Origin of the sequence: Pseudomonas sp. NFX5 (genome assembly GCF_049132125.1) — a bacterium.
Taxonomy (GTDB): Bacteria; Pseudomonadota; Gammaproteobacteria; order Pseudomonadales; family Pseudomonadaceae; genus Aquipseudomonas; species Aquipseudomonas marginalis.
Genome location: NZ_JAFMZG010000027.1, coordinates 1 through 57,148, shown reverse-complemented (window position 1 = coordinate 57,148; position 57,148 = coordinate 1). Strand labels below are relative to the sequence as shown.

The 57,148-nt window shown below is 63.0% G+C and carries 51 protein-coding genes; 39 read left to right on the top strand and 12 right to left on the bottom strand.

Annotated elements, in window-relative coordinates:
• Positions 1–91 precede the first annotated feature (91 nt).
• The 11 genes from aroQ (at position 92) to J1N02_RS16685 (ending at position 13,142) form a co-directional block, all read left to right on the top strand.
• Complete coding sequence (aroQ, locus tag J1N02_RS16735; protein WP_003171482.1) at positions 92–547, top strand: type II 3-dehydroquinate dehydratase; 456 nt, start codon at positions 92–94, stop codon at positions 545–547.
• Positions 548–571: 24 nt separating this feature from the next.
• Positions 572–1,033: an acetyl-CoA carboxylase biotin carboxyl carrier protein gene (accB, locus tag J1N02_RS16730; RefSeq protein ID WP_027607997.1), complete on the top strand. Its 462-nt coding sequence runs from the start codon at positions 572–574 to the stop codon at positions 1,031–1,033.
• Between the two features lie 17 nt (positions 1,034–1,050).
• Positions 1,051–2,412, top strand: coding sequence for an acetyl-CoA carboxylase biotin carboxylase subunit (accC, locus tag J1N02_RS16725; RefSeq protein ID WP_027607998.1), 1,362 nt, complete (start codon positions 1,051–1,053; stop codon positions 2,410–2,412).
• 281 nt (positions 2,413–2,693) lie between these two features.
• A complete protein-coding gene (gene prmA / locus J1N02_RS16720) occupies positions 2,694–3,572 on the top strand; it encodes a 50S ribosomal protein L11 methyltransferase (RefSeq protein WP_421147503.1) in 879 nt (292 codons plus the stop codon).
• A 30-nt stretch (positions 3,573–3,602) separates the two neighbouring features.
• Complete coding sequence (locus J1N02_RS16715; protein WP_421147502.1) at positions 3,603–4,841, top strand: DUF3426 domain-containing protein; 1,239 nt, start codon at positions 3,603–3,605, stop codon at positions 4,839–4,841.
• Positions 4,842–5,026: 185 nt separating this feature from the next.
• Entirely contained in the window at positions 5,027–6,040 is a 1,014-nt protein-coding gene (gene dusB, locus J1N02_RS16710) for a tRNA dihydrouridine synthase DusB (RefSeq protein ID WP_027607756.1), read from the top strand.
• Positions 6,037–6,357: a DNA-binding transcriptional regulator Fis gene (gene fis / locus J1N02_RS16705; RefSeq protein ID WP_002555375.1), complete on the top strand. Its 321-nt coding sequence runs from the start codon at positions 6,037–6,039 to the stop codon at positions 6,355–6,357. The genes dusB and fis overlap by 4 nt, the downstream gene beginning before the upstream one ends.
• 81 nt (positions 6,358–6,438) lie before the next feature.
• The gene (purH, locus tag J1N02_RS16700; RefSeq protein WP_141605421.1) at positions 6,439–8,046 is read left to right on the top strand and encodes a bifunctional phosphoribosylaminoimidazolecarboxamide formyltransferase/IMP cyclohydrolase; all 1,608 of its coding nucleotides are present in this window, start codon (positions 6,439–6,441) and stop codon (positions 8,044–8,046) included.
• 184 nt (positions 8,047–8,230) lie between these two features.
• Complete coding sequence (purD, locus tag J1N02_RS16695) at positions 8,231–9,523, top strand: phosphoribosylamine--glycine ligase (RefSeq protein WP_027607754.1); 1,293 nt, start codon at positions 8,231–8,233, stop codon at positions 9,521–9,523.
• 102 nt (positions 9,524–9,625) lie between these two features.
• Positions 9,626–12,397: a hybrid sensor histidine kinase/response regulator gene (locus tag J1N02_RS16690; protein ID WP_027607753.1), complete on the top strand. Its 2,772-nt coding sequence runs from the start codon at positions 9,626–9,628 to the stop codon at positions 12,395–12,397.
• 148 nt (positions 12,398–12,545) lie between these two features.
• Positions 12,546–13,142 (top strand): MarC family protein, encoded by a 597-nt coding sequence (locus J1N02_RS16685; RefSeq protein ID WP_003217330.1) that lies wholly within the window; start codon positions 12,546–12,548, stop codon positions 13,140–13,142.
• Here the strand turns inward: J1N02_RS16685 and J1N02_RS16680 are convergent.
• From J1N02_RS16680 to cobG, 5 genes are all read right to left on the bottom strand, one after another.
• The gene (locus J1N02_RS16680) at positions 13,139–13,918 is read right to left on the bottom strand and encodes a hypothetical protein (RefSeq protein WP_027607752.1); all 780 of its coding nucleotides are present in this window, start codon (positions 13,916–13,918) and stop codon (positions 13,139–13,141) included. The two genes, J1N02_RS16685 and J1N02_RS16680, sit on opposite strands and share 4 nt — an antisense overlap.
• A 237-nt stretch (positions 13,919–14,155) precedes the next feature.
• Positions 14,156–15,793 (bottom strand): precorrin-3B C(17)-methyltransferase, encoded by a 1,638-nt coding sequence (cobJ, locus tag J1N02_RS16675; RefSeq protein WP_098480451.1) that lies wholly within the window; start codon positions 15,791–15,793, stop codon positions 14,156–14,158.
• Positions 15,793–16,524, bottom strand: a complete 732-nt coding sequence (locus J1N02_RS16670) for a precorrin-2 C(20)-methyltransferase (RefSeq protein WP_027607750.1) — start codon at positions 16,522–16,524, stop codon at positions 15,793–15,795. The genes cobJ and J1N02_RS16670 overlap by 1 nt, the downstream gene beginning before the upstream one ends.
• Positions 16,524–17,150 carry a precorrin-8X methylmutase gene (locus J1N02_RS16665; protein WP_027607749.1) on the bottom strand — a complete coding sequence of 209 codons (627 nt, stop codon included), beginning with the start codon at positions 17,148–17,150 and terminating at the stop codon, positions 16,524–16,526. The genes J1N02_RS16670 and J1N02_RS16665 overlap by 1 nt, the downstream gene beginning before the upstream one ends.
• Positions 17,143–18,489, bottom strand: a complete 1,347-nt coding sequence (gene cobG, locus J1N02_RS16660; protein ID WP_368963948.1) for a precorrin-3B synthase — start codon at positions 18,487–18,489, stop codon at positions 17,143–17,145. The genes J1N02_RS16665 and cobG overlap by 8 nt, the downstream gene beginning before the upstream one ends.
• Before the next feature lie 38 nt (positions 18,490–18,527).
• On the opposite strand from cobG, the gene cbiE reads away from it, so the two are divergent.
• The 4 genes from cbiE (at position 18,528) to J1N02_RS16640 (ending at position 21,346) form a co-directional block, all read left to right on the top strand.
• Positions 18,528–19,733, top strand: a complete 1,206-nt coding sequence (gene cbiE, locus J1N02_RS16655) for a precorrin-6y C5,15-methyltransferase (decarboxylating) subunit CbiE (protein WP_421147501.1) — start codon at positions 18,528–18,530, stop codon at positions 19,731–19,733.
• On the top strand, positions 19,730–20,455 hold the full coding sequence (locus tag J1N02_RS16650; RefSeq protein WP_421147500.1) for a cobalt-precorrin-6A reductase: 726 nt from the start codon (positions 19,730–19,732) through the stop codon (positions 20,453–20,455). The genes cbiE and J1N02_RS16650 overlap by 4 nt, the downstream gene beginning before the upstream one ends.
• Before the next feature lie 127 nt (positions 20,456–20,582).
• Positions 20,583–20,861 carry a hypothetical protein gene (locus J1N02_RS16645; RefSeq protein ID WP_098480456.1) on the top strand — a complete coding sequence of 93 codons (279 nt, stop codon included), beginning with the start codon at positions 20,583–20,585 and terminating at the stop codon, positions 20,859–20,861.
• Complete coding sequence (locus tag J1N02_RS16640; RefSeq protein WP_027607744.1) at positions 20,858–21,346, top strand: PIN domain-containing protein; 489 nt, start codon at positions 20,858–20,860, stop codon at positions 21,344–21,346. The genes J1N02_RS16645 and J1N02_RS16640 overlap by 4 nt, the downstream gene beginning before the upstream one ends.
• A gap of 58 nt (positions 21,347–21,404) precedes the next feature.
• Here J1N02_RS16640 and J1N02_RS16635 read toward each other — a convergent pair whose 3' ends face one another.
• The gene (locus J1N02_RS16635) at positions 21,405–21,656 is read right to left on the bottom strand and encodes a DUF6124 family protein (RefSeq protein ID WP_027607743.1); all 252 of its coding nucleotides are present in this window, start codon (positions 21,654–21,656) and stop codon (positions 21,405–21,407) included.
• 443 nt (positions 21,657–22,099) lie between these two features.
• Here J1N02_RS16635 and J1N02_RS16630 point away from each other — a divergent pair, with 443 nt between their 5' ends.
• The 10 genes from J1N02_RS16630 to J1N02_RS16585 all read left to right on the top strand — a co-directional run bounded on the left by J1N02_RS16630 (position 22,100) and on the right by J1N02_RS16585 (position 32,673).
• Positions 22,100–22,456 carry a DNA-binding protein gene (locus J1N02_RS16630; protein WP_043293782.1) on the top strand — a complete coding sequence of 119 codons (357 nt, stop codon included), beginning with the start codon at positions 22,100–22,102 and terminating at the stop codon, positions 22,454–22,456.
• A 175-nt stretch (positions 22,457–22,631) separates the two neighbouring features.
• The gene (locus tag J1N02_RS16625; RefSeq protein WP_421147499.1) at positions 22,632–23,027 is read left to right on the top strand and encodes a DUF2946 domain-containing protein; all 396 of its coding nucleotides are present in this window, start codon (positions 22,632–22,634) and stop codon (positions 23,025–23,027) included.
• A gap of 47 nt (positions 23,028–23,074) precedes the next feature.
• Positions 23,075–23,557 (top strand): copper chaperone PCu(A)C, encoded by a 483-nt coding sequence (locus J1N02_RS16620; RefSeq protein ID WP_368963940.1) that lies wholly within the window; start codon positions 23,075–23,077, stop codon positions 23,555–23,557.
• A gap of 11 nt (positions 23,558–23,568) precedes the next feature.
• The gene (locus J1N02_RS16615) at positions 23,569–23,970 is read left to right on the top strand and encodes a DUF2946 domain-containing protein (protein WP_108573609.1); all 402 of its coding nucleotides are present in this window, start codon (positions 23,569–23,571) and stop codon (positions 23,968–23,970) included.
• A gap of 93 nt (positions 23,971–24,063) precedes the next feature.
• Positions 24,064–26,133, top strand: a complete 2,070-nt coding sequence (locus tag J1N02_RS16610) for a TonB-dependent copper receptor (RefSeq protein WP_027607739.1) — start codon at positions 24,064–24,066, stop codon at positions 26,131–26,133.
• A gap of 118 nt (positions 26,134–26,251) precedes the next feature.
• On the top strand, positions 26,252–27,634 hold the full coding sequence (locus J1N02_RS16605) for a PepSY-associated TM helix domain-containing protein (protein WP_421147498.1): 1,383 nt from the start codon (positions 26,252–26,254) through the stop codon (positions 27,632–27,634).
• Between the two features lie 152 nt (positions 27,635–27,786).
• Positions 27,787–29,895, top strand: coding sequence for a TonB-dependent receptor (locus J1N02_RS16600; RefSeq protein ID WP_421147497.1), 2,109 nt, complete (start codon positions 27,787–27,789; stop codon positions 29,893–29,895).
• Between the two features lie 44 nt (positions 29,896–29,939).
• On the top strand, positions 29,940–30,722 hold the full coding sequence (locus J1N02_RS16595; protein WP_421147496.1) for an ABC transporter ATP-binding protein: 783 nt from the start codon (positions 29,940–29,942) through the stop codon (positions 30,720–30,722).
• On the top strand, positions 30,719–31,666 hold the full coding sequence (locus tag J1N02_RS16590) for an ABC transporter substrate-binding protein (protein ID WP_421147495.1): 948 nt from the start codon (positions 30,719–30,721) through the stop codon (positions 31,664–31,666). The genes J1N02_RS16595 and J1N02_RS16590 overlap by 4 nt, the downstream gene beginning before the upstream one ends.
• Positions 31,663–32,673 (top strand): FecCD family ABC transporter permease, encoded by a 1,011-nt coding sequence (locus J1N02_RS16585; RefSeq protein ID WP_421147494.1) that lies wholly within the window; start codon positions 31,663–31,665, stop codon positions 32,671–32,673. The genes J1N02_RS16590 and J1N02_RS16585 overlap by 4 nt, the downstream gene beginning before the upstream one ends.
• 3 nt (positions 32,674–32,676) lie before the next feature.
• On the opposite strand, the gene J1N02_RS16580 is transcribed toward J1N02_RS16585, so the two are convergent.
• Complete coding sequence (locus J1N02_RS16580) at positions 32,677–39,237, bottom strand: hypothetical protein (protein WP_421147493.1); 6,561 nt, start codon at positions 39,235–39,237, stop codon at positions 32,677–32,679.
• 311 nt (positions 39,238–39,548) lie between these two features.
• Between J1N02_RS16580 and urtA the strand changes: the two genes are divergently transcribed.
• The 11 genes from urtA (at position 39,549) to ureC (ending at position 49,575) form a co-directional block, all read left to right on the top strand.
• The gene (gene urtA / locus J1N02_RS16575) at positions 39,549–40,814 is read left to right on the top strand and encodes an urea ABC transporter substrate-binding protein (protein WP_027607732.1); all 1,266 of its coding nucleotides are present in this window, start codon (positions 39,549–39,551) and stop codon (positions 40,812–40,814) included.
• A gap of 154 nt (positions 40,815–40,968) precedes the next feature.
• The gene (urtB, locus tag J1N02_RS16570) at positions 40,969–42,471 is read left to right on the top strand and encodes an urea ABC transporter permease subunit UrtB (RefSeq protein ID WP_146478280.1); all 1,503 of its coding nucleotides are present in this window, start codon (positions 40,969–40,971) and stop codon (positions 42,469–42,471) included.
• Positions 42,471–43,538 carry an urea ABC transporter permease subunit UrtC gene (gene urtC / locus J1N02_RS16565; RefSeq protein ID WP_065940909.1) on the top strand — a complete coding sequence of 356 codons (1,068 nt, stop codon included), beginning with the start codon at positions 42,471–42,473 and terminating at the stop codon, positions 43,536–43,538. Before urtB ends, urtC begins: the two co-directional genes overlap by 1 nt.
• The gene (urtD, locus tag J1N02_RS16560; RefSeq protein WP_043293781.1) at positions 43,535–44,368 is read left to right on the top strand and encodes an urea ABC transporter ATP-binding protein UrtD; all 834 of its coding nucleotides are present in this window, start codon (positions 43,535–43,537) and stop codon (positions 44,366–44,368) included. Before urtC ends, urtD begins: the two co-directional genes overlap by 4 nt.
• A 12-nt stretch (positions 44,369–44,380) precedes the next feature.
• Positions 44,381–45,079, top strand: coding sequence for an urea ABC transporter ATP-binding subunit UrtE (gene urtE, locus J1N02_RS16555; RefSeq protein ID WP_098480466.1), 699 nt, complete (start codon positions 44,381–44,383; stop codon positions 45,077–45,079).
• Between the two features lie 33 nt (positions 45,080–45,112).
• Positions 45,113–45,952, top strand: a complete 840-nt coding sequence (locus J1N02_RS16550; RefSeq protein WP_421147492.1) for an urease accessory protein UreD — start codon at positions 45,113–45,115, stop codon at positions 45,950–45,952.
• 145 nt (positions 45,953–46,097) lie between these two features.
• Positions 46,098–46,400 (top strand): urease subunit gamma, encoded by a 303-nt coding sequence (gene ureA / locus J1N02_RS16545; protein ID WP_003171437.1) that lies wholly within the window; start codon positions 46,098–46,100, stop codon positions 46,398–46,400.
• A 9-nt stretch (positions 46,401–46,409) separates the two neighbouring features.
• Positions 46,410–46,922, top strand: coding sequence for a GNAT family N-acetyltransferase (locus J1N02_RS16540; RefSeq protein WP_421147491.1), 513 nt, complete (start codon positions 46,410–46,412; stop codon positions 46,920–46,922).
• 5 nt (positions 46,923–46,927) lie between these two features.
• The gene (locus J1N02_RS16535; RefSeq protein ID WP_027607725.1) at positions 46,928–47,461 is read left to right on the top strand and encodes a GNAT family N-acetyltransferase; all 534 of its coding nucleotides are present in this window, start codon (positions 46,928–46,930) and stop codon (positions 47,459–47,461) included.
• Positions 47,458–47,763, top strand: a complete 306-nt coding sequence (locus tag J1N02_RS16530) for an urease subunit beta (protein ID WP_027607724.1) — start codon at positions 47,458–47,460, stop codon at positions 47,761–47,763. The genes J1N02_RS16535 and J1N02_RS16530 overlap by 4 nt, the downstream gene beginning before the upstream one ends.
• A 111-nt stretch (positions 47,764–47,874) precedes the next feature.
• On the top strand, positions 47,875–49,575 hold the full coding sequence (gene ureC, locus J1N02_RS16525) for an urease subunit alpha (RefSeq protein WP_027607723.1): 1,701 nt from the start codon (positions 47,875–47,877) through the stop codon (positions 49,573–49,575).
• 46 nt (positions 49,576–49,621) lie between these two features.
• Here ureC and J1N02_RS16520 read toward each other — a convergent pair whose 3' ends face one another.
• Complete coding sequence (locus tag J1N02_RS16520; protein ID WP_027607722.1) at positions 49,622–50,560, bottom strand: DnaJ C-terminal domain-containing protein; 939 nt, start codon at positions 50,558–50,560, stop codon at positions 49,622–49,624.
• Between the two features lie 238 nt (positions 50,561–50,798).
• Here J1N02_RS16520 and J1N02_RS16515 point away from each other — a divergent pair, with 238 nt between their 5' ends.
• Positions 50,799–52,067, top strand: a complete 1,269-nt coding sequence (locus tag J1N02_RS16515) for an Hsp70 family protein (protein ID WP_027607721.1) — start codon at positions 50,799–50,801, stop codon at positions 52,065–52,067.
• A gap of 141 nt (positions 52,068–52,208) precedes the next feature.
• Here the strand turns inward: J1N02_RS16515 and J1N02_RS16510 are convergent, their stop codons facing one another.
• From J1N02_RS16510 to J1N02_RS16500, 3 genes are all read right to left on the bottom strand, one after another.
• Complete coding sequence (locus tag J1N02_RS16510; RefSeq protein WP_027607720.1) at positions 52,209–53,222, bottom strand: AI-2E family transporter; 1,014 nt, start codon at positions 53,220–53,222, stop codon at positions 52,209–52,211.
• Between the two features lie 176 nt (positions 53,223–53,398).
• Positions 53,399–53,698 carry a PsiF family protein gene (locus tag J1N02_RS16505; protein WP_421147490.1) on the bottom strand — a complete coding sequence of 100 codons (300 nt, stop codon included), beginning with the start codon at positions 53,696–53,698 and terminating at the stop codon, positions 53,399–53,401.
• A 71-nt stretch (positions 53,699–53,769) separates the two neighbouring features.
• On the bottom strand, positions 53,770–54,558 hold the full coding sequence (locus J1N02_RS16500) for an AraC family transcriptional regulator (protein ID WP_098480468.1): 789 nt from the start codon (positions 54,556–54,558) through the stop codon (positions 53,770–53,772).
• 97 nt (positions 54,559–54,655) lie between these two features.
• Here J1N02_RS16500 and J1N02_RS16495 point away from each other — a divergent pair, with 97 nt between their 5' ends.
• Positions 54,656–55,534, top strand: a complete 879-nt coding sequence (locus J1N02_RS16495; protein ID WP_027607717.1) for a DMT family transporter — start codon at positions 54,656–54,658, stop codon at positions 55,532–55,534.
• On the opposite strand, the gene J1N02_RS16490 is transcribed toward J1N02_RS16495, so the two are convergent.
• A complete protein-coding gene (locus J1N02_RS16490) occupies positions 55,531–56,421 on the bottom strand; it encodes an esterase/lipase family protein (RefSeq protein ID WP_027607716.1) in 891 nt (296 codons plus the stop codon). The genes J1N02_RS16495 and J1N02_RS16490 overlap by 4 nt on opposite strands.
• A 176-nt stretch (positions 56,422–56,597) precedes the next feature.
• On the opposite strand from J1N02_RS16490, the gene J1N02_RS16485 reads away from it, so the two are divergent.
• Entirely contained in the window at positions 56,598–57,128 is a 531-nt protein-coding gene (locus J1N02_RS16485) for a ferritin-like domain-containing protein (protein ID WP_027607715.1), read from the top strand.
• Positions 57,129–57,148 lie beyond the last annotated feature (20 nt).

Below are 57,148 nucleotides of genomic sequence, written 5' to 3'. Positions count from 1 at the left end.
CCGCCTACTGCATAGAACTGGACAGTCACAAAGGCTTTGCGGCATAGTCGCCGGGTTCTGCCTTGCCCACATCAATAACAAGGAACAGCCGATGGCGACCTTACTGGTTCTTCACGGACCCAACCTGAACCTGCTCGGCACCCGTGAACCGGGCGTCTACGGGGCAGTGACCCTCGATCAGATCAACCTTGACCTGGAACGACGGGCACGTGAAGCCGGCCACCATTTGCTCTACCTGCAAAGCAATGCCGAGTATGAATTGATTGATCGCATCCATGCTGCCCGTGGCGAAGGCGTGGACTTTATCCTGATCAATCCCGCCGCTTTTACGCACACAAGTGTTGCATTACGTGACGCGCTGCTGGCGGTGAGCATCCCATTCATCGAAGTGCATTTATCGAACGTGCACAAACGCGAACCTTTCCGCCATCACTCCTACTTCTCCGACGTTGCGGTAGGAGTGATCTGCGGCCTTGGCGCCAGCGGTTACCGACTGGCCCTGGAGGCCGCCCTGGAACAGCTTGAAGAACAGGCCAAGCGCCCCTGACCGACCCTTGGGAGTTGATGATTCATGGATATCCGTAAAGTTAAGAAACTGATCGAACTGCTGGAAGAATCCGGTATCGACGAGCTGGAAATCAAGGAAGGCGAAGAGTCCGTACGGATCAGCCGCCACAGCAAGACCCCGGCCCAACAGTTCTACGCACCACAGATGCAGGCACCGGCACCGGCTGCTGCTCCGGCCGCCGCGCCTGCTGCCGCCGCCGCACCTGCCGCACCGGCAGCCCCTGCGCTGAACGGTTTCGTGGTCAAGTCGCCAATGGTCGGTACGTTCTACCGCACCCCGGCACCGACCTCGCCAGCCTTCGTTGAAGTGGGCAAGACCGTGAAAGTGGGCGACACCATCTGCATCGTTGAAGCGATGAAGATGATGAACCACATCACGGCCGAAAAAGCCGGTGTCATCGAATCCATCCTGGTAGAAAACGGTCAGCCGGTTGAGTACGACCAGCCGCTGTTCACCATCGTTTGAACCGCGGAGCGCCTTCGATGTTGAAACCTGCGAAGAAACTGCAAAAAGTCCTGATCGCCAACCGCGGCGAGATCGCGCTGCGTATCCTGCGCGCCTGTAAGGAAGAGGGCATCAAGACCGTCGCTGTTTACTCGACGGCCGATACCGAATTGATGCACGTGAAACTGGCGGACGAGAGCATCTGCATCGGCCCGCCACTGGCCACGAACTCGTACCTGAAAGTCTCGAACATCATCGCCGCCGCTGAAGTGACCGGCGCTGATGGCATCCACCCGGGCTACGGCTTCCTCGCGGAAAACGCCGATTTCGCCGAACAGGTGGAAAAATCCGGGTTTGCCTTCATCGGCCCGAAAGCCGAAACCATTCGCCTGATGGGCGACAAGGTCTCGGCCAAGGACGCCATGATCGCCGCCGGCGTGCCCACCGTTCCTGGCTCCGACGGCCCACTGCCTGAAGACGAGGAAACCGCACTGCGCATTGGTCGCGAAGTCGGCTACCCGGTGATCATCAAGGCCGCCGGTGGCGGTGGTGGTCGCGGCATGCGCGTGGTGCACAAGGAAGAAGAACTGATCGAAGCGGCCAAGCAGACTCGCTCCGAAGCGGCTGCCTGGTTCGGCAACCCGATGGTCTACCTGGAGAAGTACCTGACCAACCCACGTCACGTGGAAGTGCAGGTACTGTCCGACGGCCAGGGCCACGCCATCCACCTGGGCGACCGCGATTGCTCGCTGCAACGTCGTCACCAGAAGGTGTTGGAAGAAGCCCCGGCACCGGGCCTGGATGAAAAAGCGCGTCAGGAAGTCCTGGCTCGCTGCGTCAAGGCGTGCATCGACATCAACTACCGTGGCGCCGGTACCTTTGAGTTCCTCTACGAGAACGGCCGTTTCTACTTCATCGAGATGAACACTCGTGTGCAGGTAGAGCACCCGGTGTCGGAGATGGTCACCGGTATCGACATCGTCAAGGAGATGCTCAGCATCGCCGCCGGCAACGTGCTGTCCTTCACCCAGGACGACGTGAAGATCCACGGTCACTCCCTGGAGTGCCGGATCAACGCCGAAGACCCGAAGACCTTTATCCCAAGCCCTGGCCTGGTCAAGCATTTCCACGCGCCCGGCGGCAACGGCGTACGTGTGGATTCGCACCTGTACAGCGGTTACAAGGTTCCGTCCAACTACGACTCGCTGATCGGCAAGCTGATCACCTGGGGCGCGACCCGCGACGAGGCCATGGCCCGTATGCGCAATGCCCTGGACGAAATCGTGGTCGACGGCATCAAGACCAACATCCCGCTGCACCGGGACCTGGTTCGCGATGAAGGCTTCTGCGAGGGTGGTGTGAACATTCACTACCTGGAACACAAGCTGGCCAACCAGTAAGTGCTCCACCCAACAAAGCCGCCTTCGGGCGGCTTTGTTGTTTGTGGGCCCTCTACTTTTTTGAAGATGTACACCGTCAAAATGTGGGAGGGGGCTTGCCCCCGATGGCGGTGGATCAGTTACAGATGCTGAGACTGACACACTGCAATCGGGGGCAAGCCCCCTCCCACATTTGACCGGCGTGCAGTCAGTAGTGTCGTCTTCTGCCCGCCGCTCGCGTAAACTTGCGCGCTTTCGCAGCCTACCCCGCTGCACACTCATTTTTTTCAAAGGTGCCCGCCATGCCTTGGCTGCAAGTCCGTCTCGCCATCAGCCCAGAACAAGCCGAAACCTACGAAGACGCGTTCCTCGAAGTGGGCGCCGTCTCGGTGACCTTCATGGACGCCGAAGACCAGCCGATCTTCGAACCCGAACTGAATACCACCCCGCTGTGGTCCCACACCCATCTGCTGGCCCTGTTCGAAGACAGCACCGATGCCGCCGCCGTACTGGCCCATATGGAATTGCTCACCGGCAGCCCGTTGCCCGAGCATCACAGCGAAATCATCGAAGACCAGGACTGGGAACGCAGCTGGATGGACAACTTCCAGCCGATGCGCTTCGGCCAGCGCCTGTGGATCGTGCCGAGCTGGCATGCCGCCCCGGAGCCAAACGCGGTCAACCTGCTGCTGGATCCGGGCCTGGCATTCGGCACCGGCACCCACCCCACCACCGCGTTGTGCCTGGAGTGGCTGGACGGCCAGGACCTGACGGACAGCCACGTGCTGGATTTCGGCTGCGGCTCGGGGATCCTGGCGATTGCCGCCCTGTTGCTGGGCGCCAAGGAAGCCGTGGGCACCGACATCGACGTGCAGGCCCTGGAAGCGTCCCGGGATAACGCCGGGCGCAACAACATTCCTGAAGGCAAATTCCCGCTCTACCTGCCGCAGGATTTGCCCCAGGTGCAGGCCGACGTGCTGGTCGCCAATATCCTCGCCGGCCCGCTGGTGTCCCTGGCGCCGCAACTGTCGAGCCTGGTCAAGCCGGGCGGGCGCCTGGCGCTGTCGGGCATCCTCGCCGAGCAGGGCGAAGATGTCGCCGCCGCCTACGCCAAGGATTTCGAGTTGGATCCGATCGCTAACCGTGATGGCTGGGTACGCATCAGCGGACGTCGGCGCTAGAATGAGCGCTTGCCTGAATCGGATGGCCGCATGACCGACAGTTTCGTCACCCAGTGCCCGCATTGCCAAACCCGCTTTCGCGTCAACCACGCCCAATTGAGCGTGGCTCGCGGCGTGGTTCGCTGCGGCTCGTGCCTGCAAGTCTTCAACGCTGCCCGCCAGCTGCTGGAGCAGCGCGCCCAGGCGCCTGCGCCGGAGCAGCCGACCACGATCGAGCCCGTGCGCGAAGCCGCGCCTGAGCCACAGCGGGCAATCAGCCAGAAGCAATGGAGCGCCGAAGAGCTGGACCTGGACAACCTGGACCTGGACCAGGAACTGGCCAAGCTGGAACGCCGCGAGATTCAGCACACACTGCCCGTGGGCGCGGAACGCCGCCAGCCCGGTGCCGACCGTCGGCAGAAAGAAGACGCCCTCAGCGCCAGCCGCGAAACCGTCAAGGCCGAAGAAGAAAAATGGGCCGCCAGCCTGTTCAGCGAACCGCCTGAAGAACGCGCCTCCGCCGCCGAAGACGAACCTGAACCGACCAAAGCCACTGCGACCCGGCAGCGCACCGAGCCCTCCATGTCGTTGCACCTCGGCGATGAGCCCGCGCTGCGCTCAACCCCGGAAGATGAACACATCGACCCTCCGTTCACGCCCCTGACAGCGGCAGCGGATGAAGCGGAGCCCGAAGAGCGCGCGCAACCCCGTCGCAAGCGCCCACGCCCCGAGGCCGGCGTCCATGACGACCTGCTCCAGGACCTGGAAGACGACCCTCTGCACCTGTACGCGCAAAAACGCCCGCAGGGCCTGGGCCGTCGCCTGATCTGGATGCTGCTGGTACTGATCGCCGCCGCCGGCCTGGCCGCGCAGTACATTGCCTATCAGTTCGACGATCTGGCCCGCCAGGACGCTTACCGCCCGTGGTTCCAGCAACTGTGCCCGACACTGGGCTGCACGGTGCCGTCGCGGGTCGATATCGCCCATATCAAGAGCAGTAACCTGGTGGTACGCAGCCACCCGGAGTTCGCCGGGGCGCTGGTGGTGGATGCGATCATCTATAACCGCGCGACGTTCTCCCAGCCCTTTCCGCTGCTGGAACTGCGTTTCGCCGACCTCAACGGCAACCTGATTGCCAGTCGTCGCTTCAAGCCCGCCGAATACCTGAGCGGCGAATTGGCCGGGGTGAGCGAAATGCCATCACAGACCCCGATCCATATCTCCCTGGATATCCTCGATCCGGGCAATAAAGCCGTGAATTACAGCCTGAGCTTCCACTCGCCCGAGTGAATCGGCCTACACACCGTCGCTTGACGGTGGAGTATTGACTGGGCCCCGCCCATCCAAACCGGCGGCGATAAAGAAATAACTGTTCAGATTTTATCCAATTCAGCCTTTATCCAGTCATCGAGAGCGGGTATCATGCCAACCCTTTTTCGAACTCTAATGATCCGGCCCCACAACAGGGAAGTCCTATGTCGGCGGTACGCATCGGCCCATATACATTGCAGAATGGCTTGATTCTCGCCCCGATGGCGGGCGTCACCGACCAGCCCTTTCGTCAGCTGTGCAAGCGTTTGGGCGCGGGTCTAGTAGTCTCGGAAATGGTCACCAGCGACATGAGCTTGTGGAACACCCGCAAATCGCGGATGCGCATGATCCACGAAGGTGATCCCGAGCCCCGCTCGGTCCAGATCGCCGGCGGTGATGCGCAGATGCTGGCGGATGCAGCCCGGGCCAACGTGGAGTTGGGCGCACAGATCATCGATATCAACATGGGCTGCCCGGCCAAGAAGGTCTGCAACAAGGCCGCCGGTTCCGCGCTGTTGAAAGATGAGCAGTTGGTTGCCGAGATCCTGCAGGCCGTTGTTGCCGCGGTGGATGTGCCGGTGACCCTGAAGATTCGTACCGGTTGGGACCGGGACAACAAGAACGGCCTGACGGTGGCGAAGATCGCCGAACAGGCAGGCATTACAGCGCTGGCGGTGCATGGTCGCACCCGCGCCGACCTTTACACCGGTGAAGCCGAGTACGACACCATCGCCGCGATCAAGCAGGCGGTGTCGATGCCGGTATTTGCCAATGGCGACATCGACTCGGCCGAAAAAGCCCGGCGCGTGCTGCACGCCACCGGTGCCGATGGTGTGTTGATTGGCCGGGCCGCCCAGGGGCGGCCGTGGATTTTTCGTGAGGTCGAGCATTTCCTGCGTACGGGTGAAGTCCTGCCGGCGCCGGAACTGGTCGAGGTGGAACGTATTCTGCTAGAGCATCTGGCTGCACTTCACACCTTCTATGGAGAGGTGATGGGCGTGCGTATTGCTCGCAAGCATGTGGGTTGGTATCTCGCAACCCTGCCAGGCGCCAGGGAGTTTCGCGCCGGGTTCAATCGTTTGGATGAAACGCAAGCACAGGTCACCGCCGTTCGTGAGTTTTTTGCCGAACGAGACAAGAGCCTGAGAGCAGGGGACGGAGAATGGGTGGCCGCATGACGATGATGACCGAGACTTTAGTGAGTGGAACAACACCCGTGAGCGACAACGTCAATTTGAAACAGCACCTCAACACGCCGAGCGAAGAAGGCCAGACCCTTCGCGGGAGTGTCGAGAAGGCGCTGCATAATTATTTCGCCCACCTTGAGGGCGCTTCCGTCACGGACGTGTACAACCTGGTGCTCTCCGAAGTCGAGGCGCCCCTGCTCGAAAGCGTGATGAACTACGTCAAGGGCAACCAGACCAAAGCCAGTGAGCTGCTGGGCCTCAACCGTGGCACCTTGCGCAAAAAGCTCAAGCAATACGATTTGCTGTAAGCATTCAATCAAACCAGAAAGGCGCCCGCGTAAAACCGGTCGCCTTTTTTGCTGACTCCTTTGCTTTTGATGGAAATTGAAATGACCGACCAGACTACCCGCCTGCCGATCCGCCGCGCCTTGATCAGTGTCTCCGACAAGACCGGGATCCTCGAATTTGCCCGGGAGCTGGAAGCCCTGGGCGTGGAAATCCTCTCCACGGGCGGGACCTTCAAGCTGCTGCAGGACAACGGCGTGGCCGCAGTGGAAGTGGCGGACTACACCGGTTTCGCAGAAATGATGGACGGTCGCGTCAAGACCCTGCACCCGAAAATCCACGGAGGCATCCTCGGCCGTCGCGGCATCGACGACGCCATCATGACCGAGCACGGCATCAAGCCGATCGACCTGGTGGCCGTCAACCTCTACCCGTTCGAAGCCACCATCAACAAGCCGGGCTGCGACCTGCCGACCGCCATCGAAAACATCGATATCGGCGGCCCGACCATGGTTCGCTCGGCGGCCAAGAACCACAAAGACGTGGCCATCGTGGTCAACGCCAGCGACTACGCCCACGTGCTGGAAAGCCTGAAAGCCGGCGGCCTGACCTACGCCCAGCGGTTCGACCTGATGCTCAAGGCGTTCGAACACACCGCCGCCTATGACGGCATGATCGCCAACTACATGGGCACCGTGAACCAGGCCGCCGAAACCCTGAGCACAGAAGGCCGCAGCCAGTTCCCTCGCACCTTCAACAGCCAGTTCATCAAGGCCCAGGAAATGCGCTACGGCGAGAACCCGCACCAGAGCGCGGCGTTCTACGTGGAAGCCAAGCCTGCCGAAGTGGGCATCGCCACTGCGACCCAACTGCAAGGCAAAGAACTGTCCTACAACAACGTGGCCGACACCGACGCCGCGCTGGAATGCGTGAAGAGCTTCGTCAAGCCGGCCTGCGTGATCGTCAAGCACGCCAACCCGTGCGGCGTGGCCGTGAGCCCGGACGCTGAAGGTGGCATTCGCCAGGCGTACGAACTGGCCTACGCCACCGACACCGAATCCGCGTTCGGCGGCATCATCGCGTTCAACCGTGAACTGGATGCAGAGACGGCCAAGGCCATCGTCGAGCGTCAGTTCGTCGAAGTGATCATCGCCCCTTCCGTGAGCGAAGAAGCCCGCGCCATCGTGGCGGCCAAAGCCAACGTGCGCCTGCTGGCCTGCGGCGAGTGGTCGGCTGAACGTGCCGCTGCCTGGGACTACAAGCGCGTCAACGGCGGCCTGCTGGTACAGAGCCGCGACATCGGCATGATCGGCAGCGCAGACCTCAAGGTAGTGACCAAGCGCGCCCCGACCGAGCAAGAGATCAACGACCTGATCTTCGCCTGGAAAGTGGCCAAGTACGTTAAATCCAACGCCATCGTCTACGCCAAGAACCGCCAGACCATCGGTGTCGGCGCTGGCCAGATGAGCCGCGTGAACTCGGCGCGTATCGCCGCGATCAAGGCCGAGCACGCCGGTTTGCAGGTGGCCGGCTCGGTGATGGCGTCCGATGCATTCTTCCCGTTCCGTGATGGCCTGGACAACGCCGCGAAAGCCGGCGTGACTGCCGTGATCCAACCGGGCGGCTCGATGCGTGATGCCGAGGTGATCGCCGCTGCCGATGAAGCCGGCATTGCCATGGTCTTCACCGGCATGCGCCACTTCCGTCACTGATCCAACTCGAGCGAAATGTGGCAGCCGGTTTTGTGGCGAGGGAGCTTGCTCCCGCTGGGGTGCGAAGCGCCCCCAAAAGCGGGCTCCAGCTGCGCTGTCGAACGGGAGCAAGCGCCCTCGCCACAAGAGTCCGGCTCCACATTAAAGCGCTCGTGCAGCGCCTACAGAATTTGAGGTTTTTGAAATGAATGTTTTGATCATTGGCAGCGGTGGCCGTGAACACGCCCTGGCCTGGAAAGTTGCCCAGGACCCACGGGTCCAGAAAGTCTTCGTCGCCCCCGGCAACGCCGGTACCGCCATCGAAGCCAAGTGCGAAAACGTCGCCATCGACGTACTGGCCCTTGAGCAACTGGCCGACTTCGCCGAGAAAAACGTCTCCCTGACCATCGTCGGTCCGGAAGTGCCATTGGTTGCCGGTGTCGTAGACCTGTTCCGCAGCCGCGGCCTGGATTGCTTCGGCCCAACCGCTGGCGCCGCCCAGCTGGAAGGCTCGAAAGCCTTCACCAAGGATTTCCTGGCGCGCCACAAGATCCCGACGGCCGACTACCAGAACTTCACCGAGATCGAGCCCGCCCTGGCCTACCTGCGTGAAAAAGGTGCACCGATCGTGATCAAGGCCGACGGCCTGGCCGCCGGTAAAGGCGTGATCGTGGCCATGACCCTGCAGGAAGCCGAAGACGCCGTGCGTGACATGCTCGCCGGTAACGCCTTTGGTGACGCGGGTTCGCGCGTCGTCATCGAGGAATTCCTCGACGGCGAAGAAGCCAGCTTTATCGTGATGGTCGACGGCAAGAACGTGCTGCCGATGGCCACCAGCCAGGACCACAAACGCGTCGGCGACGCCGACACTGGCCCGAACACCGGCGGCATGGGTGCCTACTCCCCTGCCCCGGTGGTGACCGCCGAGGTGCACCAGCGCGTGATGGACCTGGTGATCTGGCCGACCGTGCGTGGCATGGCCGATGAAGGCAATGTGTACACCGGTTTCCTCTACGCCGGCCTGATGATCGACAAAGCCGGCAACCCGAAAGTCATCGAGTTCAACTGCCGCTTCGGCGACCCGGAAACCCAACCGGTGATGCTGCGCCTGCAATCGAGCCTGGTGCTGCTGGTGGAAGCCGCGCTGGCCCAGGCCCTGGACAAGGTTGAAGCGCAGTGGGATCCACGTCCGAGCGTCGGCATTGTGCTGGCCGCCGGTGGTTACCCGGCCGACTACGCCAAGGGCGATGTGATTGAAGGCCTGGACGCGGCTGCTACCCTGGAAGGCAAGGTGTTCCATGCGGGCACCGCGCTCAAGGACGGCAAGGTCGTGACCGCCGGAGGCCGTGTGCTGTGCGCCACCGCCATGGGTGCCAGCGTCGACGCCGCACAGCAACAGGCGTACAAGCTGGCTGCAAAAATCGACTGGAAAGGCTGCTTCTACCGCACGGACATCGGCTACCGCGCCATTGCCCGTGAACGTGGCGAAAGCCTGTAACGCTAGCTATCCGTTCGGTTAGGCAAGGGCTTCTGGCCCTTGCCGTATACAGGCCTCCCCGCGCATAGTTAACCGTGCATCAACCTACGAAGGGATTTCGCCGTGCGCTGGCTCAGGATCGCCATAGGTTTCACTGTCAGTCTGCTGACGCTGCTCTGCCTGTTCCCGGCCCAGGCCGCCGCGCAAGGCAGTGGCTGGGCAGTATTGCTTGATGAACAGGCCGACCTGCAGCTGAGCGACATCCGCTCCTCGCGCTACACCAATCAATTCAGCCCCATCGAACTGGACCGCATTACCGCCGCGGAACCGGACGGTGCGTTGTGGGTACGTTTCAAGCTGCAACCCGGCAAGCACGAGCAGGTGCTGCGGGTATTCGCCCCGGACCTGGCGCACCTGAGCCTCTATGTGCTGGACGGCGACACCCTGATCGAGCAACAAAGCAGCGGTAACCGCCAGCCCCAGGCGGAACGCCCGCTGCCCAGCAACGATTTCATGCTGCCGATGCCCCAGAGCCAACAGACCCTCGACGTCTACCTGCGCCTGGTTTCCGAGCACGAACTGCGCCCCTATATCACCCTGGAACCGGCCGTGCTGGCCGCCGCCGACCAGACCCAGACATTGATCTACGGCCTGCTGTTCGGCTGCCTGCTGATGCTGATCCTGCACAACCTCACGCGCTTCGCTTACCACCGCTCGCGCAGCAGCCTGTGGCTGGCGGCCTGCGAACTGCTGCTGATGCTCAGCCTGGCGCTGCTGCTCAACCTGGTAGGCCCATGGCTGCCGAACTGGCACGCGGTCCAGACCCCGGGCGCCTACCTGGCCCTGCTGCTGACCGCGCCCTGCGGGCTGATGTTTGCCTATCGCTTCTTCATGCCCCTGGGTCCGCACCCGCTGAACAAGCTGTTGATGGCCGACATCCTGTTTATCGTGCTGTGCGGCCTGCTGCTGTTGTTCGTCAGTACCCTGCCGCTGAACATCATCACCTACGCGCTGGTGGCCCTGGCGGGCCTGAGCATGCTGTTTGTCTCGGCGTATCACTGGCAGAAAGGCTATCGCCCGGCGCGCTTGTTCGTGGCGGGCATGGTGGTGTTCAACATTGGTACGCTGATCATTCTCCCGGCGTTGCTGGGGCTGACGATGGTGTCGCCCCAGGGTTTGATCGTCACATTGCTGGCCTTCATCTGCCTGAGCGGCCTGTTGATGAGCCTGGCCCTGGGCGAGCGCCAGCGTGCGATTGTCGAGGCCCGCTTCAGCCTCAGCCGCGACCTGGCCGCCAGCAATGCCGAGATCGCCGCCAAGGCCGAATTCCTGGCCAAGATCAGCCACGAAATCCGCACCCCCATGAACGGCGTGCTGGGCATGACCGAACTGCTGCTGGGCACGCCACTGTCGGTGAAGCAGCGCGACTACGTACAAACCATCCACAGCGCCGGTAACGAGCTGCTGACCTTGATCAACGAGATCCTCGACATCTCCAAGCTCGAATCCGGGCAGATCGAGCTGGATGACGTGCAATTCGACCTCAATGCGCTGATCGAAGACTGCCTGAGCATCTTCCGCGCCAAGGCCGAGCAGCAGAACGTCGAGTTGATCAGCTTCATCCAGCCCCAGGTACCCCGCGTCATCAGCGGCGATCCGACCCGCCTGCGCCAGGCGCTGCTGAGCCTGCTGGAAAACGCCCTGCACAAAACCGACGAAGGCGAAGTGCTGATCGTCGTCGCCCTGGACGACCGCAGCACCAAGCCGCGCCTGCGCATTGCCGTGCAGGACAGCGGCCTGCCAATGGAAGCCGCTGAACGCGAGGCCCTGCTGCACAGCGAGCTGCACAGCAAGAACTTCCTCTCGGCCACCCGCTTGAGCGGCCACCTGGGCCTGGTGATCGCGCGCCAGTTGATCCTGTTGATGAACGGTGAGTTCGGCATCAAGAGCGGCAGCCATCAGGGCAGCACGCTATGGCTGACGCTGCCGCTGGACCCGGAACGCCTGGAACACCCCACCTCCGACCTCGACGGCCCGCTCAAAGGCGCGCGCGTGCTGGTGGTGGACGACAACGATACGTGCCGCAAAGTGCTGGTGCAGCAATGCTCGGCCTGGGGCCTGAATGTCAGCGCCGTGCCGTCGGGTAAAGAGGCCTTGGCGTTGCTGCGGACCAAGGCGCACCTGCGCGATTACTTCGATGTGGTGCTGCTGGACCAGAACATGCCCGGCATGACCGGCATGCAACTGGCGGCGAAGATCAAGGAAGACCCGAGCCTGAACCACGACATCCTGCTGATCATGCTCACCGGCATCAGCAATGCGCCGAGCAAGATCATCGCGCGTAACTGCGGGATCAAGCGCATCCTCGCCAAGCCGGTTGCCGGTTACACCCTCAAGACCACCCTGGCCGACGAGTTGACCCAACGCAGCAAAGGTGGCGTGCAGCCCCGTCCGCCCCTCAGCGTCCCGGCGGCGGTGACCGTGCCCAGCGACTTCAGGATCCTGGTGGCCGAAGACAACAGCATCTCCACCAAAGTGATTCGCGGCATGCTCGGCAAGCTCAACCTCGACCCGGATACCGCCAGCAACGGTGAGGAAGCCCTCGAGGCGATGAAGGCCCAGCGTTATGACCTGGTGTTGATGGACTGTGAGATGCCGGTTCTCGATGGTTTCTCGGCCACCCAGCAACTGCGGGCGTGGGAAGTCAGCCACCAGCGCATTCGTACCCCCGTGGTAGCGCTCACGGCGCATATCCTCTCGGAGCACAAAGAGCGCGCACGCCAGGCGGGGATGGACGGGCACATGGCCAAGCCGGTGGAGTTATCACAATTGCGTGAGTTGGTGGAGTTCTGGGTGGCGCAGCGTCAACAACGGCCTGAACACGCCCCGTCCTGACTTTAAATGCAATTCCAATCTGGGTAGGGGCTTGCTTCAGTCAAGAGCGAACACTGTAACTGACTGGAATTAGGGCGAGCCCCCTCCCACATTTGATCTCTGGCGCCTGATAGACTCTCCACACTTTCCCCGCCCGCGAGCCCCCCCCATGCTCCACGTGTTATTCAGCGTTTACCTGAAGATGCTGGTGCTCTACAGCCCGTTCTTCGTGCTGTCCTGCTTTATCAGCCTGACCCGTGGTTATTCGAGTAAAGAGCGGCGGCGCCTGGCCTGGAAAGTAGCGCTGGCGACCCTGGTGTCCAGCGTGTTGCTCTACCTGTTCGGCCGGGTGATCTTCAGCGTGTTCGGCATCACCGTGGATGCCTTTCGCATCGGCGCCGGCAGTGTGCTGTTTATCTCCGCCCTGGGCATGGCCCAGGGCAAGTCGGCCGTGCAGACCGACAATGTGCAGCAGGACGTGACCATCGTGCCGCTGACCATTCCCCTCACGGTCGGCCCCGGCACCATCGGTGCGCTGTTGGTCATGGGCGTCAGCCAACCGCACTGGGATGACAAGATCACGGCCATCCTCAGCATCGCCCTGGCCAGCCTCACGGTCGGTGTGGTGCTGTACCTGTCCAACCGTATCGAACGGATTCTCGGTGACCAGGGCTTGCAGATTGTCAGTCGGTTGATGGGATTGTTCGTGTGTGCCCTCGCCGCGCAAATCATCTTTACCGGGGTGCGCGGCTACCTGGTGCCTTAGATCCGGTATTTGGCGATCGCCGACTGCACCTTGTCGCCCGCGCTCTCGCGCATCAGCTGGATGGTTTTTTCGTTGACCATCGAGGTATTCAGCACCAGGCAGGTCTGCCCGCTGAAGGCCTCGAACGAGGAACTGTCCCACTCCAGAAACGGCAGCCCCACCTGTTTGTTCACGCCTTGGGTGCTGTACGTCACCAGCACCATCATCAATTCGCCGTCGGTTTCGGCGCAGGATGCCAGGCCGAAATCACCGCCCTGGTGCACCGTACTGTTGCGCTTGAACAGTTCGAAAGAACTCGGTTGCTGCTTCAGTGCCTCCAGCGCATCGGCTGCCAGTTTCGGCAGCGCCGTAACCAGCGGTCCCGAAACCGACGCCCCCGCCAGTATCGTGGCGATGATATTCAGCGCCGCCAATTGCACGGTCAGGCCCTTGCCCGACTGTGAGACCCGCTTGAAACTGCTGCGCACCGGCAGCCAGCCCAGGCTGATCATCACCTTGATAAATTCGTCGTACCAGGCCTCGGTACCTCGCTGGATCTTCAATACATCGCTGACGTAGCTGCTGGCCAGCAGATAGCTTTTGCGGATGTATTCCCGGTTCAACCCGGACAGCCCCTCGGCAAACGAAATCACGCTGTTGTTGACCACCGCCGCGTTGCAGTCGTCCTCCGTGTCGAGCGGCAATGAGGGCTGCGCACCTCGCGCCCTCGGCAATGTGTAGCGCGCAATCAACTTGCGCCGTTTTGTGTTGTTGATCCTTCTGTGATGTCGCTCCATTTCAGTTCTCCACAAACACCCCGGCTCGGGGCTTGTGTCCACACTAGTCCAGTCAGCGGCGGCTCTTCCATGCCACAAACATCGCTTGCCGGAACGCGGCAAAAAACGCTGCCCAGCAATGACAGGGCGCCCCTCGTGGCCTTCCGGCTTTCGTCACTCAAAAAAGAAAAAGCCCCGAGCAACAGCAGGTGATCACCCATTGTCATTCGGAGCTTTCGTGCAGCCATCCAGGCGTTTTCAGGAGGCGGGTTTTGCACCGTACCAGCGCGGTGTGTACACCCATTCACCGCCACCGGCGCGAGGGAATGTGCAGGTAGTGGATGAGCCGACCAGCACCATGGTGCGCATATCCACCTGGTCTGGCGTGAGTTGCCCGAGGGTGGTGACGCGCAGGGTCTGGCCGGGGCGACCGATATCGCGACCCAGCACCACCGGGGTCTCAGGCCTGCGGTGTTGCGCGACGATTTCCAGGGCGCGCCCCAGCTGCCAAGGCCGCGAACGCGAGATCGGGTTGTAGAACGCCAGGGCCAGGTCGGCCTGGGACGCGAGGTCCAGGCGCTTTTCGATGATCGACCAGGGCTTGAGGTTGTCCGACAGCGACATCACACAAAAGTCGTGGCCCAACGGCGCGCCGGCCTGGGCGGCAGTGGCCAGGGAGGCCGAAACCCCCGGCAGGATTTCCAGGTCGACCTGATGCCACGCCGGATCGCCGGACTCGTGCAACGCCTCGATCACCGCCGCCGCCATGGCGAAGACGCCCGGGTCGCCGGACGACACCACCACCACCGAACGCCCCTGGGCGGCCAGCTCGAAGGCGTGGCGGGCGCGCTGCATCTCTTCGCGGTTATCGGTGCAATGCTGTACCTGATCGTCACGGAACGGCCCGGCCATGCGCACGTAGGTTTCATAGCCCAGCACATCGGTGCAGCGCGCCAGCTCGGCCTTGACCGCCGGCACCATCAGCTCGGCGGCGCCAGGGCCCAGGCCGATCACGGCAAGGCGGCCGCGGCAGCGGCCGACCTGGGCCAGCTCCAGCGGTTGGTCAGCCACCTCGATGACAATATCGGCAGCCTGGGTAACGCCGCCAAAGCGCAGCGGCACGCCCAACGCCGACGCGGCTTCGTGCAACGACGGGTCAGCCATCTGCGTATCGCTGGCCAACAGGCACGCCAGGGATTGCACGGCAATACCCGCCTCGTGCAAGGCCGCGCGCACACGCTCGGCCAACTGCGCACCCGGCTTGCAGGTCACGCACACCGTCTTTGGATAGATCAGCAACTCGTTGGCGGCAGGCACACGCTCGGCACTGCCCACGTGAATGGCTAGATGCGCCTGTTGGTCCTGAGGCAAATTCGCCTGGTCCAACCACGGTGCCGCACCTTCGATGCGCACGCTTTCGCCCGCCAGCAGGTCGGACACGAAGCGCTTGCCCAGTTCCAGGTCTGCCAGCTCATAACCCGCAGGCGGGTTGAGCAGGCAGGTGCCGAAACGCAGCTCGCCACTGGTGGTGATCGCCGCAGCGACACCCAGTGCTGCCGCGATGTCCCGCGCCATGACGTTCACACCGCCAAGACCACCGAGCAACGGCACCACGGCGCTGCCATCTTCCGCCACGGCCAGCACGGCGGGTTCTTCGCCTTTCTCCAGCAGCAGCGGCGCCAGGGTGCGGATCACGATGCCGGCCGCACACAGGGCGATCAGCGGCGTGCCCTGCTGGTAGAGCTGACGCAGGGTCGCGCCGAATTCGCCGTAAGGCTGGTCCGCCCCCTCAACCCGCCCGGCCAGGCCGTGGATCAGTGCCCCAGGGTAAACCTGCTGGATCCTGCGCGCGGTGGCCAGGCTGCCCTGGCCCAGAATGACAATCGCCGGGGTCATCAACCTTGCCACCGTTCACCCGGCACGATGATCAGCGAGAAGTACGGCGAAGACATCGGCTCCACCTGGTCCAGCGCCACGATTTTCTGGTTGGCCATGGTCGCGCGCTCCACATACAGTGCGCGCTCGGCCAGGCCGAGTTCTTCGAGTACCTGGCGCACCTTGGGGAAGTTGCGCCCCAGCTTCATGATCACCGCCGCGTCGGCATCCGCCAGGCGGCGCTTGAGGTCTTCGTGGGGCAATACGCCCGACAGCACCGACAGGCTCTGGTTGCGATACACCAACGGCGCGCCCAGCACCGAGGCGCCGCCAAGCATCGAGCACACACCGGGGATAACCTCGGCTTCGTAGCGCTCGGCCAAGCGGTCATGCAAATACATATAGGAGCCGTAGAAGAACGGGTCGCCTTCACAGATCACCGCCACGTCGCGACCGGCGTCCAGGTGCACGGCCACCTCGACACTGGCGGTGTCGTAGAAGTCGCTGATCACTTGTTCATAGGACAACGGCGCCGGCAGCGCTTCGGTGGTCACCGGGTACACCAGCGGCATCAGGGTTTGCTGTGGCACCAGGTGGTCTTCGATGATGCCGAAGGCGTTACCCTTCTTGCCCTTGGCCACGAAATACGCCACCACCGGCGATTCGCGCAGCAGGCGCAGGGCCTTGAGGGTAATCAGTTCCGGGTCGCCGGGGCCGACGCCCAGGCCGATCAAACGTCCGCGTGCCGGCATTATTCGACCTCCGTGGCGAGCGCATTCACCGCCGCGGCGGCCATGGCACTGCCGCCCAGGCGGCCCTGCATGATCACGAACGGTACGCCGCGGCTGTCCGCTGCCAGCATCGCCTTGGATTCGGCCGCGCCGACAAAGCCGACCGGGAAGCCGAGGATCAACGCCGGTTTTGGTGCACCCGCGTCGAGCATTTCCAGCAGGTAGAACAACGCCGTCGGCGCATTGCCGATCACCACCACGCTGCCTTCCAGGTGCGGACGCCACAGCTCCAGGGCCGCAGCGGAACGGGTATTGCCCAGCTCCCGCGCCAACTCCGGCACGCTGTCGTCGCGCAGGGTGCAGATCACCGGGTTGTTGGCCGGCAGGCGCGCACGGGTCACGCCTTCGGAGACCATCCGCGCATCACACAGAATCGGCGCACCAGCGGCCAGCGCATCGCGCCCGGCCTTGCCCGCACCGGTGGAGAACTGCAGGCCATCAATGGCCTCGACCATGCCGCAGGCATGGATCACCCGCACCGCGAGTTTCTCCAGGTCGGCCGGGATACGCTCCAACTTGGCTTCCGCGCGAATAATGGCGAAGGAGTTGCGATAGATCTCCTGACCGTCGCGGATGTAATCAATCATCGGTGTTGCTCCGTGGGTGAGCGCGCAGCAAGGCGCCCGCCGCTTCAATGGAAAGGGTGCGTGCGTGCAGCCGGCCGAAACCGGGGTGGGCTGCATCGCGAAAATACAGGTCGTAGTGGCCGGGGCTCACCGCCAGCAAGGTGACCGGCGCGATATGTGCGGCGGCGCAGGAACGCGAGCAGCCGGACAGGTGCACGTCATGGCCGGGATGCAGCGCGGCCAAGTGCACGGCGTCGGCCTTGGTGTCGGCGAGGGCTTTGGCGCAGCCGCTGGAACCGGTGCAGGCGATCACGCGGGCCAAGGGTTGGTCGACGGTGCAGAGGAAACCCAGTTGCGCCAGGCGTTGGGTCACGGCGTGAGGTTTTTCGACGTTGGGCAGTAACACACCTTGCCAGGGGGTGAAGCGCACGGTGCCGTCGCCATATTCGCTGGCGAGCTGCGCCACGCCTGTGAGCATCGTCGAATCCAGGCGCCCCAAGGGTGCGATGGCCGCGACGTAGAATTGATTGCTTTGAGCCTGTGGATAACTCCCGAGGTGCAGCAAAGCGCCGCTGGGCGGGCGTTTGAAGCCATCGGCCGGCAGCAGCGGCAGGCTGAGGCGGCTCAGCAACTTATCCACAGCCAGGTGGCGCATGCGGGTTTGTTCTGGGGTGGCGAGGTCAAGAAACGCCTCCAGCACCGCCACCACCAACCCATGGCCCTGTGCCAACGGCACGGCGGCCAACGGCGCATCCTGCCCTGGACAACCCGCCAGGCCGAACGCAAGGAGCGTCTCGCCATTGCGTACGAACGCCGACAGCCACAGATCATGATGATGCTCGAGCATCGCCAGGGCCTCGCCGCCGTCCAGTTGCACGGCGAACTTGGCCGACAGCTCATGGAAACGCGGACGGTTTTGCAGGCTGGCGAGGATCTGCTCGGCCAGCGGCCGGGTGTCGAACAGCATCTGCGGGTCGATACCGGCGCTGGGGCTGAGCATCAGGTTGCGCACGTCATCGCCAGCGGCGTTACTCGGGCCCAGATCGGCGGCCAGCAGCATGGCGATCAAGGCGTCTTGCTCGGCACCGATCCCACGTATCTGCAAGTTGGCGCGGTTGGTCGCCTCGATCACCCCGCCCGCATAGGCCTGGGCCGCGTCTGCCACGGCACAGGCCTGGGCGGCGCTGATCGAGCCACCGGCCAGTTTGATCCGGCAGATGCCGCCATCCAGCGCCTGGACGATACGCAGCAACCCCGGACAAGCCGAGGGGCGCAAGGTATTCACAGCGGGCGTTGGGTTCACGGGGCTACCGGTTGACGGGTAAAGGCGCGGTATTATGCCTGCTTTGTCCGGCGGCATGAAAAGCCTGCCCGTCGGATGTCGCTCAAGGAATTGATATGTCGCCCTGGCTGACGGTTGTAGGCATCGGTGAAGACGGCTTCAAGGGGCTGGGCAGGAATGCCCGGCATGCCCTGTTGCGCGCTTCGCGGATTATAGGTAGTCAGCGCCAGTTGGACCTGTTGCCGGTGTGTATTCGCGGTGAGCGCCAGGTGTGGCCGAGCCCGTTCTCCCTGGAACCGGTACTGGCGCGGCGTGGCGAGCCTGTGTGCGTGCTGGCCAGTGGTGACCCGATGTTTTATGGCGTGGGGGCCAGCCTGGCGCGACAGGTGGCGGCTGAAGAACTGCTGATTTTGCCGGCGCCGTCGTCGGTGTCGTTGGCGGCGGCGCGGCTGGGCTGGCCGTTGCAGGAGGTGGTGACGCTGTCCGTAGTGGCCCGGCCAGTGGCGGCGATCAATGCGCATCTGGCCACAGGTGTGCGTTTATTGGTACTGAGTAATGACGGCGGCAGTCCCGCGTTGATTGCTGCGTTGTTGGCTGAATCCGGGTTTGGGCCCAGCCGATTGACAGTATTTGAACACCTGGGCAGCGCAAATGAGCGGCGCATCGACGGTTTGGCTGAGGATTGGCAGCACGCCTGTGTCGCCGATTTGAACCTGGTCGCCATCGACTGCGTGGCCTCCAGCGACACACCACGTCTGTCGCGCCTCGCTGGCTTGCCCGATTCCGCCTTCCAGCACGACGGCCAACTGACCAAACGCGATGTGCGCGCCATGACCCTCGCCCGCCTCGCCCCGATGCCCGGCGAACTGCTGTGGGACGTGGGTGCGGGCAGCGGCTCCATCGGTATCGAATGGATGCGCGCCCATCCGAGCTGCCGAGCATTGGCAATTGAAGCAGACGAAGGCCGACAGGGCCTTATTGAACACAATCGCGACGCCCTCGGCGTGCCCGGTTTGCAGTTGATTCGTGGCAAAGCCCCGGAAGCGTTGCACGGCCTTACAGCTCCCGACGCCATCTTCATCGGCGGCGGCGTCACCCGCGACGGCGTGCTCGACACCTGCTGGCAACACCTGCGCCCCGGGGGTCGGTTGGTGGCCAATGCCGTCACCCTGCAAAGCGAAATGACCTTGATGAACTGGCGCGCGGCGCATGGCGGCGAACTGACGCGCATCCACGTCGCTCAGGCCCAGCCACTGGGTGAGTTCGATACGTGGCGCCAGGCGCTTCCAATCACCCTGCTGGACGTGGTCAAGCCGCGATGAAACGCATCCTGCTGCTGGGCGGTGTGACCGAAGCACTGGATATCGCGCGCACCTTGGGGCCGGCGCATATCTACAGCCTGGCGGGTGTGGGGCGTGTGCCGACCGATCTCACCTGCCAAGTGCGTGTCGGCGGTTATGGCGGCGCCGAAGGCTTGGCGCAGTTTGTTCGCGATGAACAGATCAGCCTGATCCTCGACGCGACCCATCCGTATGCGGCGCAGATCAGCCGCAATGCCGCCGAGGCTGCACGGTTGAGCGGTGTGCCGTGTTGGGCATTGCGTCGCCCGGCGTGGCAGCCGCAGGTCGGCGATGACTGGCGGGAGGTCAGTGACTGGGCTGAGTTGATCGACGCCTTGAAACCCTTCAAGCGTCCGCTGTTCACCTTGGGCCGCGAGCCATTGCAGCATCTCGACGAAATCCCCGCCGAGCAGTTCTGGACGTTGCGCGCGCTGGATGTGTATCCGGGGAATGATCGCTGTGAAGTGATCGGCGCGCGCGGACCGTTTCTGATCGAAGATGAACGCGCGTTGTTTGAACGGCGTGGGATCGATGTGCTGATCAGCAAGAACAGTGGCAGCACCGCCACCGAGCCGAAATTGGAAGTGGCGCGGGAACGGGGGGTGCCGGTGTTGGTGTTGAAGCGGCCGGTGTTGGCGGCGGTGGATCGGGAGCTTTTGTCGCCCGCAGAAACAATCGATTCGTTGGCAGATTTCATTCGATAGATCAGGATCATCCGCCACCCTCTATCCAATCTTTTTGTTACCTCAAGGGACGGCGATGAACCCACAACACGAAGTGCTAAACTCCAGGAACAGTTCAAGCCAGGCCCAACGGTATTCAGGAGCTGACATGATAGAAGTTAAAGAAGCCGTACAACTCGCCAAGGCGGTCGCAAACGACTTTCTCGGGCAAGAAACAGCACTACAAGACCTGATGCTTGAGGAAGTAGAGTTAGACCCAGACAATAAAACCTGGGCAATAACACTGGGCTTCAATGTCCCCAACCCTAATAACTATGAAAGGCTAGGCGCATCTTTAGCCGGACAAATGCATGCAAGAAAATACAAAACATTCATCATCGACTCGGAGACTGGCGAGTTCCGCTCCATGAAGATTCGCGAAGTATGATCGAAGCCTACATCAAGCAATACCGAAGAAAAGGAATCATCGTTGATACTAACTTGCTGCTTCTGGCACTGATAGGAGGAACGTCCAGCATCGTGGAGTTCAAGAGAACACGCGGCTACAGCGATGCAGACTATCAACTTTTGCTCAAAGTGATTGACCAGTTCGAAAAACTTGTTTCAACCCCTCACATTCTCGCTGAAGTCAGCAACCTGACAAATGGACTTCATGGAAACAAGCTGCGCGATTTTTATGCAACGTTAAAAAACTCACTATCAACAATAATCGAGGTCCATCATCCAGCCTTGGATATAAGTCGCGATTATGAGCTTTCACCCTACGGCCTTACCGACGTTGGCATTGTTGCCGCAGCAAAAGATAACTATCTGGTTTTGACTGACGATCTCAGAGTCGCTGGGTTTGCTCATCAGCACTGCGTAGATGTCGTCAACTTCAATCATATACGGGAAGCCAGCTGGGAGGTCTAAGACCTGCCACACGATCATTCCCACACATATGCGCAGGAACGATCGCTCATCGAACTTGTTAACTACTCGCGGCGGTTGCCTGCCCTGCTCCTTCGTGCACCCTGTCAGCGAGCAATTGTGCCAGCTCGATCAACTGCGCAACGCCCAGTAATTCCTCGCGTGGTGCGCCTTCCAGGTTAAAGGCAAGGTCGCAACTCAGCGCGTTGGCCGAGGCAAGTGTTTCGCTGAGGTTGACCAACAGGTCTTCGGTGCTGATGCCATCGGCCACGGTGAACAGCCGGACGGGGGGATTGGGGGTGGGTTTGATCATTGTGAAGCTCCTCAGGAATGTGGAGCTGCCACTGATTCGCCGCGACGCGATAGGGTGGCAGCTGTACGCAGGTTCGCGGACCGGTCCCGAGGCAACCCGGCATACCCAAAGGTATCCCGCGCACAGCCGCCATAGCGCCGCACAGTAGACGATAAAAAAGCATCAACTGAAAGCAGACGATAGCGCTTTTGCTCTTAGGAAGTCGGGCCGCGACGCCCGTCCGCGGCATTTGCAGCGGTGTACGAAGACTAGAGATTGAGTTTCCTACCGGCAACCTCAAAGAGTTGTCGGAAGTTTCTGTGGAACGACCTCATATTCGGGCTGCGCGGCGGATCAAGGAGAATTTACCTACATGCGTAACGGAACCCGCTGACTACCTAGAACCGCATACCCTTGGCGATGATCCTCGACGCTTTGTCCTACGGCGTAAACATGAGGTTCACATGACTAACAAACCCCGTACGCAGCACCTGACTCGACCTGCTGAAAGCACAATTATCGAGCACATAATCGCGAACCCAGAGTTCGCGCACGCGCTAAGCCTTGAGGCCGACGAACTAAAATTGGATGAACCCGAAGTCGCAGCTCGATTAAACCAATGGCTGGAAAAAGCCCAATACCTATCTGACAGAAAGACGACGTTCACAGTTTTCGACGCTGCTGACCATCTCCACACACAAGAAGAGATGGATGCTTTCCTTGAAGCCTGTATCGAAGAAGACCCAGGCGATGGCTCATTGATCAAGGTGGCGCGAGCCGACATTGCCCGCGCGACTCGCAGGCTCAACGCGAAGCAATAGCCACACACAATCCAAAATGTGGGAGGGGCGTTGACTTGAAGATCGGCATCCTCTCGATTCCCCGTCTATCCTCAAACCCAGCACTGCGACACCAAACCACACCACCACTTTTTACTTATCCCCCCCGATCAGGCTAAATACCCGCCTGATCGTTTAACCCTACGGATTGTCCGCCATGGCCCGTCAACGCTTTGCAATTGCCTGGATCGCCTGCCTTGCAGTGCTGTTCAACGCCTTTGCCATGCCAATGGCCAGCGCGACGCAACAATCCAAGGACCCCGTGCAGCAATTGCTGTGGGGCAGTTTCTGTTCGTCCAATGGCGCCAGCCTGAAGACCATTGCCCTGGGCAAGCTGGAGATTCCGGCGCCGCAGCCGGACGATCATTCCACCATGCAGCATTGCTGGTGTTGCTCGGGCTCGGCGCCGTTGGTGGCGTTGCCGGGGCATGTGCCGCAGTTGTATCTCACGCGATTCGAGACGGTACAGCGTCAACCACACACCCCATTGCAAACCCCCACCCCGCGCCAGCAATGGCCGAGCCTTAACCCCCGCGCCTCTCCGACGACCTGATCTTCTTCGCAAGTGAACTGCGTTTAGAACCGTTCTGGAGAACTGCCATGCTTAAATCTTCCCTGCTTCTGGCTGCGTTGCTGCTGCCGGTGTTCAGTGCTGCCAATGCCGAAGACTACAAGGCCGGCAACCTGCTGGTCAGCGATCCCTGGTCCCAGGAATTGCCGCCCAACGCGCCCACCGTCGCCGCGTATTTCGTGATTCATAACACCGGCGCTACCCCGGACCGCCTGCTCAGTGTCGACACACCAGTGGCCGACAAGGCCGAGCTGCATGAGCATGTGATGCAGGGCGACTTGATGAAGATGCAGCAAGTCCCCAGCGTTGCCGTACCGGCCAAGGGTGACTTGACCTTCGCGCCCATGGCGTATCACGTCATGTTGCTGGGCCTCAAGGACCGCAGCCTGCTGGCCGATGGCAAGCAATTCCCGCTGACCCTGACCTTTGAAAAAGCCGGCAAGGTCGAGGTGGAAGTGTCGGTACAGAAAGTACCGCCGATGGCCGGCCACGCGCACAAGCACCCTCAATAGACTGACTCCAGATGGGCGCCCCTCGCGCCAGGCTATCCCCACACCGCCGCGTGAAGCGCGGCAGTTGGATCAGCCTGTTCGCCATGCTGATGATCTTTATCGGTCCGCTGATTTCCCAAGCGATGCCGATGGATCATCACGCCGGTATGTCGATGAACATGTCCATGGACATGCCCGGCGACCACGGCGACGCCCATCACAAGAAAGCCCCTGACGAACACCACGCGCTCTGGTCCAAGTGCGGCTATTGCGACTTGCTCTACAGTTGCCCGGCCCTGCCCGGCAGCGTGTCATTCACGGCCATCGGTACCCCGCCGCCGGCCAATGCCCTTACCCCCGCACCGCGCCTGGGCCATGCCCGGCAGAGCATCTTCCCCGGCGCCCGCAGCCGCGCCCCGCCCATCGCCTCGTAAGCCCCTGCCACCGTTACTTCACCCCGGCCGACTTTAGACAGACAGCCGCAGGCTGCTGGCCGTGTTGTTTACGATTGATTGATGGAATTTGTCATGTCCAGGTTTACTGCTGACTCCCGTTTGGGAAGCACCTCTGTGCTCGCTGCCCTATGCGGCGCCCTGCTCGTTCCCCACGCCCAGGCCGATGAACACGCCGAGCATGAGCTGACGCCCACGGTGATCACCGCCATTGCGCCCAGCTCGCCGCTGACCGTGGTCACCAACCCCAAAGACCCACGCCAACCGGTGCCCGCCAGCGACGGCGGCGACTACCTCAAGACCATCCCCGGCTTCGCCCTGGTACGCAACGGCGGCACCAATGGCGACCCGGTGCTGCGCGGCATGTTCGGCTCGCGCCTGAACATCCTCACCAACGGCAGCATGATGCTCGGCGCCTGCCCCGGCAGGATGGATGCGCCGACCTCCTACATTTCGCCGGAAACCTACGACAAGCTCACCGTGATCAAAGGCCCGCAGACCGTACTCTGGGGCCCCGGTGCTTCAGCCGGCACCATCCTGTTCGAGCGCGAACCGGAACACTTCGGTGAACTCGGCACGCGGCTCAACGCGAGTGTGCTGGCCGGCTCCAACGGGCGCTTCGACAAGGTCATCGATGCCGCCGCCGGTGGGCCGCTGGGCTATGTGCGGGTGATCGGCAACCAGGCCCATGCCGATGACTACAAGGACGGCAACAACGATACCGTCGCCTCGCGCTACGACAAATGGAATGGCGACGTCGCCGTCGGCTTCACCCCGGATGCCGACACCCTGCTGGAGCTCACCGCCGGCCGTGGCGACGGCGAAGCGCGTTACGCCGGGCGCGGCATGGACGGTTCGCAGTTCCTGCGCGAAAGCCTGGGCCTGCGCTTCGAAAAATCGAATATCGGCGAAGTGCTGGATAAGGTCGAAGCCCAGGTCTACTACAACTACGCCGACCACGTGATGGACAACTACAGCCTGCGCACACCCTCAGGCACCGGGATGATGGCCGGGCCCATGGCCTCCAACGTCGACCGCCGCACCCTCGGCGCGCGCATCAAGGCCACCTGGCGCTGGGCCGATGTACAACTGATCAGCGGCCTGGATGCGCAGACCAACGAACACCGCCAACGCAGCAGCATGGGCATCGACACCTACAAGGATTTGCCCAAGGTCAAGGACGCCAACTTCCACAACTACGGCGTGTTCGGCGAACTGACGTGGTACGCCGCCGACCGTGACCGCCTGATCACCGGCGCGCGCCTGGACCGCACCTCGGCCAAGGATTTCCGGCAAACCACCGGCTCCGGGATGAGTGCACGCGCCAACCCGACCGCCGACGACACCCGCGCCGATACGTTGCCCTCGGGTTTTATGCGTTATGAGCACGACCTGGCCGACAGCCCGACCACCCTCTATGCCGGCCTGGGCCACTCGGAGCGCTTCCCGGATTACTGGGAGCTGTTCTCGCCCAACACCGGCGCAGTCGGCTCGGTCAACGCCTTCGACGGCGTGAAGCCGGAGAAAACCACCCAGCTCGACGTCGGCGCGCAGTACAAAGCCGACAACCTCGAAGCCTGGGCCTCGGGCTACGTCGGCCAGGTGCGTGACTTCATCCTGTTCGACTACCGGGCGGGGATGATGGGCACCACCTCCCAGGCGCGCAATGTGGACGCGCGCATCATGGGAGGTGAACTCGGCGCGGCCTACAAACTGACGCAGAACTGGAAAGCCGATGCCACCCTCGCCTACGCCTGGGGCAAGAACAGCAGCGACGGCAAGGCCCTGCCGCAAATGCCACCGTTGGATGCACGCTTCGGCCTGACCTACAGCGAAGACGACTGGAGTGCCGGCGCGTTGTGGCGGGTAGTGGCGGCGCAGAACCGCATCGACCAGAACAAGGGCAATGTGGTCGGCAAGGACTACGACAAGAGCGGCGGTTTTGGCGTGTTCTCGGTCAATGGCGCCTATCGCATCAACAAGAATTTCAAGGTCAGCACCGGCGTCGACAACCTGTTCGGCAAAGCCTACGCCGAGCACCTGAACCTGGCCGGCAACGCCGGGTTCGGCTACCCGGCCAACGACCCGCAGGCCATCAAGGAGCCGGGGCGCACCCTGTGGACCAAGGTTGACATGAGCTTCTAAAAGCATCGCGGGCAAGCCCCCTCCCACAGTTGGAATGCATTCCACATGTGGGAGGGGGCTTGCCCCCGATAGCAGTCTGACCAACGACAAAAAATTCAAGCTTTGCGGAGCATCCCTGATGACCACTCAAAAAGTTTCCTTCTACAACCTGGCCTGGCGCTGGCACTTCTACGCCGGCCTCTTCGTCGCCCCTTTCATGGTGCTGCTGGCCCTGACCGGCATCATCTACCTGTTCAAACCCCAGCTCGATCCGCTGATGTACAGCGACCTGCTCAAGGTGCAAAGCGCCGAGCACGCCTTGAGCGCCGACGAACAGTTGCAACGCGCCCAGGCGGCCTTTCCCCAGGGCAAGATCAGCAAGTACCTGCCACCCGCCGACGCCACCAGCAGCGCGCAGTTCGTGATGCACGACGGCGGGCGCGAAGTGACAGTGTTCGTCGACCCCTATCGTGGCACCGTACTCGGTGAGCAGGATGCGAAAAACAACCTGCAAGCCATCGCCCGCGCCCTGCACGGCGAGCTGATGATCGGCACCGTCGGCGATCGACTGGTGGAGCTCGCCGCCGGTTGGGGCGTGATGCTGGTGGTGTCCGGCCTGTACCTGTGGTGGCCGCGCGGCAAAACGTCGGCCGGGGTGTTATGGCCGCGTTTCACGAGCCGTGGCCGCGTGTTCTGGCGTGACCTGCATGCCGTCGCCGGCTTCTGGGGCGCGGCGTTTCTGCTGGTGATGCTGCTCAGCGGCATGACCTGGACCGGCTTCTGGGGCAAGCAATACGCAGACCTCTGGAACACCTTCCCGGCGGCGATGTGGAACAACGTGCCGCAGTCCGATCAGCAGGCGCGGGTGCTCAATACCGCAACGCAACAGACCGTGCCCTGGGCCATGGAAAACACGCCGATGCCGATGTCCGGCGACCATGCCGAACACATGAACCACGGCGCCATGCACGCTGCTCCCGCCGCGCCCACGGTGCGCCTGCAACAGGTGGTGGACCTGGCCACGGCACGCAAGGTCGAGCCCGGCTACAGCATCACTTTTCCCACCACCGCCGAAGGCGTGTTCACCGTCGCGGTGTTCGCCGACGACCCGCGCAACGACGCCACCCTGCATGTGGACCAGTACACCGGCAAAGTCCTCGCCGATGTGCGCTGGGCGCACTACAACACCGTGGCGCGGGCCACCGAGACCGGCGTGATGCTGCACGAGGGCAAGATGTTCGGCTGGGTGAACCAGCTGATCGTGCTGCTGATCTGCCTGATGATCCTGCTCAGCGCGGTGAGTGGCGTGGTGATCTGGTGGAAGCGTCGGCCCCAGGGCGGCCTGGGAGTTCCGCCGTTGCGTCATGACCTGCCGAAGTGGAAAACCGCGATGGTGATCATGCTCGGGCTGGCGCTCCTGTTCCCGCTGGTGGGCGCCTCGTTGATCGCGGTCTGGGCGCTGGATCGCCTGGTGTTTTCACGGTTGTTCAGCCAACGTGAATCCACCTCAGGTTCGCTATGAAGTAGGCGAGATGCCCTACATAGAGGCGTTAGGTAGTCTTACGCGGGCTTTCGCCAAAGACGCAGGAAGTGTTAACTTATAACACTTACTGCATACCTCAGCTCGCCGCGCCCAGCGGCGAGCACCGCCTCGAAGAAGCGATTTTCCGCCCAATGAACAAGTACCTAGTGTCCGGCCTGTGCCTGCTCGCCCTGCATGACAGCGCCCAGGCCCTGACCCTGCCCGCCAGCCCGGTGACCGCAGCGGCCGTGGATGACCAACACGTCGACCTGAACACACCGACCACCGCAGGCTCGCGCCTGAATCTCAGCGCGCTGCAAACCCCGGGCAGTGTCGAAAGCCAGACCGGCACGCAGATCCGCGCACGTGGCGACGCCAGCGTGCAGGACGCCATTTCCCGTGCCACCGGCATCAGCCGCACCGGCACACCGGGCGATGGCGGCACCTCGCTGGCGGCCCGTGGCTTTACCGGCCAGGGCTCGGTGATGCAACTGTACGACGGCACCCGCATGTACATGGGCATGGGCACCTCGACCTTCCCGGTGGACACCTGGGCGGTGGAACGCGTAGACGTTTTGCGCGGCCCGGCCTCGGTGCTGTACGGCGAAGGCGCCACCGGTGCGGTGATCAATACCGTGCCGAAAAAACCCTTCGAAGGCGAGATCGAAAACCACCTCCGCCTCGGCTACGGCGCCTACGATCGCCAGCAACAAGCCCTGGACAGCGGCGGCTCGCTGACCGACACCCTGAGCTATCGCCTGAACCTCAACCGCCTGCGCAGCCACGGCTTTATCGACCATGGCGACTCCAGCAGCGACTTCGTCAGCGGCGCCCTGCGCTGGCAGGCGGCGGACAACCTGAGCTTCACCCTGGCCAGCGACTACGGCGACCAGCGCCCGCAGAACTACTTCGGCACGCCGCTGATCAATGGCCAGTTGCACAAGGGCCTGCGCGACAAGAACTACAACGTCAGCAACGACACCCAGCACTACAACGACCAGTGGACGCGCCTGACCAGCGAGTGGCAGATCACTGACAACGTCAGCGCCACCAATGAACTGTTCTACCTGAAGAACCAGCGCCGCTGGCAGAACGCCGAGAACTACAACGTCACCAACGGGCAACTGACCCGCAGCGGCAACTTCGGCATCAAGCACAACCAGGAACAGGTCGGCGATCGCCAGACCTTCACCTTCAAGCACAGCCTGTTCGGCCTCGACAGCCAGACCGTGACGGGCGTGGAATACAACCGCATCCGTTTCCGCCTGGCCAGCAACTCACCGTTCAACGACGTACTGCCCGGCGGCCAGCCGGTGGATATCAACGATCCGGCGCCCGCTCGGTTCGACAGCCAGAACCCGTTCAAACCGCTGTTCGCCACCACCACCAAAACGGTCGCCGGTTTCGCCGAAAACCGCCTGCAACTCACCGACCAACTGGCGCTGGTCACCGGCATCCGCCGCGACTATGCCCACGTCGAGCGCGATGATTTGCGTGACGCCAGCCAAAGCGACAAGACCCTCACCGGTAATAACTGGAAGGCCGGCCTGGTCTACGCAATCACCCCCGACACCTCGGTCTACGGCCAGTACGCCACCAGCACCGACGGGGTCGGCGGCCTGATTTCCCTGAGCCCTGGCCAGCAGCAGTTCGACCTCTCCACCGCCAGGCAAACCGAGATCGGCCTCAAGCAGGCCTTCTGGGATCAACGCGGCGAATGGACAGTGGCGGCCTACCATATCGTCAAGAAGAAACTGCTCACCGACGTCCCCGGCAACCCGGACCTCAAGCAGCAAGTCGGCCAGCAATCCTCCAGCGGCCTGGAAGCCAGCCTCGACCTGCAACTGCCGCACGCCTGGGCGCTGCAAGCCAACGCAGCCGTCGTGCGGGCGCAGTACGACGACTTCAAACAGGCTGTCGACGGCGTACAAGTGTCCCGCGACGGCAATCGCCCGGTGGACGTGCCACGCCGCACCGCCAACCTGTGGCTGAGCAAGGCCCTGAGCGACGACATCCGCGCCGGTGCCGGGGTGCGCTATGTCGATGCACGGTATGCCGACATGGCCAACCAGAACGAGCTGCCGAGCTACACCGTGGTCGATGCCACGCTGTCGTGGAAGGCGATGCGCAACACCACCCTGGGCCTGCAACTGAACAACCTGTTCGACCGCACCTACGCGGTCAGCCAGTACAACGACGGCCAGCAATGGATCCTCGGTGAACCGCGCTCGTTCTTCGTCACGGCGGACTACACCTTCTAACTGACCCAAACACCGTTGGATCCCTGCAGGCCTTGAGAGACTTGATGACTTCACTCACCCTCACCCGCATCAACTGGGCCCCGGCGAACCACAGCCAACACCCGTTCCAACTGCGTGACGCAGGCCTTCACGTCGCTGCGGGGGAGTTCGTCGGGCTGATCGGCCCCAATGGCAGCGGCAAGACCAGCCTGTTGCGCTGCGCCTATCGGTTCACCCAGCCGGAGCGCGGCGACGTATTGCTCGCCCACCGGAACCTGTGGAAGCAAGGCGCCAAGTGGTGTGCGCAACGTATCGCCGTGGTGTTGCAGGAGTTCCCGGATGCCTTTGGCCTGCGAGTCGATGAAGTGGTCGCCATGGGCCGCACGCCCCACAAGGGCCTGTTCGACAGCGACACCCTGGAGGATCGGCAGCTGGTGCAACAGGCGCTGGTATCGGTGGGCATGCAGGGCTTTGAAGCGCATGCCTTCGCCACCCTCTCGGGCGGTGAAAAACAGCGCGTCATCCTCGCCCGCGCCCTGGCCCAGCAACCGCAATTACTGATCCTCGACGAACCGACCAACCACCTCGATCCACGCTACCAGTTTGAGCTGTTGAGGCTGGTCAAGCGCCTGGGTATCGGCACCCTGGCCAGCATCCACGACCTCAACCTGGCCGCCGCTTTTTGTGATCGGCTCTACGTGATCGACCACGGGCGCATCGTCGCCAGCGGCACGCCTCACCAGGTGCTGACCACTGAACTGCTGCGCGATGTGTTCGGCGTCGAGGCGCTGATCGACACTCATCCCCTGGCCGACCATCCCCGCATCACCTGGATAACCCAACCATGATCCTGCGCGCCTTCGCCCTTGTGGCCCTGCTGTTCGGTGCTTCACCAGCCTTCGCTGAAGCCACCCATTACCCGGTCACCGTCAAAAGCTGCAACCGCGACGTGACCTTCCGGGAGGCGCCGAAGCATGCGGTGAGCCATGACATCAACATGACCCAGATGATGCTCGCCCTGGGCCTCAAACCGCGGATGGCCGGCTATAGCGGCATCACCGGCTGGAAGTCGGTCACCCCGGATATGGCCCGGACTCTCGATGGCCTGCCGGAACTGGCGAGCAAGTACCCGTCAGTGGAAACCCTGCTCAATGCCAATGTGGATTTCTTCTTTGCCGGCTGGGACTACGGCATGCGCGTGGGCGGCGACCTGACGCCGAACACCCTGCAGCCGCTGGGGATCAACGTGTACGAGCTGACCGAGTCGTGTGCCTTCGTGATGAAGCGCCCGGCCGCGACCCTGGACGACACCTATAACGACCTGCGCAACCTGGGCAGGATCTTCGACGTGCAGGACCGCGCCAATGCCTTGATCGCGCAGATGCAGGCACAGGTCGCCGAGGTGCAGACAGACCTGCCCGCCGATAAGCCGCGCGTGTTCCTCTACGACAGCGGTGAAGACCGCGCCATGACCTCCGGCCGCCTCGGTATGCCCCAGGCGCTGATTGATGCGGCCGGCGGGCGCAACATCCTCGATGACGTCGACGCCAGTTGGACCCGCATCAACTGGGAGACCGTGGTCGAGCGCAATCCACAGGTGATCGTGATCGTCGACTACAGCGAAGTCACCGCCGATCAAAAACAGCAGTTCCTGCTCAACAACCCGGCGCTGCAAGGGGTGGACGCGATCAGGAACCAGCGCTTTATCGTGATCCCGTATGTACAAGCCACGCCGGGCATCGATAACGTGCTGGCGGTGGAAACCCTGGCCAAGGGGTTCCACGGCGAATGATCACCCGTCGTTACCCCCTGCTGCTTGCCGCCCTGGGCGCATTGCTGCTGGTGTCCTGCGTGATATCCCTGGGCTTCGGCCCGGCGCGGGTACCGGCGGACGTGGTGTGGCGCATCCTGCTGTACAAGGTCTTCGGCATCGGCGAAGTGAGTTGGGCGGCCGGGCAGGCACCTATCGTCTGGCTGATCCGCGTGCCGCGCATGCTGCTGGGGGCGTTGGTGGGGGCCGGGCTGGCGTTGATCGGTGCGGTGTTGCAGGCGGTCACGCGTAATCCGCTGGCCGATCCGCACCTGCTGGGTGTCACTTCCGGCGCGACCCTGGGCGCGGTGATCGTGGTGCTGCATGTAGGCGAGATCATCGGCCTGCTGACCTTGCCCATCGCCGCCTTTATCGGCGCCCTGTCGAGCATGATCGTGGTGCTCGCGGTAGCCAGTCGCAATGGCCGGCTGGAGAGTGATCGCCTGTTGCTGTGCGGTGTGGCAGTGTCGTTCGTGATGATGGCGGCGGCCAATCTGCTGCTGTTCATGGGCGACCATCGCGCCGCCTCGGCGGTGATGTTCTGGATGCTCGGCGGCCTCGGCCTGGCACGCTGGGAACTGCTGGCGATTCCGGGCGCCAGCGTAGTGCTCGGGCTGCTGGTGCTGGTGGGCATGGCCCGCCCGTTGAACGCGCTGATGGCCGGCGAACAGACCGCCGTGACCCTTGGCCTGAACGCCCGCAATGTACGGCTGAAGGTGTTCCTGGTCGCCTCGTTGATGACCGGCGTGCTGGTGTCCATCAGCGGCTCCATCGGCTTTGTCGGGCTGATGGTGCCGCACATCGCCCGGCGCCTGGTGGGCGCCGAGCATCGTCGCTTGCTGCCGGTGTGTGCATTGCTGGGCAGCCTGTTCCTGGTCTGGGTCGATGTGGCGGCGCGCACCTTGATCGCCCCCGAAGACCTGCCGATCGGCGTGGCCACGGCGGCGATCGGCGGCCTGTTCTTCATCGGCCTGATGCGCAAGCGCTGACGTTTACAGCTCGTCGCGGTCGCGCAGGCTCAGCGGTTCGTCGACCTCGGGCACGGCGACTTCCAGGCCATTGGAGCGCTCCACTTGCTGCTCGGACAGTAGCCCCTCGTTCATCCAGAAGTCGTCCTTGTCCAGCACAAACAGCTTGCCGGTCCTGGCCACGCCCTTCAGGAACACGGTGGGATACACGTCGGGACCGCCCACCAGGACCCGGCTTTCCTGCGCCGAATAACTGGGCAGGTACTTCAACAACGCCCCGGCCTGGCTCGACAGATACAGACCCGGCGACGGCCGCGACAGCCCGCGCAACACCCTGATGAAATAGCTCAGGAAGGTCGGCGCCACGAAATGACGCGTCAGGGCGATATCTTTCGGCGCCCGGCTGTCGGTGGCCGGCATGCTGTTGTAGAGCAGATGGACACCCGCAACCGCATATGGCTGCGGAAAGTCCGGCAGGGGCGCTGGCGGCACCGCCGGTTGTACAGGGCCCAGCGGCCCGCTGTAGAACAGGCGCAGAATCAGCGACTGGTCGGCCCCGGCCGCTACCGGCAAGGTGGCCAGGAACGACGTGCCCGCCGCGTTGGCAAGTATCGCCGAGAGGTACTGTTTGCCCTGATACGGCGAAAGCTGGCGCCGGAGATAGCGCGCGGCATCATCCCCATCGGAAAAAACCGGACCGCAGGCCGCACGCCAAGGCGGCACAAACACCTCATCGACACCGGGCTTCCAGAACGTATCGACACGATTGCGCGTGGTCCAGACCTCGCCTCGGACCAGCGTATCCAGGACCCCTTTGTCGAGCAGGCGATGGACGTAACTGAGCAGGGTCATCCGGCCCGCGCGCAACTGCTGCCGTGTTTCAAGCAGCGTGCCCCACGAATCCAGCTGCGCATCCGTGCCCAGGTATTGATACCTGAGCAGGGCACCATCCGCGCATGACAGGTAAAACGTGAGTTGCTTGCCCCTGATTCCGTGAATCGAGAAGCGGATGCCGATGTCCATGTCCGTGGGCGAAAAAAATGCCTGGTGCAGCGAATCGGTGGCCGGCGTGACGCTGTCGCTGCTGGCACACAGGTAGAAGCCTTCCAGCCCATAGCCCTGGGGGAAAAGACCGTCGGGAAAGACTTGCGCAAAGTCACGATAACTCTGGCGCACCAGCGGCATGCTGACCATGTAGTGCCCGTTTTTCTGCGATTTGAACACGTAGCCGAACTGCAGGTGTTCGCCATGCCGACGATGCTGATGGGCATACCGCACCGCGTCCTGCTCCTGGGTGAACAGCGGGCTGAACGCCGGGTCTGCCAGTGCGTTCCGGATCGCCAATGGCGCGGGGCGGTCGCTATTGACGATGAAGGCGCCAAGGATCCGGCGTGGCGTGCCCCACGTCGGGCTGCCCTCCACCACCCGCAAGACACCCGCATTGGCCAAGCGCGTGACAAATTCGCCAGGCGCCAGCGCGGCGTTGCGAATCTGACGTTCGAGCAGGTTTTCCAGGCGATCGCGTCGTGTCTCGTCGAGGGGCAAAAGCTGTTTTCTCAGCGCTTCCTCCAGCGCGGAGTGGCTGCGTGTGTAGCTCACCACACAGCCATCGGAACCCAGCAGGTACTCGCGGTTCAGGCGTGCGTCCTGGCCTGCGAGGGCCGAAGAAATCACGCGGGTGGACAGCATGTTGCGATAGAGGCCGGCCTGCGCCAGTTCGAGTACGAAGGGCAACTCCCGGGCCGGGCTGGAGCGGTAACGTGCAACCACCGTATGGGCCGCCGGGAAGCCACCGGTACTGACCACCTCATCCGGGAAAATCCACTTGGGGTCGAAGTCTTCCTGGGGCACCTTGAGCGGTTCGGTGGCGACAAACAGGCCATCGGGACGCTGCAGAATCAACCCGCCCAGCAGACCATTGCCCTGCAGCAGCGAACGGACGTGCCGGGCCGCATCGTCCTGGGAATGAAAGGCCGGGCCCAGGCGACGGCGGATGAAGTTGGCGTAGGGGCGCCAGGCCACGCCACCCTGGCCTACCGCTCCCCGGCGGTCCCAGCACTGGCTGGTGTAGAGCACCCGCAGGTCCGCAGGCTGGGCGACCTGTGACACATAGCGCTGGACGTCCAGCGTCCCGTTGTGCAGGTTCATCCCGGCGATGATCACGCCCGTGCCGTCGGTGGCCTCCTTGAGCAGGGAGGATGCCGGAGGTTGGTAGCGCAACAAGGCGCCATCGTGTGTCGACACATACACCGGCAGTATCGCAGTGGCTGCCGGGCGCGGCAGATGCCGGGCATCCTGTTCGGCGCGCAGCAGCACCTCGGGGGTGATGAAGAACCGTGCCAGCCAGGCCTCGGGGGTGGGCAATCCCGCCGGCACCCATTGCTGCGAAAACAGCAGGCCGGCCAGCTCGAACCCCTTGGCGAATTCGCCACCGGCCAGATAACCGACGCCCCTGGAGGAGTCACTCAACCAACGCCCGCCGGAGGTGATCGCCAGCAGTTCACTGACCACAAACTCATCGCGCTGCGGATGCTTGAGGATGTACGCCGTGCAGCGTTGCGCATCCAGGTTCCTGCCGTACCAGCGCACATGGGCATTGAGTGCCGCGGCATCGAGACTGTCGAAGATCGCGCCGAACGCCGGTGCCTGCAGATCGACTTCGGCGTAGTCGAAGTTGGGCGTCCAGTCGTTGTAGACCCGGCCGCGCGGCCCCCACAACGCGCTGCGCACCAGCACGCTCAAGGTGCCGGCATCGGCCAGCCGGGCGACGATGTCCACCGGCTTGAGCCGGCCGCTCTCCAACCGCTCGAAATAGCCATGCTGGCCTGCTTCGCGCCGGGTATTGCTCAGTACCAGCAGCTCATTGGCCGAGCCACTGGGGCGATAGCTGATCAGGTTATTCGGCGAACCGCTCAGATAGGCCGGCAGCCGCGACTCGATCACCGAACGGATCTCCACATCGGAGAACAGCGTGGCGTTGACTTCCAGATCGGCCAGCGTCCAGCCAAGACGCCGCTGGCGTTCCAGGTCAGCCACGGATAACGCGGTATGCGAACTGTAGCGCGCATACAGCTGATGGCCCGCAGGCGGCACCAGATAAGCACTGCCGTTGGCAGGGCGCAGCAGGTCGGAGGCGAAGCCGTCGCCGGAAATGGCCACCGGCTCAGTGAATACAAATCGCCCATCGTCCCGCTTGAGGACATACCCGGCATAGGCATTGCTGCGGCGAACGCCGATGCGTTCATGGGCATGCCGCGCGGCGTCGTCCGCGGTCAGGAACATCCCGCTCAAGGGCAGCGCGCCTGAACCGAGCGGCAAGTGCTCGCTGTCATACAACGGCCCGAGGGTGTTCCACAGGCCGCCTTGCTGGACCACCGACAACGCGCCCGCGCGAATCACTCGGCGCACGAAGTCCCGCGGCGACAACGTGCCGTCGAGCAAGGCCGCTTCATTGCCGTTGTCGGTCACGGTTTGGCCGTCGACGACAAACAGCTCGTTGGCAGACGAGGCACTCGGCACCTGCCAGTGCAGCAAAGCGTTATCAGCGGTGCGCAGATACAGCTTGAGACCAAGCTCAGCGAGCTGGATACCGGTGCTGGCGATCGCTTGCCTCATGGCGTCCACCAGCAACGGCGGCGTAGCAAACCGCTTGTACAGCCACGCCTCCTTGGGCGGAAGGCGCTCCGGCGCCTGGGCCGGCTGGGCGTGGTAGAGGCCCACCAGGCGATAATTCGGCACCAGCCTTGGCTCACCGCGGTCCCCCACGGGAAACAGACTGTCCAGGGTCGTCCCCAACGGCGCCGGCAACGTAGCGATGTAATTCGAGGTGGTACGGTGTTTCAGCACCACGCCCACCGCCGCCTGCCCCAGCAAGTCGACGCTGCTCAGGGCGACCAGCACCGCGCTGTGCCCCATCGACAGCAGCGGGGTAAAAAACGGCAGGTCCTGCACCGAGGTGACAGGGCTGCCCAGGGTCCAGCCGTGCAGCACACGCCCCCGCACCCCACCCCAGACCTTGCTGCCCACCACGACCCGCAGGTCCCCGGCCTGCGCCAGGTTCCACACCGCCCCCTCGAACGCGGTGAGAGGCTGCGCCGGCTCGATCCCCGTCAACTGCCGCAACAGGGATTGTTCGGCCTGGGAACCGCTGCTCGTGTACTTGAGCAATGCGCCGTCAGGACCGGACAGATAATGCACCGGGGTGAAATCACGGTGGGACAGGGCAAACACCTGATCGGCATTCGAGAAGAAGCTGCCGGTCAGCGCAACCTGGTCCGGGTTGAAGCCCGGGTTGTAGCGCTCCACCTCGCCAGGCTCGGCCGGATAGGAACGGTAGAAGCCCTGGCATTCATAAGAGGGCGGAGCAATGAACCGGGCGCGATCATCCGTGCCCAGGAGGGTGAGGAAGTCGAACCGCACGCCGGTGCTGACTTGCGGCTCGGTGGCAAAGAAATGCCCGCCAGGCTTTTTCAGGATGACTCCACCGAACTCACGCTCGCGTCGCGTCCCGATACGCCGGTGAGCCCACAGTGCCGCATCATCCGCAGACACAAACGCCGGGCTCAAGGCCGGCAGGGAAGCCACGGCGGTCGCGGCGCTCGGCAGGGACGGCGCAGCGGCAAACGCTCGCCAGTGCCGGTCAATGGCGCCAGGCGGCCCCCATAGCGCATTGCCCAGGACCACCCGCAGGCGACTGACCCCAGCCAACTTGCGCACGCCTTCGGCAGGCGCATAGGTACCGTCCGCCAGGTCTCTGGCAATCAGGCTGCCGCCCGGCGCCGGCGCGAACAATCGCGTGAATGCGGCCTGGTCCGCCCCTTCCGGCTCCAGCACAAGCAGGCTGTCTGCAGCGCCGGAGAGGTAGCCCGGCACGCGCAGTTGATGAATCCTGTGGGCCTCGACGTCAGTAAAGCCCTGGAAGTAGACACTGGCATCGTCGCGGGTCCACTTCGTCTTGAAGTCGGCATCGAGGTTCTCCCATGACAACGCCATGTGCGAGCCGAACCAGGCGTGCAGTTGATAACCACCGGGCAACGCCAACTGTTTGCTGTAAGCGTCCCACGGATAGAACCCCTGGAACCCATAAGGGTTGGTGCCCGCCTGCAGCAATTGCGTCAGTACAAAGTGCTGGTCGGGGTGCTTCAGAATCAGCGCCACATAGGCGCGGTCACGGCGCTCGCCCACCTGCGCATGGGCAAACTGTGCGGCCTTGTCGGCCGACGAAAACGCCTGGCCGAGGCTGGCCTGCTTGAACGGGAAGCGTGCATAGGGCGTCCAGTTGTTCTCGACCACGCCTTCCACGTCCCACAGCGGGCTGGTCTGTTCGACGCTCAACTCACCGGCTTCGGCCACCTGTTTCACAAACTGGCGCGGGGTCAGGGTTCCCGCCGCGAGGGCCAGGTCAAGGCCGGGCTCATCGGTGGTGAACAATCGCGTTTCCGCCGGTGAGCCGCTGAACCGGTAGCGCAGCAAGGCATTGTCCTTGGTGCGCAGGTACAGCGAGATGCCCAGCACGGAGGGCGCCGTATGCATGTAGCGGCGGGCCTTGGCGATGTAGGCCGCCAGCTCTCGCGGGCTGAAGAACTGCTGGTACAGCCACGGCTCCACCGTCGGAAACTGCGCCGGCACCGGCCGCGACAGATAGAAGAAACCCTGCAGGTGAAAGCCCTCCGGCAAGGGTGGCCCGCCCGCCAGCAAAGGCAGGTGGTTGTCGGCGGGCAACTGCTCGGCACTGCTGAGTACGAAGGGCTGGGTGGCGGCGAATTCATCGCGCAGCTCATGCTTGAGCAGCAGGGCCATCTGGCTGACATTGGGCATCCGCCGCATGCGCGCCTGCACGGCGTTGAGCGCCTGTGTGACCTCGGGATACACCGCCCCGCAGGCGATGGTGGGCTGGCCGCTGTTCAATGGCAGATAGGGCCGCCAGCGCTGATCGATGACACCGGGCACCCCGCCCCAGTCATCGCTGGCGACCAGCAACGACAGGCGGCCTACCGACGCCACTTTTTTTATAAAGCCTTCGAGCGTGCCATCGTGACCATCGGCGGGCACGGCTGTACTGACGTCGTCGATCCAGTCGACAAACTTGCGCTCGGCCTCGGAAAAACCCGGCTGGTACTTGAGCAATACGCCCTGGGGGCCCGACAAGTAGGCGGTGCCGAACGCACGCCCTTCGTAGTGGTTGAAGACCACATCGCGGGTGGAAAAAAAGCTGTTGAAGATACGCACCTGGCGGTCCCGATAACCGGGATTGAGGGCCTTGAGCTGGGCAAACTGGTCAGGGTGAGAATGCACCCCGCCCACCAGTTTGTAGCCCGCGGGATCGAGGAACTCGTTCTGCGCCCCGCGCTCCAGCAACAGCGAAAAGTCGAACGTCGCCGCCTTGCCGGGAATCGGCTCGGTGGCAAACACTTTGCTATCGGCCAGGCGCTGGAGAATGACACTGCCGTACTCGCGGTCGCGCTTGTCGCCAATGCGCTCGTGCACATAGCGTGCAGCATCGTCGGCACTGATAAACCCAGGGCTGAGGGTATATCGAAGGCCCCTCGCTGCCGCGCGCTCCTCTCTGGATAAATGCTCTTGCATGACACTCCCTTGATCATGTTCGTCGTCGGTGCCCATGGGCACCGGGCTCGCACAACGCTTGCCATGCAGAAGCGTCCTCGCTTGAACCGCCAGCAGGGCGCTGCATAGTTATCGAGGCCCCCGGCACTCTTTAGGCGCATCCCCTGCACCGCCAACGCCCGCACGCTCCGCATTGGTGCGCCAACGCCAGGCACCGGGCTCCAGCCCCCGCAAAACCGGGCGTTGCGCCATCGGGCACAGCCCTTGCTAGTACCCCTTCAGCGTTCACATCGGCCTATCAAAAAAAACTAAACGTTTACGGAGACCGCACCATGAAGCGTCGCAGCTTGATCAAGGCTTTCACCCTGTCCGCCTCCATTGTCGCCATGGGCCTGACCTGGACCGTGCAGGCCGCCGAGACCATCAAGGTCGGCATCCTGCACTCGCTGTCCGGGACCATGGCCATCTCCGAAACGTCCCTCAAAGACATGGCGCTGATGACCATCGACGAGATCAACGCCAAGGGCGGGGTGAACGGCAAGATGCTTGAGCCGGTGGTGGTGGACCCGGCGTCGAACTGGCCGCTGTTCGCGGAAAAGGGCCGGCAGCTGCTGACCCAGGACAAGGTCGCCGTGGTGTTCGGCTGCTGGACCTCGGTGTCGCGCAAATCGGTATTGCCGGTGTTCGAAGAGCTCAACGGCCTGCTGTTCTACCCGGTGCAATACGAGGGTGAAGAGATGTCGCCGAACGTGTTCTACACCGGTGCGGCGCCGAACCAGCAGGCGATCCCGGCGGTGGAATACCTGATGAGCGAAGAAGGCGGCAGCGCCAAGCGTTTCTTCCTGCTCGGCACCGACTACGTGTACCCGCGCACCACCAACAAGATCCTGCGCTCGTTCCTGCATTCCAAAGGCGTGGCGGACAAGGACATCGAAGAGGTCTACACCCCGTTCGGCCATGCCGATTACCAGACCATCGTCGCCAACATCAAGAAGTTCTCCGCCGGCGGCAAGACGGCGGTGATTTCCACCGTGAACGGCGACTCCAACGTGCCGTTCTACAAGGAGCTGGCCAACCAGGGTTTGAAGGCGACCGACGTACCGGTGGTGGCCTTCTCCGTGGGTGAAGAAGAGCTGCGCGGCATCGACACCAAGCCGCTGGTGGGCAACCTCGCGGCCTGGAACTACTTCCAGTCAGTGGAGAACCCGGTGAACAAGAAGTTTGTCGCCGACTGGAAAGCCTACGCGAAGAAACACAACCTGCCAGGCGCGGACAAAGCGGTGACCAACGACCCGATGGAAGCCACCTACGTGGGCATCCACATGTGGGCGCAGGCAGCCGAGAAAGCCAAGTCCACCGACGTCGACAAAGTGCGCGAAGCCCTGGCCGGCCAGACCTTTGCCGCGCCATCGGGCTTTACCTTGACCATGGACAAGACCAACCACCACCTGCACAAGCCGGTGATGATCGGCGAGATCCAGTCCGACGGGCAGTTCTCGGTGGTGTGGCAGACCCAGGAGCCGATCCGGGCACAGCCGTGGAGCCCGTACATTCCTGGCAATGACAAGAAGCCGGACTATGCGGTGAAGAGCAACTAAGTCTCACGACAGATCAAAAATGTGGGAGGGGCGGTGCGACGATTCGACTTGCCCCCGATAGCTGAGTGTCAGGCACTGCATGTGCTGACTGATGCACCGCAATCGGGGGCAAGCCCCCTCCCACAATTGACCGCGTACGATCAGGACAATTTGTATGCCCACTGCCCTGCACCGTTTCATCCTCACGGCCCTGCTATTGCTGCCTTTGGCGGCCCATGCCGGCGACGCCGAAGACTTCCTGGCCGCCAACCCGACGCAACAAGCCAAGCTCCTCCAGGACTGGGCCGCCCAGCCCGATCCGGCGCGCATCGAGTTGGTGGACGCCCTGCAACAGGGCCAGCTCACGCTCAACGGCGAGACCAGGACCGTACGCCTGAACAACCGCCTGCGCGGCTTGATCGACAACGTGCAGGCCAGCCAGCAACTGCTCGCCGCCGACCCCAAGGTGCGCCTGGCCGCGGCACGCACCCTGCAAAAAAGCGCGCAACCGGCGCAACTCAAATTCCTCGACCAGCAGGTCGCCGCCGAGACCAACGAGGATGTGCACTCCGCCCTCAGCCTGGCCCTGGCCAACCTGCAACTGGTCGACACCGACCCGGCCGTGCGCCTCGCCGCCGTGCGTCTGCTCGGCAGTACCGGCGACCCGCTGGCCCGCACGCGCCTCGAAGCGCTGCTGGAGCCCGGGGTGGAAACCGACGCCGCCGTGCACACCGCCGCCGAGACCAGCCTGGCCCAGGTCAAACGCAAACTGATGCTGGGTGAGATCCTCGGCCAGGCCTTCAGCGGCATGTCCCTGGGCTCGATCCTGTTGCTGGCGGCCCTGGGCCTGGCGATCACCTTCGGCCTGCTCGGCGTGATCAACATGGCCCACGGCGAGATGCTGATGCTCGGTGCCTACTCCACCTACGTGGTGCAGCTGCTGATGCAGCGCTATGTGCCCCAGGCCATCGAGTTCTACCCGTTGATCGCACTGCCGGTGGCGTTCTTCGTCACCGCCGCCATCGGCATGGCCCTGGAGCGTACGGTGATTCGTCACCTGTATGGACGCCCGCTGGAAACCCTGCTCGCCACCTGGGGCATCAGCCTGATGCTGATCCAACTGGTGCGCCTGGTGTTCGGTGCGCAGAACGTCGAGGTCTCCAACCCTGCGTGGCTGTCCGGCGGGATCCAGGTGCTGCCCAACCTGGTGCTGCCCTACAACCGCATCGTGATCATCGCCTTCGCGCTGTTTGTGGTCGTGCTCACCTGGCTGCTGCTGAACAAGACGCGCCTGGGCCTCAACGTGCGCGCCGTCACCCAGAACCGCAACATGGCCGCCTGCTGCGGCGTGCCCACCGGGCGGGTGGACATGCTCGCGTTTGGCCTGGGCTCCGGTATCGCGGGCTTGGGCGGCGTGGCGCTGAGCCAGATCGGCAACGTCGGCCCTGACCTGGGCCAGAGCTATATCATCGACTCGTTCCTGGTGGTGGTACTCGGCGGCGTCGGCCAGTTGGCCGGCAGCGTGATGGCAGGGTTCGGCCTGGGTATCGCCAACAAGATCCTGGAACCGCAGATCGGTGCCGTGCTCGGCAAGATCCTGATCCTCGCGCTGATCATTCTGTTTATCCAGAAACGCCCGCAGGGACTCTTCGCACTGAAAGGACGGGTGATCGACTGATGAACCAGCCATTGATGCTTACGGCCACGCAAAAGGCCGGCCCCCAGGTGACGATTGCAGTCGGCGCGGTGGTGCTGTTGCTGCTGCTGGCCCTGCCGTTGTGTTCGCTGCTGTCGCCGGAAAACCCGCTGCATGTATCGGCCTACACCCTGACACTGGTGGGCAAGATCCTTTGCTACGCCATTGTCGCCCTGGCCCTGGACCTGGTGTGGGGCTACGCGGGGATGTTGTCCCTGGGCCACGGCCTGTTCTTTGCCCTCGGCGGTTATGCCATGGGCATGTACCTGATGCGCCAGGCCGCAGGCAGTGAGCTGCCGGCGTTCATGACGTTTTTGTCGTGGACCGAATTGCCCTGGTATTGGGTCGGCACCGAGCACTTCCTCTGGGCCCTGTGCCTGGTGGTGCTGGCGCCGGGCGTGCTGGCGCTGGTGTTCGGTTTCTTCGCGTTCCGCTCGCGGATCAAGGGCGTGTATTTCTCGATCATGACCCAGGCGCTGACCTTTGCCGGGATGCTGTTGTTCTTTCGCAACGAGACCGGGTTCGGCGGCAATAACGGCTTCACCAACTTCCGCAGCATCCTCGGTTTCGGCATCACCGAACCGGGCACGCGGGCCGTGCTGTTCGTGGCCACGGTGGTGCTGCTGGTGGCGAGCCTGTACATCGGCTGGCGCCTGGCCCGGAGCAAGTTCGGCCGGGTGCTGACCGCCCTGCGCGATGCCGAGAACCGCCTGATGTTCTGCGGCTACGACCCGCGCGGCTTCAAGCTGTTCGTGTGGGTGCTGAGCGCGGTGCTGTGCGGCCTGGCAGGCGCGTTGTACGTGCCGCAGGTGGGCATCATCAACCCGAGTGAAATGTCGCCGACCAACTCCATCGAAGCCGCCGTGTGGGTGGCCCTGGGCGGGCGTGGCACGCTGATCGGGCCGTTGCTCGGCGCCGGCGTGGTCAACGGCATGAAGAGCTGGTTCACCGTGGCCTTCCCGGAGTACTGGCTGTTCTTCCTCGGGGCGCTGTTCATCATCGTCACCCTGTACCTGCCCAAGGGCGTTATCGGGCTGTTGAAGAAATGAGGAACGTCATGCTCGAACCTATTTTCGATGCGGGCAGCGGCCGCGATGCCATCGGCATCGGCCAGGCCGCAGGCACCGGCCTGAACACCCGCCACGGCACCATCCTGACCCTGGAAGATATCAGCGTCAGCTTCGATGGGTTCAAGGCGCTCAACGACTTGAACCTGTACATCGGCGTCGGTGAATTGCGCTGCATCATCGGCCCCAACGGCGCGGGCAAGACCACCCTGATGGACGTGATCACCGGCAAGACCCGGCCCAGCCACGGCAAGGCCTGGTTTGGCGAAACCCTCGACTTGACCAGCATGAGCGAAGTGCAGATCGCCCAGGCCGGCATCGGCCGCAAGTTCCAGAAGCCCACGGTGTTCGAAGCCCTGAGCGTGTTCGAAAACCTGGAGCTGGCGCAGAAGACCGACAAGTCAGTGTGGGCCAGCCTGCGTGCGCGCCTGAGCGGCGAGCAAAAGGATGGAATCGATGAAGTGCTCGATACCATCCGCCTCACCGCCTCAATGCATCGGCCCGCCGGCTTGCTCTCCCACGGCCAGAAGCAGTTCCTGGAAATCGGCATGCTGCTGATGCAAGACCCGCAACTGTTGCTGCTGGACGAACCGGTGGCGGGCATGACCGACGCCGAGACCGAATTCACCGCCGAACTGTTCAAGCGCCTGGCGGGCAAGCATTCGTTGATGGTGGTGGAACACGACATGGGCTTTGTCGGCTCGATTGCCGACCACGTCACCGTGTTGCACCAGGGCAGCGTGCTGGCCGAAGGGTCGCTGGAACAGGTGCAGGAAAATGAGCGGGTGATCGAGGTCTACCTCGGTCGCTAAGGAGAACTGAACATGCTGCAAGTCGACAAGCTGCACCAGTACTACGGCGGTAGCCACATCCTGCGCGGGCTGTCCTTCGACGTGAAGATCGGCGAAGTCACCTGCCTGCTCGGCCGTAACGGCGTGGGCAAGACCACCCTGCTCAAATGCCTGATGGGGTTGCTGCCGGCCAAGGAAGGCGCGGTGAACTGGGAGGGCAAGGCCATCACCGGCTTCAAGCCGCACCAGCGCGTGCACGCCGGCATCGCCTACGTGCCCCAGGGCCGGGAGATTTTCGGGCGGCTGACGGTGGAAGAAAACCTGTTGATGGGGCTGTCGCGTTTTCCCGGTTCCGAAGCCAAGGAAGTGCCGGCGTTTATCTACGAACTGTTCCCGGTTTTGCTGCAAATGAAGCACCGACGTGGCGGCGATTTGTCCGGCGGCCAGCAGCAACAGTTGGCCATCGGCCGCGCCCTGGCCAGCCGCCCGCGCCTGTTGATCCTCGATGAGCCCACCGAAGGCATCCAGCCCTCGGTGATCAAGGAGATCGGCGCCGTGATCAAGAAGCTCGCGGCGCGCGGCGATATGGCGATCCTGCTGGTGGAGCAGTTCTACGACTTTGCCGCCGAACTGGCCGACCAGTACCTGGTGATGTCGCGCGGTGAAATCGTGCAGCAGGGCCGTGGTGAAAATATGGAGACTGAGGGTGTGCGCGGTTTGGTTACCATCTAACCTGTAGCGTCCTGACGATAAGCACAAGAAACCATGAACCTGCCCGTTTCCCCTGCCCTGTTCACCCCCAGCTGGCACGCCGAGCTGGACCTCGGCTACGCGCGTTTCGGCGACACCACGCGCCCGGTGATGCGCCGTCACCTTGGCCCGCTGCGGGTGCAAAAGCACCTGTACGCCGAAGGCCCCGAGGTGTGCCAGCACATCATCGTGCACCCGCCTGGCGGGATTGCCGGCGGCGACCGCCTGGACATCCGCGCCCATGTCGCCGAGGGTGCCTGGGCGCAATTGACCAGCCCCGGCGCGGCGAAGTGGTATCGCGCCAGCGGCCCGGCGTATCAGCAACTTGATCTCACCGTGGAAGCCGGCGCGACCCTGGAATGGCTGCCCCAGGAAACCATCGTGTTCAGCGCCGCCCAGGCCGAACTCAGCACCCGCATCGACCTGCACGGCGATGCCCGGCTGTTCTACTGGGACGTGATCGCCCTGGGGCGCCCGGCCAGTGGCGAGCGCTTCGACCAGGGCCACTTTCAATCGCACCTGGATATCCGCCGCGACGGCCAGTTGCTCTGGCACGAGCGCCAGCGCATTGTGGGCGCCGATGGCCTGCTCGACTCGCCCATCGGCCTGGATGGCCAACCGGTGTTCGCCACGCTGCTGGTGACCGGCGATATCGAGCCCGAATTACTCGAACACTGCCGCGCCCTGCCCCACGCCGTGCGCGGCGACCTGACCCAACTGCCCGGCTTGCTGGTCGCCCGCTGCCTGGCCAGCGAAGCGCTGCTGGCGCGGGGGTGGTTGATTGATTTATGGAAATTGTTACGCCCCGCCATGTTTGGGCGAGAGGCGGTCGCACCACGAATCTGGAGCACATGAAGATCAACAGGTGGGAGGGGGCCGGCTCCCGATAGCGGTGGGTCAGTGGCAGCTGTATTGCCTGATACCGCCCTATCGGGGGCAAGCCCCCTCCCACACTTAATCTCCACTGTATTTACGAATGTATTTCACGACGGACTGAACCATGGACCTGACCCCACGGGAAAAAGACAAACTGCTGATCTTCACCGCCGGCTTAGTCGCCGAACGGCGCCTGGCGCGCGGTGTGAAGCTCAACTACCCGGAAACCATCGCCTATATCTCCGCCGCCTTGATGGAAGGCGCCCGCGATGGCCGCACCGTGGCCGACCTGATGCACTACGGCACCACCCTGCTCAGCCGTGAACAGGTGATGGAAGGCATCCCGGAAATGATCCCGGATATCCAGGTGGAAGCCACCTTCCCCGACGGCACCAAGCTGGTGACCGTCCACCAACCCATCGCGTGAGGCACGGCCATGATTCGTGATGCAACCGAGCAAGACCTGCCGGCGATCCGCGACATCTACAACGACGCGGTACTCAACACCACGGCAATCTGGAACGAACAACCGGTGGACCTCGGCAACCGCCAGGCCTGGTTCAGTGCACGCCAGGCCCAGGGCTATCCGATCCTGGTCGCAGTGGAGAACGATGAAGTCACCGGCTACGCCTCATTCGGCGACTGGCGCCCGTTCGAAGGCTTTCGCTACAGCGTCGAACACTCGGTGTACGTACGCAACGACCAGCGCGGCAAGGGCCTCGGCCCACGCCTGATGCAAACCCTGATCGAGCGCACCCGCAGTGGCGGCAAACACGTAATGGTGGCGGCCATCGAAAGCGGCAACCTGGCCTCGATCCGCCTGCATGAACGCCTGGGTTTCGTCACCACCGGGCAAATGCCCCAAGTGGGCATCAAGTTCGGCCGCTGGCTGGACCTGACCTTTATGCAACTGACATTGAATCCGGGCGCGCAACCGCCCAAGGAGTGAGTTCGATGAACGCCGCGCAACTGCGTCGAGTCAATGCTGAAAGTTTTGCCCACTACCGTCGGGGCCTGATCGAGCTGTTGCTGGATGCGGTCAAGCACGGTGCGTCGGTGGGTTTCATGGCCGACTTCGATGAGGCCCAGGCCCGTGCCTATCTGGACGGGGTACAGGCGAGCATTGAAGACGCCAGCCTGTTGCTGTGGGTGGTGGTGCGCGATGAGCAGGTGATCGCCAGCGTACAGTTGGCGCTGTGCCAGAAAGCCAACGGCCTGAACCGCGCCGAAGTGCAAAAGCTGCTGGTGCACAGCAACGCGCGGCGCCACGGCCTGGGCCAACAATTGATGAACACCCTGGAACTCGCCGCGCGTCAGCACAAGCGCGGCCTGCTGTACCTGGACACCGAAGCCGGCTCGCCTGCCGAAGCCTTCTACCAGTCGCTGCGCTACACCAAGATCGGTGAACTGCCCGACTACTGCCAAAGCCCGGACGGGCGCTACAGCCCGACCGCCATCTACTTCAAGACCCTGGGGCAACCTGCATGATTCCTGGCGAATATCAGATCCAGCCTGGCGAGATCGAACTCAACGTCGGCCGACGCACCGTCACCCTCAGCGTGGCCAACAGCGGCGACCGGCCGATCCAGGTGGGTTCGCACTACCATTTTTTCGAGACCAATGACGCGCTGACATTTGACCGCCCATTGAGCCGCGGCATGCGCCTGAATATTCCGGCGGGCACGGCGGTGCGGTTCGAGCCGGGGCAGAGCCGTGAGGTCGAGCTGGTGGATTTGAGCGGCGGGCGGCGGGTGTTCGGGTTTGCCGGGCGGATCATGGGCGACCTTTAGGGCCTCATCGGGGGCAAGCCCCCTCCCACAGGGGAACGCATTCCAAAGGTGGGAGGGGGCTTGCCCCCGATAGCGATTTCACATTCAACACAAATATTTCAGGGCACACACATGAAAATCAGCCGCCAAGCCTACGCCGACATGTACGGCCCCACCGTCGGTGACAAGGTGCGCCTGGCCGACACCGAGCTGTTCGTCGAAGTCGAGCAGGACTTCACCGTCTACGGCGAAGAAGTGAAATTCGGCGGCGGCAAAGTGATCCGCGACGGCCAGGGCCAGAGCCAATTGCTCGCCCATGAAGTCGTCGACACCCTGATCACCAACGCGCTGATCATCGATCACTGGGGCATCGTCAAGGCCGACGTCGGCTTGAAGAACGGCCGCATCCACGCGATCGGCAAGGCCGGTAACCCGGATATCCAGCCCGGCGTGACCATGGCCATCGGCGCCAGCACCGAAGTGATCGCCGGCGAAGGCATGATCCTCACCGCCGGCGGCATCGACTCCCACGTGCATTTCATCTGCCCGCAGCAGATCGAAGAGGCGCTGACCAGCGGCGTCACCACCATGATCGGCGGCGGCACCGGGCCGGCCACCGGCACCAACGCCACCACCTGCACCTCCGGGCCCTGGCACCTGGCGCGCATGCTGCAGGCCAGCGACTCGTTCCCGATGAACATAGGGTTGACCGGCAAGGGCAACGCCAGCTTGCCCGAGCCGTTGATCGAGCAGGTCAAGGCCGGCGCCATCGGCTTGAAGCTGCACGAAGACTGGGGCACCACGCCCGCCAGCATCGACAACTGCCTGAGCGTCGCCGACCAGTACGACGTACAGGTGGCGATCCACAGCGACACCCTCAACGAATCCGGCTTTGTCGAAACCACCCTGGCCGCGCTCAAGGGCCGCACCATCCACACCTACCACACCGAAGGTGCCGGCGGCGGCCACGCGCCGGACATCATCAAGGCCTGCGGCTTTCCCAATGTGCTGCCCAGCTCCACCAACCCGACGCGGCCGTTCACGCGCAACACCATCGACGAGCACCTGGACATGTTGATGGTCTGCCATCACCTGGACCCGAGCATTGCCGAAGACGTGGCCTTCGCCGAAAGCCGCATCCGCCGCGAGACCATCGCCGCCGAAGACATCCTGCACGACCTCGGCGCGTTCTCGATGATCAGCTCCGACAGCCAGGCCATGGGCCGCGTCGGTGAAGTGATCACGCGCACCTGGCAGACCGCCGACAAGATGAAGAAACAGCGCGGCGCCCTGCCCGGTGACGGCCCCGGCAACGACAACTTCCGCGCCAAGCGCTACATCGCCAAGTACACCATCAACCCGGCGATCACCCACGGCATCAGCCATATCGTCGGTTCCATCGAAGTGGGCAAGTGGGCTGACCTGGTGCTGTGGCGCCCGGCGTTCTTCGGCATCAAGCCGACCCTGATCCTCAAGGGCGGCGCGATTGCGTCCAGCCTGATGGGCGATGCCAATGCATCGATCCCCACCCCGCAGCCGGTGCACTATCGCCCGATGTTCGCCAGTTTCGGCAGCTCATTGCATGCCACCAGCCTGACCTTTATCAGCCAGGCAGCCCTGGACGCAGGCTTGCCGCAAGCCCTGGGCCTGAAGAAACAGATTGGGGTGGTGAAAGGGTGTCGCGATGTGCAGAAAACCGACCTGATCCACAACGATTACCTGCCGGACATCGAGGTGGACCCACAGACCTATCAGGTCAAGGCCGACGGGGTGCTGCTGTGGTGTGAGCCGGCGGATGTGTTGCCGATGGCGCAGCGGTATTTCCTGTTCTGACTTGAAACCTGTGGTGAGGGAGCTTGTGCCCTCACCACAAATCCCCTTAGAACTGCTCGCGCGGATTGAACGCGGCTTTTTTTGCCAGCTCCTGCCACAACGCTTTCACGTCGTCATCGCCTGCCGGCGGCATCACCGCCTTGAGCTGCACGTACAGGAAGCCGCGCTGCCCGGCCTTGTTCAGCAAACCATGGCCCTTGGCGCGCATGCGCTGGCCGTTCTGGCTGCCGGCCGGCACCTTGAGGTTGATCTTGCCGGTCAGGGTCGGCACGGCCACTTCCGCGCCCAACGCCAACTCCCACGGCGCCAGCGGCAGGTTGATGATCAGGTTTTCGCCATCCACTTCGAACTTCGGGTGCGGCGCAAACTTGACGATCAGGTACAGGTCACCGTTGGCCCCGCCGCCAACACCCGGTGCGCCCTGGCCCTTGAGGCGAATACGCTCACCGTCGGCCACGCCGGCGGGGATCTTCACGTTCAGGCTCTTGGTGGTGTTGCTGACATGCCGGCCCGAGGCGTCGTATTGCGGCACCTGGAAGCTGATCTGCTTGGACTCGGTGGACAGTGTCTCTTCGAGGAACACCGACAGCTGCATCTCCACGTCCTGGCCTTTACGCCCGGTTGGACGGCGCTGGCCGCCACCGAAGGCATCGCCACGCCCGCCAAAGATCGAGCTGAAGAAGTCGGAAAAATCCTCGGTGCCCTGGCCACCGCCAAACCCGCCACGGCTCTGCCAGCCTGGCGGGCCCTGGAACGGCTGGCCATGCTGGCCGTATTTGCGCAGTTCGTCGTATTCGGCGCGCTTGTCGGCGCTTTTAAGCGCTTCATAGGCTTCGGACGCGTCCTTGAACTTGGCTTCGGCGTCTTTTTCCTTGCTCACGTCCGGGTGATATTTGCGCGCGAGCTTGCGATAGGCGGCCTTGATTTCCTTGTCATCGGCGCTCGGCTCGACACCCAGAATCTTGTAGTAGTCTTTGAAATCCATCGGCGGTTCACCATCGTTAATCGAGATCGCACAGCCCGGGGCACAACGTGCGCTGGTTTGCACCTGTTGAGTCTTGTGGCCTGGGGGTGCGTCAAAGTGTTATCGGCGCTTGCCGTATGCAGCAGATGTGGGGGCGAATGCTGAACTTTCAAGCACGATTTAACGGATGGTCGGCCTACGCATCCGCCCTCGACTGGCATACACTGCGCGGCCGTTTTTCAACCGGAACCCGATAGACATGAAAAACCCATCCCCAGCCCGTGCCTGCGGTATCGACTTCGGCACGTCCAACTCCACCGTCGGCTGGATCCGCCCCGGCATGGAAACGCTTATCGCGCTGGAGGACGACAAGATCACCCTGCCGTCGGTGGTGTTCTTCAACTTCGAGGAGCGCCGCCCGGTCTACGGTCGCCTGGCCCTGCACGAATACCTGGAGAACTACGAAGGCCGGCTGATGCGCTCGCTCAAGAGCCTGCTGGGTTCCAAGTTGATCAAGCACGACACCAGCGTATTGGGCACGGCGATGCCGTTCACCGACCTGCTGGCGCTGTTTATCGGCCAACTCAAGAGCCGCGCCGAAGCCACCGCCGGCCGCGAATTCGAAGAAGTGGTGCTGGGCCGCCCGGTGTTTTTCGTCGATGACGACCCGATGGCCGACCAGGAAGCCGAAAACACCCTGGTCGACGTAGCGCGCAAGATCGGTTTCAAGGACATCTCGTTCCAGTACGAACCGATTGCCGCTGCGTTCGACTACGAGTCCACCATCGAGAAGGAAGAGCTGGTACTGATCGTCGACATCGGCGGGGGTACGTCCGACTTCTCGCTGGTGCGCCTGTCCCCGGAGCGCCGCCACAACGACAACCGCCAGGACGACATCCTCGCCACCGGCGGCGTGCACATCGGCGGGACCGACTTCGACAAGCAACTGTCCCTGGCCGGCATGATGCCGCTGTTCGGCTATGGCAGCCGCATGAAAAGCGGTGCCTACATGCCCACCAGCCACCACATGAACCTGGCGACCTGGCACACCATCAACTCGGTGTACTCGCAGAAATCCCAGCTGGCCCTGGGCAGCATGCGCTATGACATCGAAGACACCGGCGGCATCGATCGCCTGTTCAAGCTGATCGAACAGCGCGCCGGGCACTGGCTGGCCATGGAAGTGGAAGAGACCAAGATCCAGCTCACCCACGAAGACAGCCGCCACGTGCCGCTGGACCGGGTTGAAGCGGGGTTGAGCGTGGACCTGAGCCGCGCACTGTTCGAGTCGGCCATCGATGGCTTGCTGGAGCGCGTGCGCAACAGCGTGACGCAGTTGCTCACCGACGCTTCCGTGGAGGTGGCCCAGGTGGACACGGTGTTCTTCACCGGCGGTTCCAGCGGCATCCCGGCGCTGCGCCACAGCATCTCGGCCATGCTGCCGAATGCCCGGCATGTGGAGGGGAATATCTTCGGCAGTATCGGCAGTGGTTTGGCGATCGAGGCGAGCAAGCGCTACGGCTGCTGAGTTTTACCTGAAATACCGTGGCGACTTCATCGGGGGCAAGCCCCCTCCCACACTGACCGTGTTCACAAGTCGACCGGTGTAGACACAGTAAATGTGGGAGGGGGCTTGCCCCCGATGGGGCCCGCCCAGGCAACACACGCCTTAAACCATACCACCGAGCTTCAGCTCACTCTTCAGATACGCATAGTAAATCGGCCCCGCCACCACCCCCGGCAAACCAAACGCCGCTTCAAACACCAGCATCGCCAGGAGTAACTCCCACGACTTGGCACTGATCTGCCCGCCGACGATGCGCGCGTTGAGGAAGTACTCGACCTTGTGGATCACGATCAGATACCCCAGCGCCGCCACCGCCACCCAGATCGACAACGACAGCGCGACGATGGTGATCAGGGTGTTGGACATCAGGTTGCCAATCACTGGCAACAGGCCGAGCAGGAAGGTCAGCACGATCAGGGTCTTGGTCAGCGGCAGGTGGATGCCGCACAGCGGAAGCACCACGGCGAGGAACACGGCGGTGAAGGCGGTGTTGAGCGCGGCGATCTTGATCTGCGCGAAGACGATATTGCGAAAGGCCTGGACCAGCAGGTGCAGGCGGTCGAACAGCGCCGCGGCCAGGGGTTTGCGCTTGGTCAGGTCGGGCACCCGCTGCAGGGCGATGATCGCACCGAGCACCATGCCGATCAGCAGGGTAACGAACATGTGGGCGGCGTCTTTGCCGACCAGTTGCAGTTCGCTCAGGTGCTTGCTCAGCCAGTCGCCGATAGCCACGCGGAATTCGGCGGCGCTGGCGGGCAGGTAGGCATCGAGGAACGGCGGCAGTTGGCCGCGCGCGCGGTCGACTACGCCCATGAACTTATCCAGGGAGGCGCCGGGGTTTTCCGCTTCATGAAGCAGGAAGCTGATGGCGCCGGCGAAGATCAGGGCCAGCACGCTGACGATCAGGGTGCCGAGCAAGGCCACCGCCAACCAGCGCGCGCGGCGCCCTTCGATCAGCCGTTGCAGTTGGGGGGTGAGCATGTTGACCAGTTCATAGACCAACAGGCCGGCCAGCAGGCTGGGCAGCAATTTCAGCGGCAATACCAGCAGCAACCCGCCGAAAATGATGATGTAGCTGGCCAGCAATAACACGTGACGCTGAGAAAACGTTGGCATACAGCCTCAAAACGAACGGCGTTAAAGGATGTGTAGGAGCGAGCTTGCTCGCGAAGGTCGCCAACGATAACGCGTTTATTCTGAATAAACGCGGGGTAATTGCGTTCTTCGCGAGCAAGCTCGCTCCTACAGAGGGGCTGTGTGCGAGTGTCGCAGCCTTCTGGGGCCTGGGGCTATCAATTCTTCAGGCAGGTGCTCATGAACGTCTTGCGGGCATCGCCGGTCAGCGCCTTGGTTTTCGCCGACGCATTGCAATCCTTCATCTTCTGCTGTTGCGGGGTGAGCGTCTTCGCATCATTGGCTGCCGGCGCCGACAGGCAGGTTTTCATGAAAGCCTTGCGCTCGTCGCCCTTGAGCGTCTTGGTAGTGGCTTCGGCATTGCAGGTGGTCATCTTGTTTTGCTGGGCAGTGGCGGCAAAGCCCTGGGAACACAGCAGCAGGCCCATCATCAACAGCAGAATACGCAGCATCTTCATGGAGTTTTCTCCCTGTTACCGTGCCGGGAGGCACGGCCTACCCAGCAGTGTAGCCAAACCTTGTTACATCTTCATCGGCTGCGAATATTCGTCCGCCGGTACTGCTCCGGGGTGCAGCCGGCCTGGCGTTGGAACATCGCGATAAACGCCGAGGCGCTGCTGTAGCCGAGGTCAAACGCCACATTTTGCACACTGCGCTCGCTGTCGAGGGCTTCGATGGCGGCGAGGTAGCGCAGGCGCTGGCGCCATTCGCCGAAGCTCATGCCCAGCTCGCGCACAAATTGTCGCGCCAGGGTGCGCTCGCTCACATGCACCTGGTCGGCCCAGTGCGCCAGGGGGCGATTGTCAGCGGGGTCGGCCTGCATGCCTTCCAACACGCCGAGCAGCCCGGGGTGGCGGGCGTAGGGCAAAAAACCCTCGTGGATCGGCGCCTGCCTGAGCTGGTCGACCAGCACCTGGGCCAGGCGAATATCGGCGTCGGAGTGCGGGATGTTGACGTCACGCTGGGCGAAGTCGCTAAGGATGGCCTTGAGGATTTCGCTGATCGCCAGGGTGCAGGGCTGCTGGGGCAATTGCTCGCAAAGCTGCGGTGAAAGGCCCACCGAACGGTAGACAATCGCCTGGGCATTGTAGGAACTGTGTTCGGTATTGGGTGGGATCCACACCGCGTACTGCGGTGGCGACATAAAGCGGTTGCCGGCCACTTCCATGCGCATTACGCCACTGGCGGAGTAGTCCAGCGAGCCCCAGACATGCTGGTGCGGGGTGCACTCCGTGTCGGGGGCAAAGTCGGAGTAACGGAAGTACACGGGGCTTGGCAGGCTGCCAAAATCCGCAAGGCGTACGGTGTGTCGGGCCATATTGTCTGGATACAGAGGTCGTTTGTCTGGATCGCAGTATAGGCTTCGATCCAGACAAGGGATAATCCTGGCTCATCAACACATCTGGTTTCTTTCGATGCAATACGCGTATCCCCTGCTGGCCATCTTTATCTGGGCCGGCAATACCGTGGTCAATAAACTGGCCGTGGGTTCGATCTTCCCGGCTGAAATCGGCTTTTATCGCTGGTTGCTGGCGGCCCTGCTCTTTACGCCGTTCATGCTCAAGCCGGTCATCGCCCACTGGCCGCTGATCCGCCCGAACCTGGGCAAGATCGGCATCCTTGGCGTGCTGGGCATGGCGGTGTACCAGAGCCTGGCGTACTACGCTGCCTCGCTGACCAGCGCCACCAATATGGGCATCATCCTGTCGTTGATGCCGTTGATGGCCTTGACGGCGGCCATCATCAGCCTGGGCCAGCGCCTGACCTTGGGCGCACTGACGGGGGCGGTGCTGTCATTCGCAGGGGTAGTGGTGGTGGTGTCGGCCGGCAGCCTCGGCGCGTTGCTGCAGCACGGCGTGAACCTGGGCGATGCGATGATGCTGGTCGCGACCCTGGCGTACGCGGTCTACAGCACCCTGTTGAAAAAATGGCAACTGCGCCTGCCGCCGCTGGTGCTCCTGTATCTGCAGGTGCTGGTGGCGGTGGTGGTGCTGTTTCCGCTGTTTCTGTTCTCGGCAAAAGCCGGCCTGGGCTGGACGAATATTCCGCTGGTGCTCTATGCATGCTTGCTGGCTTCGATGCTGGCGCCACTGGCGTGGATGCACTCGGTGAAGACCCTGGGCCCCAGCCGCACCACGTTGTTTTTCAACCTGCTGCCGTTGATTACCGCATTGATTGCGGCCGTGGTGCTCAGGGAAGAATTGGCGTTGTATCACCTGGTGGGCGGTTTGCTGACCTTGGGCGGGGTGATTTTGTCGGAGCGCTGGACCACGCCGGTGCGCCGCCAGGCTTAAACCCCGGCCGCCTTCAGGCGCTGGGCATGCTCGACGAACAACCGAATCGGCTCGGCGCCCTTGCCGACCAGGCCCATGGATTGGTTGACGATATCGAAGTGGTCCAGGGCGTAGTCATCGCCGATCACCCGCCCCAGGTGCGAGCTGCAGCGCCCGACCATGCCGTCGCACTGGCCCTTCTCGCGCACGAAGCTGCGGGCGAACAATCGGCAGCTGCGATTCGTCCCGTCCAGCAGGTTGCGTCCGCGATCGGTCTTGCCCGGTTGCAAGGTGCCGGACCATGAGTAGTAGCGCACGCCATTGTCCACCTCCGCCCCGTGCCCGCCCCAGGTATGCGGCAACCCTTGGGGATACTTGCGGTTGAACAGCGCCACGCCTGCGCTGGTCAGGGAATGGTGGGACGCCTGCAAGTCCGCCTTGAAACGCGGGCCGCGATAGCCGGTTTCCAGCAGGCTCATCACCGTTGCAACCAGATGAAACAGCGCGCTCATCAGCCGGCCCTTCACGCTGTCGGCCGGATAATGGGCGTGGATATGGTCCGCCAGTTCCGAACCGTGGTTGGGCCCGGCCACCGACGTCACCGACGCCACCCACTCCGGGCGCTTGGCCGCCGCATAACGGGCGGTCAGCGCGCCCTGGCTATGGCCGATCAGGTTGACCTTGTCGGCGCCGGTCTCAAGGCGAATCCGCTCGATCTGCGCCAGCAACTGCTCGCCACGCACCTCGCTGGAGTCCAGCGGCGCCACCTGGATGGGAAACACCTGCGCCCCACCCGCCCGCAGTGCCGGGACAATGCCGTACCAGTAGGGGAAGAACCCCAGGCGCACGAACCCCAGCATGCCGGGCACCAGCACCAAGGGATAACGCGTGGCTAACGACTGCGACATGAAGCGAACGTCCTTGATCAAGAGAGGATGATGGCAGGCTAGCCCAATTCCGGCGACGCGCTGATGACACGCCTGGCAAATCCAATAAAACTTTTTGCTGCGCCCGTGACTCACAACTGGGAGCGATCACGCCGACAGAGCGTGGCGTAAAACCGGATTAGCCCCAGGAGATTGAGATGACTGAAGCAAACTTGACTGACGTTGCGACCCTGCGCAGCCGCGCCCGCCAGAACGTCGAAAACGGTGCCGTGACCGAGGGCTATGACGCCGACCGCGAAGAGATCATCCGCCTGCTCAACGGCTCCCTGGCCACTGAACTGGTGTGTGTGCTGCGCTACAAGCGCCACTACTTCATGGCCAGCGGCGTTAAAGCTGCCGTCGCCGCGCAGGAATTCCTCGAACACGCCACCCAGGAAGCCGAGCACGCCGACAAACTCGCCGAACGCATCGTGCAGCTGGGCGGCGAGCCCGAGTTCAACCCGGACCTGCTGTCGAAGAACTCCCATGCCCAATACGTGGCCGGTAACAGCTTGAAGGAAATGGTCTACGAAGACCTGGTGGCCGAGCGGATCGCGGTGGACAGCTACCGCGAAATCATCCAGTACATCGGTGACAAGGATCCGACCACGCGCCGTCTGTTTGAAGAGATCCTGGCTCAGGAAGAAGAGCATGCGGACGATATGGCCGACATCCTAGAAAGCCTGTAAATAGCGCAAAACCAATGTGG

What these genes read in the sequence shown, in the direction of transcription:
- aroQ (WP_003171482.1), top strand. Translation starts at nt 92, where the DNA reads ATGGCGACCTTACTGGTTCTTCACGGACCCAACCTGAACCTGCTCGGC.
- accB (WP_027607997.1), top strand. Translation starts at nt 572, where the DNA reads ATGGATATCCGTAAAGTTAAGAAACTGATCGAACTGCTGGAAGAATCC.
- accC (WP_027607998.1), top strand. Translation starts at nt 1,051, where the DNA reads ATGTTGAAACCTGCGAAGAAACTGCAAAAAGTCCTGATCGCCAACCGC.
- prmA (WP_421147503.1), top strand. Translation starts at nt 2,694, where the DNA reads ATGCCTTGGCTGCAAGTCCGTCTCGCCATCAGCCCAGAACAAGCCGAA.
- J1N02_RS16715 (WP_421147502.1), top strand. Translation starts at nt 3,603, where the DNA reads ATGACCGACAGTTTCGTCACCCAGTGCCCGCATTGCCAAACCCGCTTT.
- dusB (WP_027607756.1), top strand. Translation starts at nt 5,027, where the DNA reads ATGTCGGCGGTACGCATCGGCCCATATACATTGCAGAATGGCTTGATT.
- fis (WP_002555375.1), top strand. Translation starts at nt 6,037, where the DNA reads ATGACGATGATGACCGAGACTTTAGTGAGTGGAACAACACCCGTGAGC.
- purH (WP_141605421.1), top strand. Translation starts at nt 6,439, where the DNA reads ATGACCGACCAGACTACCCGCCTGCCGATCCGCCGCGCCTTGATCAGT.
- purD (WP_027607754.1), top strand. Translation starts at nt 8,231, where the DNA reads ATGAATGTTTTGATCATTGGCAGCGGTGGCCGTGAACACGCCCTGGCC.
- J1N02_RS16685 (WP_003217330.1), top strand. Translation starts at nt 12,546, where the DNA reads ATGCTCCACGTGTTATTCAGCGTTTACCTGAAGATGCTGGTGCTCTAC.
- J1N02_RS16680 (WP_027607752.1), bottom strand. Translation starts at nt 13,918, where the DNA reads ATGGAGCGACATCACAGAAGGATCAACAACACAAAACGGCGCAAGTTG.
- cobJ (WP_098480451.1), bottom strand. Translation starts at nt 15,793, where the DNA reads ATGACCCCGGCGATTGTCATTCTGGGCCAGGGCAGCCTGGCCACCGCG.
- J1N02_RS16670 (WP_027607750.1), bottom strand. Translation starts at nt 16,524, where the DNA reads ATGCCGGCACGCGGACGTTTGATCGGCCTGGGCGTCGGCCCCGGCGAC.
- J1N02_RS16665 (WP_027607749.1), bottom strand. Translation starts at nt 17,150, where the DNA reads ATGATTGATTACATCCGCGACGGTCAGGAGATCTATCGCAACTCCTTC.
- cobG (WP_368963948.1), bottom strand. Translation starts at nt 18,489, where the DNA reads ATGCCGCCGGACAAAGCAGGCATAATACCGCGCCTTTACCCGTCAACC.
- cbiE (WP_421147501.1), top strand. Translation starts at nt 18,528, where the DNA reads ATGTCGCCCTGGCTGACGGTTGTAGGCATCGGTGAAGACGGCTTCAAG.
- J1N02_RS16650 (WP_421147500.1), top strand. Translation starts at nt 19,730, where the DNA reads ATGAAACGCATCCTGCTGCTGGGCGGTGTGACCGAAGCACTGGATATC.
- J1N02_RS16645 (WP_098480456.1), top strand. Translation starts at nt 20,583, where the DNA reads ATGATAGAAGTTAAAGAAGCCGTACAACTCGCCAAGGCGGTCGCAAAC.
- J1N02_RS16640 (WP_027607744.1), top strand. Translation starts at nt 20,858, where the DNA reads ATGATCGAAGCCTACATCAAGCAATACCGAAGAAAAGGAATCATCGTT.
- J1N02_RS16635 (WP_027607743.1), bottom strand. Translation starts at nt 21,656, where the DNA reads ATGATCAAACCCACCCCCAATCCCCCCGTCCGGCTGTTCACCGTGGCC.
- J1N02_RS16630 (WP_043293782.1), top strand. Translation starts at nt 22,100, where the DNA reads ATGACTAACAAACCCCGTACGCAGCACCTGACTCGACCTGCTGAAAGC.
- J1N02_RS16625 (WP_421147499.1), top strand. Translation starts at nt 22,632, where the DNA reads ATGGCCCGTCAACGCTTTGCAATTGCCTGGATCGCCTGCCTTGCAGTG.
- J1N02_RS16620 (WP_368963940.1), top strand. Translation starts at nt 23,075, where the DNA reads ATGCTTAAATCTTCCCTGCTTCTGGCTGCGTTGCTGCTGCCGGTGTTC.
- J1N02_RS16615 (WP_108573609.1), top strand. Translation starts at nt 23,569, where the DNA reads ATGGGCGCCCCTCGCGCCAGGCTATCCCCACACCGCCGCGTGAAGCGC.
- J1N02_RS16610 (WP_027607739.1), top strand. Translation starts at nt 24,064, where the DNA reads ATGTCCAGGTTTACTGCTGACTCCCGTTTGGGAAGCACCTCTGTGCTC.
- J1N02_RS16605 (WP_421147498.1), top strand. Translation starts at nt 26,252, where the DNA reads ATGACCACTCAAAAAGTTTCCTTCTACAACCTGGCCTGGCGCTGGCAC.
- J1N02_RS16600 (WP_421147497.1), top strand. Translation starts at nt 27,787, where the DNA reads ATGAACAAGTACCTAGTGTCCGGCCTGTGCCTGCTCGCCCTGCATGAC.
- J1N02_RS16595 (WP_421147496.1), top strand. Translation starts at nt 29,940, where the DNA reads ATGACTTCACTCACCCTCACCCGCATCAACTGGGCCCCGGCGAACCAC.
- J1N02_RS16590 (WP_421147495.1), top strand. Translation starts at nt 30,719, where the DNA reads ATGATCCTGCGCGCCTTCGCCCTTGTGGCCCTGCTGTTCGGTGCTTCA.
- J1N02_RS16585 (WP_421147494.1), top strand. Translation starts at nt 31,663, where the DNA reads ATGATCACCCGTCGTTACCCCCTGCTGCTTGCCGCCCTGGGCGCATTG.
- J1N02_RS16580 (WP_421147493.1), bottom strand. Translation starts at nt 39,237, where the DNA reads ATGCAAGAGCATTTATCCAGAGAGGAGCGCGCGGCAGCGAGGGGCCTT.
- urtA (WP_027607732.1), top strand. Translation starts at nt 39,549, where the DNA reads ATGAAGCGTCGCAGCTTGATCAAGGCTTTCACCCTGTCCGCCTCCATT.
- urtB (WP_146478280.1), top strand. Translation starts at nt 40,969, where the DNA reads ATGCCCACTGCCCTGCACCGTTTCATCCTCACGGCCCTGCTATTGCTG.
- urtC (WP_065940909.1), top strand. Translation starts at nt 42,471, where the DNA reads ATGAACCAGCCATTGATGCTTACGGCCACGCAAAAGGCCGGCCCCCAG.
- urtD (WP_043293781.1), top strand. Translation starts at nt 43,535, where the DNA reads ATGAGGAACGTCATGCTCGAACCTATTTTCGATGCGGGCAGCGGCCGC.
- urtE (WP_098480466.1), top strand. Translation starts at nt 44,381, where the DNA reads ATGCTGCAAGTCGACAAGCTGCACCAGTACTACGGCGGTAGCCACATC.
- J1N02_RS16550 (WP_421147492.1), top strand. Translation starts at nt 45,113, where the DNA reads ATGAACCTGCCCGTTTCCCCTGCCCTGTTCACCCCCAGCTGGCACGCC.
- ureA (WP_003171437.1), top strand. Translation starts at nt 46,098, where the DNA reads ATGGACCTGACCCCACGGGAAAAAGACAAACTGCTGATCTTCACCGCC.
- J1N02_RS16540 (WP_421147491.1), top strand. Translation starts at nt 46,410, where the DNA reads ATGATTCGTGATGCAACCGAGCAAGACCTGCCGGCGATCCGCGACATC.
- J1N02_RS16535 (WP_027607725.1), top strand. Translation starts at nt 46,928, where the DNA reads ATGAACGCCGCGCAACTGCGTCGAGTCAATGCTGAAAGTTTTGCCCAC.
- J1N02_RS16530 (WP_027607724.1), top strand. Translation starts at nt 47,458, where the DNA reads ATGATTCCTGGCGAATATCAGATCCAGCCTGGCGAGATCGAACTCAAC.
- ureC (WP_027607723.1), top strand. Translation starts at nt 47,875, where the DNA reads ATGAAAATCAGCCGCCAAGCCTACGCCGACATGTACGGCCCCACCGTC.
- J1N02_RS16520 (WP_027607722.1), bottom strand. Translation starts at nt 50,560, where the DNA reads ATGGATTTCAAAGACTACTACAAGATTCTGGGTGTCGAGCCGAGCGCC.
- J1N02_RS16515 (WP_027607721.1), top strand. Translation starts at nt 50,799, where the DNA reads ATGAAAAACCCATCCCCAGCCCGTGCCTGCGGTATCGACTTCGGCACG.
- J1N02_RS16510 (WP_027607720.1), bottom strand. Translation starts at nt 53,222, where the DNA reads ATGCCAACGTTTTCTCAGCGTCACGTGTTATTGCTGGCCAGCTACATC.
- J1N02_RS16505 (WP_421147490.1), bottom strand. Translation starts at nt 53,698, where the DNA reads ATGAAGATGCTGCGTATTCTGCTGTTGATGATGGGCCTGCTGCTGTGT.
- J1N02_RS16500 (WP_098480468.1), bottom strand. Translation starts at nt 54,558, where the DNA reads ATGGCCCGACACACCGTACGCCTTGCGGATTTTGGCAGCCTGCCAAGC.
- J1N02_RS16495 (WP_027607717.1), top strand. Translation starts at nt 54,656, where the DNA reads ATGCAATACGCGTATCCCCTGCTGGCCATCTTTATCTGGGCCGGCAAT.
- J1N02_RS16490 (WP_027607716.1), bottom strand. Translation starts at nt 56,421, where the DNA reads ATGTCGCAGTCGTTAGCCACGCGTTATCCCTTGGTGCTGGTGCCCGGC.
- J1N02_RS16485 (WP_027607715.1), top strand. Translation starts at nt 56,598, where the DNA reads ATGACTGAAGCAAACTTGACTGACGTTGCGACCCTGCGCAGCCGCGCC.